The sequence below is a fragment of the Ectothiorhodospira sp. PHS-1 genome, assembly GCF_000225005.1.
Taxonomy (GTDB): Bacteria; Pseudomonadota; Gammaproteobacteria; order Ectothiorhodospirales; family Ectothiorhodospiraceae; genus Ectothiorhodospira.
In genome coordinates, this window is the sequence record NZ_AGBG01000023.1 from 1 (window position 1) to 49,095 (window position 49,095).

A 49,095-nucleotide genomic window follows, 5' to 3' on the forward strand; every position below is an offset into this window, starting at 1 on the left:
GTGGCTGCAGGCGCTCTTCGGTCACCCGGGCGGGGAACTCGATGCGGGTGAACATGAATTGCTCGAAAATGCGCCCCTCCCGACTCAGCAGCTGCGACTGCAGGAGCATCCCGGTGGGTTCGTGAATGCAGAGCTGGTAACCGTAACGAAAGTGATCACGAGGAATGATGGAGACTTCGCGACAGGTCAGGCCGGCGACACGCCGGAGCTCTCCTAGACGCAGGCGATAACTCTCACCCAGACCTTCCAGCCCCTGACGGATGGGAAGCACGCCGGGCAGGCCCAGCAGACTCTTGCCTGGGTCCAGGCATAGGGCAGGATCCAGATCGTCGGGACGCACACAGATGATACTGTCCTCGTCCTTGATGATCTCGCGGGGGTGTCCCGTCAGGGCCACCAACCGCTCCCGGGAGCCATGCTCGTCCCGGGCATGGATGATCTGCAGGGTCTCGATACGCTGGTCGTGGGCAAAGACGAAGATGCCTTCGTAATTGAGCTCATCCACGGCCCGAGCCATTTTCTGCAGCAGTGCATGGGCCCCCTGCTCCGAGGCGGCCACCGCCGTGGTGGCCGCCAGCGCCGCCACCAGACACAACAGGCGTAGGCGCGGCAACACGGGATCAGTCACCCATGAAACCATGTCCGACCGTGCGGACCTGGGGTGGCATGGCCCCGCGCCCCACGGTTGACTCCACGTGATTGATCAGATAGCTGCTGAAACGCGCGTCTCCCATGTCGATGCGCAGAAACTGCTGGCTGCCATGCTCCAGGGGCGAGTGCTGTATCTGGGCGGTCCGGCCATCGGGCTCAAGCATGGATTGAAGGGCGTTGCGCTGACCCGGATCCCACTGGGCGGCGCGGATCACCGGCTCGGTGCCCGCCATGGCCGGTTCCGTTCGTGGATCGGAAGGATCGCCGGTGAAGTTCTGCAATCCCACCAGGACCGCCACGGCAACGGCGGCCGCCATGCCCATGCCGGCCGCGGGCTTGAGGAGGCGCCCCTGCCAGGCTTGGTAGACACGGGTGGATGGCTGCGGCTCCTCGGCCACGGCGGCCATGACGCGAGTGGAGAAGTCGGAGGGCGCGGTACGGTCCAGATTGCCACGCATGACATCACCGATCAGGTGATAGCGTCCCCATCGGACCAGATCCTCCGGGTTCTTTGCCAGCTCGTCCAGCAACCGGCGGGTCTCGAAGGCCTCGGCCTCGTCATCCACCAGCGCGGAGAGTCGTTCCTCTTTAGTGGTTGTCATGATGCGTCTCGCTCTTGAAAGCACATTTAATCAAGCAATGGCCGCAAGACGCGATCAATCGCTTCCCGCGCCCGGAAAATCCTGGAGCGCACCGTACCAATGGGGCATCCCATGGTCTGTGCAATCTCCTCATAGCTCATCCCCTCCAGTTCACGCAGGGTGATGGCTGTCTTCAAGTCGTCCGGCAACGCGCTGATGGCGTTCTGCACGGCCAGGCGTATCTCCTCCGACAGCAATTCCCCTTCCGGGGTTGCATATTCCTTGAGAGCAGACTCACCCCCCATCTGCTCCGCATCCTGGGCATCCACTTCCACGTCCGGCGTCCGGCGACTCTGGAAGACCAGATGATTCTTGGCCGTGTTGATGGCGATCCGGTACAGCCAGGTGTAGAAAGCGCTTTCGCCCCTGAAATTGGCCAGCCCCCGGTAGGTCTTGATGAAAGCCTCCTGGGCCACATCAAGCGCCGTGGCAGAGTCATGCACATAGCGGGAGACCAGATTGACGATCTTGTGCTGGTACTTCTGCACCAGTACATCGAAAGCCTTCTTGTCTCCGGCTTGAACACGCCTGACCAGCTCCTCGTCGGTTACTTTATTGCCCATTCGGGCACTCCCCCTCTGAGGGCACGTCCTGTACCCTAACTGCGATGGACATGGAAACCCTCGTTAAGTTCTTGCAAATGACGCCCAAACTACACCATGCTCCCATCATTCGCGGGAATTCATGGCATAGGTCAATTTGTCAGTCTGCCCGGTGCGTGTAACACTGCAAAAAACCGTGACAAAATAACTCAGATCGAGACACAGCCTCAAGCGAGCCCCCCGCTCGGACGCCGACCCTTCCCTCCCGGGCCGAGGCCATTCTGGAGAAACCATCAATGCAAGATTCGCCCCAGGCGGGGGTCCGCAAATCCATGGATGTCCTCATCATCGGCAGCGGCGCCGCCGGCCTGAGCCTGGCCCTGCACCTGGCGGCGGAGCAGCGCGTGGCGGTACTGAGCAAGGGACCCGTCAGCGAAGGCAGCACCTATTACGCCCAGGGCGGCGTCTCCGCGGTACTGGACCGTCACGACTCCCTGGAGGCCCATGTCCGCGACACCCTGGACGCCGGTGGCGGCCTGTGCGACGAAGCCGCCGTCCGCCATACCGTGGAGCACGGTCCGGAGAGCATCCAATGGCTGCTGGATCTAGGCGTCCCCTTCACCCGCGAGGAGCCGGGCGACGACGGCCGGGTGCAGTTGCACCTGACCCGAGAGGGCGGCCACAGCCACCGCCGAGTGGTCCACGCCGCCGACGCCACCGGCAAGGCCATCGAAAACACCCTGGTGGAACAGGTCCGGCGCCACCCCAACATCGAACTGTTCGAACATCACATCGCGGTGGACCTGCTCACCAGCCACAAGCTCGGCCTAGCGGGTTCCCGGCGTTGCCTGGGCGCCTACGTGCTCAATCTCAAGTCCCATCAAGTGGAAATCTTCGCCGCGCCCTTCGTGGTCCTGGCCAGCGGCGGCGCCAGCAAGGTCTATCTCTACAGCAGCAACCCGGACGGCTCCACCGGCGACGGCATCGCCATGGCCTGGCGGGCCGGTTGCCGGGTGGCCAACATGGAGTTCATGCAGTTTCATCCCACCTGCCTGTTCCATCCCAAAGCCAAGTCCTTTCTCATCTCCGAGGCGGTTCGGGGTGAAGGCGGCAGACTGCTGCTGCCCGACGGCACCCCCTTCATGGAACGCTTCGACCCCCGGGGGGAGTTGGCCCCGCGGGATATCGTCGCCCGGGCCATCGACCATGAAATGAAACGCCTGGGGGCGGACTGCGTCTATCTGGACATCTCCCACAAGCCGGCGGACTTCATCAAATCCCACTTCCCCAACATCCATGAACGCTGCCTGGAATACGGCTTCGACATGACCCGGGACCCCCTTCCGGTGGTGCCCGCCGCCCACTACACCTGCGGCGGCGTGATGACCGACCTGGCGGCCCGCACCGATCTGGACGGGCTCTATGCCATCGGTGAAGTGGCCTGCACGGGCCTGCACGGCGCCAATCGCATGGCCAGCAACTCCCTGCTGGAATGCCTGGTCTTCGCCCGCTCCGCCGCCCAGGACATGGGCCGGCAACGTCCCGAGCCGGTGCCGGTGGACCGGATTCCAGCCTGGGACGAGAGCCGTGTCACCGACTCGGACGAGGAGGTGGTGGTGGCCCACAACTGGGAAGAACTGCGCCGCTTCATGTGGGACTACGTGGGCATCGTTCGCACCAGCAAACGACTGCAGCGGGCGCAACGACGCATTGAATTGCTGCAGGGCGAGATCCACGACTACTACAGCAACTTCCGCGTCACCAATGACCTGATCGAGCTGCGCAACCTGGCCCTGGTGGCGGAAATCATCATCCGCAGCGCCCAGAGCCGAAAGGAGAGCCGGGGCCTGCATTACACCCTGGACTACCCGCGGACCGATCCGGCACTGGCCGGCCGTCCCACCGTACTGACCCCGTCCGGCTCCCCGGCATGAATCAGGAGATACGCCCCATGCACGAGGCTATGCCACTCATCATCGATCCCCTGGCCCTTGAGGCCAGGCTGCAGGACCAGCGTCTGCGGATTGTGGACCTGAGCCCGGCCGAGCGCCATGCCGCCGGCCACGTGCCGGGCGCCCTCCATCTGGACTACGGTCGCATCGTCGCCTCGGCGGCTCCGGTCATGGGACTGCTGCCGGAGATCGGCGTGCTACGCACCATCCTGGCGGAACTGGGCATCGGCCCGGACACCCATGTGGTGTGCTACGACGAGGAAGGCGGCGGCAAGGCCGCGCGCCTGCTCTGGACCCTGGCCGTGTGTGGTCATGAGGCGCTGTCACTGCTCGACGGGGGAGTGGCGGGCTGGTCGGCGGCGGGCCTGACCATTTCCACCCAAGCCGCTGTGGATGTCGCGCCGACGCAAACGGAATACCCCCTCGCCTACGGTACCGAACGGGTGGCCGACCGGGCGTGGATCCTGGCCCACATGAAGGATGAGGACGTGATCCTGGTGGATGCGCGCAGCACCGATGAATTCACCGGCCGGGTGGCCTATGCGGCCCGGGGCGGCCACATCCCCGGGGCGGTTTCCTTCGAATGGACCCGCTGCATGGATCTGGAGCACAACCGTCGCCTGCGCGCCGAAGAAGCCCTGCGCCGGGATCTGGAGGCACAGGGCATCACGCCGGACAAGGAGATCGTCGTCTACTGCCACACCCACCATCGCTCCGCCCTGAACTGGCTGGCGCTGGAGCACCTGGGCTACGAACGGGTGCGAGGGTATCCGGGTAGCTGGTCCGACTGGGGCAACCGGGACGACACCCCCATCGAGACCTGAAACACGTCGGCTCAGACCTTGAGCATGTGCTCCCGATAATGGCGCAGCTCGGTGATGGAGTCGCGGATGTCCTGCAGGGCCTTGTGGGTGGCATCCTTGGACAGGCTGTTGAGCACGCCGGGCGCCCAGCGGCGGGCCAGCTCCTTGAGCGTGCTCACATCCAGGTTGCGGTAATGGAAGAAGGCTTCCAGATCCGGCATGCAGCGGAACAGAAAGCGCCGGTCCTGGCAGATGCTGTTGCCGCACATGGGGGATGAACGGGGCGGCACATACTGCTTCAGGAACCGCAGGGTTTCCTGCTCCGCCTCCACCTCGTTGTAGAGACTCAGCTTCACCCGGTCCAGCAGGCCGGAGCGGCCATGGGTATTGCGGTTCCAGTCATCCATCCGGCTCAGGATTTCCTCGGTCTGATGGATGGCGATCACGGGGCCTTCCGCCAGGACATTCAGCTCCTTGTCCGTCACGATGGTGGCAATCTCGATGATGTAGTCGGATTGCGGGTCCAGGCCGGTCATTTCCAGGTCGATCCAGACCAGATTCTCCGGATTGGGATTCATGGGCTTCCTTTGTGCCGTGGCGGCACGCTCTGAGCATTCATGGCAAGAAGATCGCCGGTGGCGGGCGAACGCCGACGGCGGGGCCACAGTCTACACTGTACATGAACGCTTTTTCGAGGCCGGACCCGCCGGCCGGAAAAGGAGGCATCCCCATGACCCAGCTCCATGACCGACACTGCACCCCCTGCGAGGGCGGCACCCCGCCCATGGACAAGGTGGACATCCAGAGCTTCATGAAATCCCTGGCCCCGGACTGGACGGTGGTGGACGATGGCCGTGCCATTGAACGCGCCTTCCGGTTTCCCGACTTTCATCGGACCATGGCCTTCGTCAATGCCGCCGCCTGGGTGGCCCATCGGGAAGATCACCACCCGGACCTTGAGGTAGGCTATGATCGCTGTCTGGTGCGGTTCACCACCCATGCCATCGGCGGCCTGTCGGAGAACGACTTCATCTGCGCCGCCCGGGTGGACCGCTTACTGGAAGACTGAATCGGACATCGACCTGGGAAGGCAATGAAAGCATCCAGACCCGGCAGGGTCATCACCCGTTTTGGTTCACAGGTGCTGGTGGAGGACGAGGACGGCCGTGTCCACCGCTGCACGCCCCGCCGCCGGCTTGAACACGTGGTCTGCAACGATGCCGTGTCATGGCATCCCGAGCCCAGCGGAGACGGCGTGGTCACCGACATTCACACCCGCGGCAACCTGCTGGAACGGGTCGATCCCCGTGGCCAGCGCAAGAACATCGCCGCCAACGTGGATCAGGTGGTGGTCGTCACCGCCGCCGCCCCCGCCCCGAGCTGGCCCCTGGTGGACCGTTACCTGGTGGCCATCGAGCGCATGCCGGCCCGGGCGCTGATCCTCTACAACAAGGCAGACCGGCCCGATCCGGACCCGGAAGGCACGGCCGCGGCCCTCCAGGGCTACGAGGCACTGGGTTATCCAGCCCTGAGGACCAGCGTGGCGAATGGTCAGGGCATGGAGGCCCTGCAGGCCTTCCTGGCCATGGGCACCAGCGTGCTGGTAGGCCAGTCCGGGGTGGGCAAGTCCTCCCTGATCCAGGCACTGCTGCCGGATCTGGAGATCCGCATCGGCGCCCTGTCCGAACTCAGCGGCGAGGGACGCCACACCACCACCAATGCCACCGTCTATCGCCTGCCCTGTGGCGGCGCCCTGATCGACTCACCCGGTGTGCGCGACTTCAGCCCCGGCCCCACCCCCCAGCGGGAACTGGCGCAAGGGTTCGTGGAACTCAGGACCCTGGCGCCGGAGTGTCGTTTTCACAACTGCACCCATACGGTGGAACCGGGCTGCGCGGTCAAGGCCGCCCTTGAGCAGGGACGGATCGATCCGCGGCGCTACGCGAGCTACCGCACGCTGCTGGAAGCAGCCGAGGCATAACCCACGCGCCAGGGGCCCCATCGACACGATCAGCCCGGCGGCCACTCCATCTGCCGGCCACCCAGGACGTGCATGTGCAGGTGATAGACCGACTGACCGCCGTCGGCGTTACAGTTGATGACGGTGCGGAAACCGTCTTCCACCACGCCCGCCCCTCGGGCCACTTCAAGCCCCACCCAATGCATGTGACCCAGAAGGTCCATGTCGGCCTGCGTCATGTCGGCAACAGTGTCGAAATGCTGCCTGGGAATCACCAGTACGTGCAGGGGGGCCTGGGGATTGAGGTCGCGAAACGCCACCACCCGGTCGTCCTGATAAACGATATCCGCCGGGATCCTGCCCTCGGCAATCTTGCAGAAGATACAGTCTGTCATTCTCTTTCCACTCGATGGATGGCCGGTCTAGAGATCACGCCGGCCTGAAAAGGCATGGGAGAGGGTGCCGCGGTCCACATATTCCAGTTCGCCGCCCAGCGGGATGCCGTGGGCAATGCGGGTGGTCCGCACCCCCAGCGCCCGGGCCATGTCCGCGATGTAGTGAGCGGTGACCTCCCCTTCCACCGTGGTCCCGGTGGCCAGGATCAGTTCCCGGATCTCGCCTTCGGCCAGACGGGCCTCCAGCCGATCCAGACCCAGTTCCTCGGGGCCAACGCCGTCCAGGGGGGACAGCTGACCCAGCAGCACATGGTATTGGCCGCGAAAGCCGGTGGCCTGCTCGATCGCCATCTGGTCCGCCGGCGTCTCCACCACGCACAGTAAGTGCCTGTCCCGGTGGGTGTCGGCACAGACCCGACAGAGTTCGTGTTCGGTGAGGGTGCGGCAACGCCGGCAATGACCGATGCGCTCGACCGCCTCCTTCAGCACCTCGGCAAGCCGCAGCGCCCCTTCCCGGTCCCGTTCCAGCACGTGCAGGGCCATCCGCTGGGCCGATTTGGGACCCACACCGGGGAGGCAGCGCAGTGCCTCCACCAGACGATCAAGAAGGGGCGCTCCGTCCATGGATCAGAACGGCAGCTTGAATCCGCCCGGCAGGCCCATGCCCTGGGTGACGGCACCCAGGTGTTCCCGGGTCATGTCTTCCACCTTCTGTACCGCATCGTTCATGGCGGCAGTGAGCAGGTCTTCGAGCATGTCACGGTCTTCTTCCAGCACACTGGGGTCGATGGTCACATGGCTCACGGAGTGCTTGCCGGTCATGACCACGCTGACCATGCCGCCACCGGCCTGACCGGTCACTTCCATCTCGGCCAGTTCGGCCTGGGCACGGGCCATCTCTTCCTGCATCTTCTGGGCCTGTTTCATCAGGTTCCCAAGTCCGCCTTTGAGCATATCAATCACCTTTCTAGGGTTCAGTTAATCCAGGGAGGCGTAGTGTAATGCCTCCCGATGCGTGAAACACGCGCCCGCGCTCAATCTCCTTCCACGGGGCGCACGGAACCGGCCACCAGCGCCGCATCGAAACGGGCTTTCAGGGCACCGGCCACGGGGTCTTCCTCCATGTCCTGCTCGGCCGCCTGCTGTCGCCGGGCACGGGCCCTGGCCGCCGCCGCCGCCGGGGTATCCGACGCGGGCTGCCCCAGCCGCACGCGCACCCTGACATGCCGGCCCAGCTGGGACTGCACGGCGGATTCCAACCGCTGCAGGGACATGTCCGTCTTCAAGTGGTCATACTTGGGCTCCAGACTCAGTACCAGCTCCTGGCCGTCGTAACCTTCCAGGGCACAATGATTCACCAGCTGCCCGGCCACCGCCCCCAGGCCCAGGGCAGGCACCAGCGCTCCCCAGTCCAGATGCGCTGCGGCATCGGCCTGCACAGGGTGCGGCGGCAGGGGGGCTGTCGGCGCCGGGGCCTCCCGTGCCGGGGCGAGGGGCACCGTGGCCGCGGAGGATGCGCCTTCCTCGTCCAGCCAAGGTGGCGGCTCGGGCAGGTCAGGCTCAATCGGCTCCGGGGCCACGGCCCGTGGAGGGGGTACCGGGTCCGGTGCCGCTACGGATGGCACGGACGGGAGATCGGCACGTCCAACCGGCGCGGCTCGGGCAGGCCCGCCTTCCAGCTGGGCGAGGATATCCCGCGGCCCTCGGGGCGCTAGCCCCACCGGCTTGGGCGCCGCCGACGTCGATTCGGCCCGGGGCGGCGCGGGTGGTGCTTGTACCCGTGGAGACTCATCTCCCACCGGGCGAAAGGCCAGCATGCGCAACAGGATCATCTCCAGACCGCTACGGGGCTCGGGGACCAGAGGCAGATCCCGGCGCCCGATCAGTGCGATCTGATAAAAGAGCTGGATGTCCTCGGGTGCCATCCCCCGGGCCATTTCCGCCAGGGCTTCCCGTTCATCCGGCAGGTTGTCCAGGACCTCGGGCACCTGCTGGGCCAGGGCCAGATGATGCAAAAGGGTGATCAGTTCGGCCAGTACCGCCCCATAGTCCGGGGACTGGGCCGACAGATCTTCCACCACTGCCAGCACCGCCCGGGCATCCCCGGCGGCGAGGGCCTGAAGCAGTCGAAGCAGGTGATCCCGGGACATGGCGCCGAGCATCTCCCGCACCTCCTCCGCACGCAGCACGCCGTCACCGAAACCGATGGCCTGATCCAGCAGGCTCAGGGCATCCCGCATGCTGCCCGAGGCGGCCCGGGCAATCTGCAGTACAGCGGCAGGCTCGGCCTCGATGGCCTCCCTCTGCAACACCTGGCTCAGATGATCGGCGATCATCGACGCCGGCATGGCCTTGAGATTGAACTGCAGGCAGCGGGACAGGATGGTGACCGGAAGCTTCTGGGGGTCCGTGGTGGCCAGCAGGAACTTCACATGGGGCGGCGGCTCTTCCAGGGTCTTGAGCAGGGCGTTGAAGCTGTGGGTGGAGAGCATGTGCACTTCGTCGATCAGATAGACCTTGAAGCGTCCCCGGGTGGGGGCGTAGGGCACGTTCTCCAGCAATTCCCGGGTGTCCTCCACCCGGGTGCGGGAGGCGGCATCCACTTCAATCAGATCGATGAAGCGTCCGGCGTCGATCTCGCGACAGGCACCGCACCGGCCACAGGGGGTGGCGGTCACCCCCGTTTCACAGTTGAGGCACTTGGCCAGGACCCGGGCAATGGTGGTCTTGCCCACGCCCCGGGTGCCGGTGAAGAGGTAAGCATGGTGCAGCCGGTCCTCGCGCAGGGCATTGGATAGGGCACGCACCACATGGGGTTGTCCAACCAGTTCCTCGAAACTGCGGGGGCGCCACTTGCGGGCCAGGACCTGATAGCTCATGAATCTCGCTGAAGTTGCCGGAAAGGGTCATACGCCCGCACCGACTCAAGGGCCGCGGGCACGAGGGGCCATGATAACGCAGCCGGGACTTTGGGTGGTGCGGCAATGGCGGCCAGGATCAGGCCGGCAGCACCACGATACCATCCTCGTCGGCAAACAGGCGGTCACCGGGCTTGAAGCCGACCCCAGCGAATTTCACCGGTACGTTCACCTGCCCCACCCCCAGCTTGCGGCTCTTGAGGGGATGGGTGGCCAGGGCCTTGACCCCCAGGGGCATGCCGGCGCAGGCCCGGGAATCCCGGATGCAGCCGTACATCACCACCCCGGCCCAGCCATTCTTGACCGCCAGCATCGCCAGTTGATCTCCCAGCATGGCGCAGCGCAGGGAACCACCGGCATCCACCACCAACACCTTGCCGCGTCCGTCCTCACCCAGCATCTCCCGGACCTTGGTGTTGTCCTCGAAACACTTGAGGGTCACGATCTCGCCGGAAAAGGCCCGCTCGCCGCCAAAATCCCTGAACAGGGGCTCTGCCACCTGCAGCCCCGGATGATCCTCGTATTCATCACACAGGTCCGCCGTTCCCTGAAAATCCAGCGTTTCGGAAGCCATTGCTCGTCCCCTTTTGCAAACGTGTAAAAAAAAAAGGCCGTACCGCCATGCAGCGAGTACGGCCCGACCGGTTCACGGTGTGTCCCGGACACCCGCCAAGGGCATCCGGGACGGACTGCATCAACCGTGGAACTGCTCTTCTTCGGTGGAACCGGCCAGCGCCTTGACGCTGGAGGAACCGCCCTGGATGACGGTGGTGACGTCATCGAAGTAACCGGCACCCACTTCCTGCTGGTGGGATACGAAGGTGTAACCACGCTCGCGGGCCTTGAACTCCGGCTCCTGCACCATGTCCACGTAGTGCTTCATGCCTTCGCCGCGGGCATAGTTGTAGGCGAAGTTGAAGGTGTTGAACCAGTTGACGTGGATACCTGCCAGGGTGATGAATTGGTACTTGTAGCCCAGCGCGGACAGTTCGTCCTGGAACTTGGCGATGGTCTTGTCGTCCAGATTCTTCTTCCAGTTGAAGGACGGGGAGCAGTTGTAGGACAGCAGCTTGCCGGGGCATTCGGCGTGCACGGCCTGGGCGAACTCACGGGCAAAGCCCAGGTCGGGGGTGCCGGTTTCGCACCACACCAGGTCGGCATAGGGGGCATAGGCCACGCCGCGGCTGATGGCCTGCTCCAGGCCGTTCTTGACCCGGTAGAAGCCTTCCTGGGTCCGCTCGCCGGTGAGGAACGGCTTGTCGTTCTCATCGTGATCGGAGGTGATCAGGTTGGCGGCCTCGGCGTCGGTACGGGCCAGCACGATGGTGGGCACGCCCATGACGTCGGCGGCGAAGCGGGCGGAAATCAGCTTCTCGATGGCCTCGCGGGTGGGCACCAGCACCTTGCCGCCCATGTGACCGCACTTCTTCACGGCGGCCAGCTGGTCTTCGAAATGCACACCGGCGGCGCCGGCGGCGATCATATTCTTCATCAATTCGAAGGCGTTGAGCACGCCGCCGAAGCCGGCTTCGGCATCGGCCACGATGGGCAGGAAGTAGTCCACAAAGCCTTCGTCGCCGGGGTTGATGCCGCGGGACCACTGGATCTCGTCGGCACGCTTGAAGGTGTTGTTGATGCGACGCACCATGGTGGGCACGGAGTCATAGGCGTAGAGGGACTGGTCCGGGTACATGGTCTCGGAGGTGTTGCCATCGGCGGCCACCTGCCAGCCGGACAGATACACGGCTTCCAGACCGGCCTTGGCCTGCTGCATCGCCTGACCGGCAGTGATGGCACCGAAGGCATTCACATAGCCTTTCTTGGCCTCGCCGTTGACGCGCTTCCAAAGCTTCTCGGCGCCCATGCGAGCCAGGGTGTACTCAGGCTGAACGGAGCCGCGCAGACGCACCACATCAGCGGCGGTATAACCACGCTTCACATCCTTCCAGCGGGGATTGTTGGCCCAGTCCGCCTCAAGCGCCTTGATCTGTTCTTCTCTGTTCATGTTGCCTTGGTCCTCTGTGATCTCTGAGTCGTTTTGCCCGTATCGACCGGGCGGTACTGCTCGGAACATGGATTGTGCCGAAGGTCGGGCTCAAGTCCCAGCATTACAGTTAACCATTCAGCGCACGGGCAGCAAGCGTAGTCCAGAAACGTCCGTATGCGGAAAATAAATTTCAATATTCATTATTAATTTATTAAATGCTTTTGCAATTTTGAGGCAAATCGACTTAATAATGATACCTGTCACAGGTCATGATCTGCCTTCCGCACTGCAAAATTGCAGTGCCATGACAGGGCCGGAATGTAGTAGATTTCCCTTATTGCCGACCGTCAACCGCCCAGCGACCACAGGTAGCCAGACCGATGAATGAACGCGCGCGGCAGATTGCCCGCTCCATCCTGACCGGTTTTGAGCGTCATTTCTCGTTTTTTCAGGAAATCACCAGCAGCGCCCGGGAGCGCTTCGAACATGCCGACTGGGATGCCGTCCGGGCCGCCTCGGTCAAGCGCATCAGCTCCTATGACCAGCGGGTGCAGGAAACCCTAGGCAAGGTGCGCGCCACCTTCGGCATCGACGGCCTGGAAGAGCGTCTGTGGCAACTGGTCAAGATCGCCTATATGGACCTGCTGCAACACCACTCCCGGCCAGAGCTGGCCGAGACCTTCTACAACTCCGTGTTCTGCCGGCTGTTCGAGCGCAAGTACTACAACAATGACATGATCTTTCTGGAGTCAGTGGCCGATCGACAGGCACTGGCCGAACGTTACCGAGGCTACCTGTCCTTCCACACCCGCGACGGCGGCGTGGATACCTGCATCTGGGAAATCCTCTCGGCCTTCTACTTCAATCTGCCCCACGCCGACCTCTCCAAGGATGTGCACAATATCGCCCGCGCCCTGGAGGCCCGCTCCGAATTCGGTCCGGAGGCCATGGGGGATCTGCGTATCGATGTGCTGGAATTTCCCTTCTTTCGCAACAAGGCGGCCTACCTTATCGGACGGGTGGTGCATGAGGACAACAGCCATCCCTTCATCATCCCCCTGAACAATATCGAGGGCATGGGCCTGGTGGCGGACGCCCTGCTCACCACGGAAGAAGAGGCCGAGGCGGTATTCAGCTTTGCCCGGGCCTACTTTGTCGTGAAAACCCCGGTACCGGCCGCGACCGTCGTCTTCCTGCAGGATCTGATGCCGGACAAGCCGGTGGCCGAACTGTATATGAGCATCGGCTTTCACAAGCAGGCCAAGAACGAGTTTTACCGGGACTTCCTTCGCCACCTGGCCAACAGCACCGACCATTTCTCCATTGCCCCGGGGACTCCCGGCCTGGTCATGGTGGTCTTTACCCTGCCCTCGTATCCCTATGTTTTCAAAGTGATCAAGGACCGTTTTCCGCCCCAGAAGGATGTCACCCATGAACTGATCGAGCGCCGCTACCTGCAGGTGAAGATGCATGACCGGGTAGGCCGGATGGCGGATACCCTGGAATTTTCCGAAGTCGCCTTTCCCCTGGCGCGTTTTTCACCCGAACTGCTGGAGGTCCTGAAAAAGGAAGTGACCTCCCAGATGGAGATCGACGACGGCAACCTGGTCATCAAGCACCTTTACATCGAGAAGCGGATGCTGCCGCTGGACGTCTATCTGGAACAGGCCGACGAAGCCCATACCCGCGCCGCCCTGGAGGAGTGGGGTCTGGCCATCAAGCAGCTCATTGGCGTGAATATTTTTCCCGGGGACCTGCTGTTCAAAAACTTCGGTGTGACCGACAGCGGCAAGGTGGTCTTCTACGATTACGACGAGATCTGCTACCTGACGGAGTGCCACTTCCGCAAGATCCCGCCCTCGCCGTTTCCGGAAGATGAACTCAGCTCGGATACCTGGTATTCAGCCGGACCCAACGAGATCTTTCCGGAGGAATTCCCCACCTTCCTGAGCACCGACCCACGGATACGGCGCATGCTGATGCAGCTGCATCGGGACCTGTTCGACTACCGCTACTGGCAACGCAGGCAGGAGGACGTGAAGAAGGGAATCCACGGCGACGTGTTTCCCTACCCCCAGAGCGTGCGGTTCGACACCAGCCTGCGCCCGGAGGCTCAGGCAGCCAGTTCCCTCTGAGGACGGTTCCCTCCGAGGAAATGCCGGGGCAGCGGAATCAATTTTCCGCGACGCTCAGGGCGGCGCGCAGATAATGAAACATGGACCACAGGGTCAGGGCCGCGGCCACGTAGAGCAGTATCAGACCCAAAGTGAAGATGGGCAGCCCCAGGATGGGCTGGGCATGGAGCAGCAGCAGGATGGCCACCATCTGCGCGGTGGTCTTGAGTTTCCCGATCCAGGACACGGCCACCTTGCCCCGCTGCCCCAACTCGGCCATCCATTCACGCAAGGCGGAAATGGCAATCTCCCGACCAATGATGATGGCGGCGGCCACCGCCAGCAACATCCCGCCCGGATTGTCCACCAACAGCACCAGGGCCGTGGCCACCATCAGTTTGTCCGCCACCGGATCCAGAAAGGCGCCGAAACTGGAGGTCTGCCCCAGACGCCTCGCCAGATAACCGTCCAGCCAGTCGGTGATGGCGGCCAGGGCAAAGATCATGGCACTCACCGGCCCGGACAGGGGATGCGGATAGTAATAGACCACCACGATCAGGGGGATCAGGGCGATGCGCATCCAGGTGAGAAGATTGGGAATTGAAAATGTCATGGATCAGTCGTCATGTAGCGAATCGAAAATCTGCTGCGCCAGCTTGCGACTGATGCCGGGCACCTTGGCGAGCGCTTCCACGTCGGCACGGCACACACCTTGAAGCCCGCCGAAGTGCTTCAGTAACTGCTGGCGTCGCTTGGGACCCATGCCGGGTATCTGCTCCAGCGGTGAGGTACTGCGGGCCCTGGCACGGCGCTGCCGGTGCCCGGTGACGGCAAAGCGGTGGGCCTCGTCCCGAATCTGCTGGATGAGATGCAGCGCCCTGGAACCCGGCGGCAGTATAGACGGCTGGGCCGCATCGCTCAAGATCAGGGTCTCCATCCCCGGACGGCGATCCTCACCCTTGGCCACACCGACCACCATGACGCCACTGACCTGCAGCGTCTCCAACACCTCCAGCGCCTGGCGCACCTGGCCCTTGCCGCCGTCGATGAACAGGACGTCCGGCAACTTCCCCTCGCCAGCCTTGAGACGGGTATAGCGTCGCATCAGGGCCTGACGCATGGCGGCATAGTCGTCTCCCGGCGTGATGTCCTTGATATTGAAACGGCGGTAATCGGACTTGAGCGGCCCCTCTTCGTCAAAGACCACGCAGGAGGCCACGGTCGCCTCGCCCTGGGTGTGGCTGATATCGAAACACTCCATCCGTCTCGGCGGATCGTCCAGGTCCAGGGCATCCTGCAGGGCCTCCAGGCGTTCCCGCATGCCGGCGCGCCCGGCCAGGCGGGTCGCCAGGGTCATCCGGACATTGCGTATCGCCATCTCCAACCAGCGGGCACGATCTCCCCGCACCTGCCAGGCCAGCGTCACCTTCTGCCCGCGACGCAGGGTGAGCATGTCTTCCAGCACGGCCCGATCCTCGGGGGGGTGACTGAGAATGAGCCGGGAGGGGACTTCACGATTCAGGTAATACTGGCCCAGGAACGCCGTCATCAGCGACCCGTCGGCGACGTCATCCGGCACCCGGGGAAACAGGGATCGGTTGCCCAGGTTCAGCCCCCCGCGAATGGAAAAGACCTGCACGCAGACCTCCCCGGCTTCCCGGGCGAGGGCGATGATATCCACGTCGCCGCCGCCTTCCGCATTGACGTACTGACGCTCGGAGAGTTGCCGCAGCCGCGCAATCTGGTCACGGATACGGGCAGCCTGCTCATAATCCAGGGCGGCGGCGGCCCGCTCCATCCCCTGCACCAGGTCCGCGATGATGCGCTCACTCCGTCCTTCGAGAAAATCCACGGCATGCCCCACATCCACCCCATAGGCATCGGCATCGATCAAGCCGACGCAGGGTCCGCTGCAGCGCTGGATCTGATACTGCAGACAGGCACGGGAACGGTTCTGGAAGAAACTGTCCTCGCAGGGACGGATCAGGAACAGCTTCTGCAGCAGCTGGATCGTTTCACGGACCGCGCCACCTGATGGATAGGGACCGAAATAGCGGCCGGCTGCCTTGCGGGCACCCCGATGAAAGGCCAGGCGGGGATAGGGGTGATGGGAAATGAAGATATAGGGGTAGGATTTGTCATCCCGGAACAGGATGTTGTAACGGGGTCGGTGCTCCTTGATCAGATTGTTTTCCAGCAGCAGGGCCTCGGCCTCGCTGCGGGTGACGATCACCTGGACATCCCGAATCTGGGCCACCATGGCAGCGATCCGGGCATTGGCTACCGTGGGACGAAAGTAGCTGGATACCCGCTTCTTCAGGTTCTTGGCCTTGCCCACATAGAGCACCACGCCCTCCTCCCCCACCATCCGGTAAACCCCGGGCTGGGTGGTGAGGTCGGCCAGAAAGCGACGCGGATCAAATGCCTCTGACCGCGGACCTTCGCTGATGATCATGCCCCATCCAGATGTCGCTTCACCTGGACAAAGACCGCCTGGAACATGTCGCGGGTCAGGCGTCCCGTCTGGGTGTTGTAGCGACTGCAGTGATAGGAATCCACCAGCATGAGTCCGTTGCCCAGGGCATGCTCATGACCATGGCCGAACCGGTGAGCCGACTGCCGCAACCCCAGGGCGCGCAGTACCGCATTGTGGGCCACGGTGCCCAGGGCCAGCACCACGCTGCCCGGAGCCAGCAAGGCCAGTTCCCGGGCCAGGTAGTCGTTGCAGGCCCGGACTTCAAGGGTGAGCGGCTTGTTCTCGGGAGGCAGACACTTGACGGCATTGGTGATTCGGCAATCCCTCAGCTTCAACCCGTCATCACGGCTGCTTGACGCCGGTGCACTGGAAAAACCCATCTCAAACAGGGTCTGGTAGAGCAGGATACCGGCGAAATCCCCCGTGAAAGGACGGCCGGAGGCATTGGCACCATGCATCCCCGGGGCCAGACCCACGATCAGCAGCCGGGCCTTGGGATCTCCGAAGGGAGGCACCGGGGCAGCATGATAGCCGGGATGACGGGCACGCACCCCGGCCAGGAAATCCACCAGCCGCGGACAACGGGTACAGGCCGGATCAAAACAGTCCGGAGGGACGGGACACACTGGATTCATCGGATCTGACGCTTGCCGGCCGGGCCGGCACTTACTCGGAGGATGGAAAAGGGGCCATGATACCGCGGTCGCTGGCCATGCGGAAAAGCTCCATGTCCGACGCGCAGCCAAGTTTCTCACGCAAACGCGCCTTGTAGGTACTGACCGTCTTCACGTTCAAATCCAGCGCGGCGGCGATCTCTCCCGGCTTCTTGCCCGCCACCAGCAGCATCAGGATCTGACGTTCCCGATGGGAGAGCCGGGTCATCGGATCCGGTTCCCCGGCATCGGTTTGCGCCAGTTTCCGGGCCACACTGGGGGTGACATGCCGGTCGCCCTGCATGGCAACCCGGATAGCATGAACCAGCTCTTCCTCCCCCGCGCCCTTGCTGAGATAACCGGCCACGCCGCTGTCGAGCATCCAGCCCACATGGGGGCCATCCTCCTCCACCGTCAGGGCAATCACCTTCAGGCCGGGCCGCAGGGCCAGCGCCTTGCGGGTCGCCTCCAGCCCCCCCATGCCGGGCATATTGAGGTCCATCAGGACCACGTCGGGACGCAGACGTGACAGCTGTTCCAGGGCCTCCTCACCGGAGGCGGCCTCGCCGACCACCTTGATGCCGGTACGCTCGGTCTGGGCGTTCAGCAGCCCACGGATGGCACGGCGCACCAGAAGGTGATCGTCCACCAGCAGCACATCCACCAGCAGGGCAGTTCGTCCGGTATTGTCCATGGCCTCCCCTAAGGCACGAATCCCGGTTGAGGAAGACATGACTCACCAGTCCTTGTAGGGATGCCGGACCAGGCTCGTGTTGTAATAGCGGACATCATGGGAGACCTCTTCTCCCACCCAGGACGGCAGGTCGGGAATCTCATCCACATGCCTCAGTTCCACCTCGGCCACCACCAGCCCCGCGTTATCACCCTCGAACACGTCCACCTCCCAGACATGATCGCCGTGGGGCACGTAGTGACGGGTTTTCTCGATCAGCGGCTGGATGCAGAGGGTATCGAGCAACTCCCGGGCATCCCGGGCCGGGATGGCATACTCGAACTCCTGACGCTGGACGCCCAGAGTGGCACTCTTGATGTTGAGATACGCCGTATCATCGGAAACCCGGACCCGGACCGAGCTTCTCTCGTTACCGCAAAGGTAGCCCTGACGATACCGAACGCGCCTGGTGGCTTGGTCTTTCCAGGCGTCGGAAACCACAAGAAATTTTTTTTCGATTTCCTGTCCCATGGCGATCCGTGGACACCCCCGCAGTGGATACGCTCGTCATGCTAACACGATTCGAAAGGCTTTCGGGCACCAGGTACCGCGATGCAGCAATCAGAAATGAAGCAGGGCCGATCCCCAGGTGAAACCGCCACCGAAGGCCTCCATCAGCACCAGATCACCCCGCTTGATTCGTCCATCACGCACCGCGGCATCCAGCGCCAGGGGAACGGAGGCGGCAGACGTGTTGCCGTGCTGTTCCACGGTCACGATCACCTTTTCCATGGGCATTTTCAACTTGCGGGCGGTGGCCTGGATGATCCGGATATTGGCCTGATGGGGAATCAGCCAGTCCACCCGGGACTGTTCGATGCCGTTGGCTTCCAGGGTTTCCTCGACAATGCGGCCCAGGGTATTGACCGCCCACTTGAAGACCTCATTGCCCTTCATCTGCAGGTAGGCCTCGCCGGCCACCATGTCGGCATAGCCCTTGCCGACACCCCGGGGCACACTGAGCAGGCTCTCGTAGCGGCCATCGGCGTGCAGATGGGTGGACAGAATGCCGGGTTCTTCGGAGGCCTCCAGAACGACCGCGCCCGCGCCGTCGCCGAACAGGACACAGGTCCCGCGATCGGTCCAGTCCAGAATGCGGGAGATGGTTTCGGCACCGACCACCAGGGCGCAGCGAGCGCTGCCGGCACGAATGAACTGATTGGCCACGCCAAGCGCATAGACGAAGCCGGTGCACACCGCCTGGACGTCAAAGGCGGCACAGCCATTGTAAATCCCCAATCGCTGCTGCAACAGGCAGGCGGTACTGGGAAACACCTGATCCGGGGTCGTGGTGCCGACGATGATCAGGTCGATGTCTTCCGGGCGCCGCCCCGCCATGGCCAGGGCGGCTCGTGCCGCCTGCTCCGCCAGATCGCAGGTGGTTTCATCGGGGCCGACGATGTGGCGCTGCCCGATCCCGGTGCGTTCACGAATCCATTCGTCGGAGGTTTCAACGATCTTTTCCAGATCGCGATTGGTGAGCACCTTTTCCGGAAGATAACTCCCGGTGCCTGTAATCCGGGAGTAGATCACTGTGGGTTCGCCTCTTTGAGCAGTTCTTCCAGCCGCTTGTCGATGCGTTGCGGCACCCGTTTCTGTGCCTCCAGACGGGCGATACGGATGGCATTCTCGAATGCCATGGCATCAGCACCGCCATGACTCTTGATCACCACCCCCTGCAGCCCCAGCAGGCTGGCGCCGTTATAGGCGCGGGGGTCGATGCGCTTGCGGAAGGCCTTCAGTACCGGCATGGCCACCAGCGCTGCCAACTTGCTGTACAGACTGCCGGCGAATTCGTTACGCATGTAATGGGAAACCATGCGGGCCACTCCTTCGCTGGTCTTGAGGGCCACGTTGCCCACAAAGCCGTCGCAGACCACCACATCCACGTCACCGCAGTAGATATCGTTGCCTTCGACGAAACCGATGTAGTTCAGGTGGCTGGCCTCAAGCATCCGCGCTGCTTCCTTGACCTGATCGTTGCCCTTGATCTCTTCCTCGCCGATGTTCAGCAGGCCGACCCGGGGCGAGGCGATATTGTCCACCGCACTGGCCAGCTCGGAACCCATCACCGCAAACTGATAGAGATGGGTGGCGGTGCAGTCCACATTGGCCCCCAGATCCAGCATATGGGTGTGGCCGTTGATGGACGGGATGGCGGTGATGATGGCCGGCCGGTCGATGCCCGGCAGGGTCTTGAGCACGTAGCGCGCCGTGGCCATGAGGGCACCGGTATTGCCCGCGCTGACGCAGGCATCGGCCTGCTGGTGCTTGACCAGGTTGATGGCCACCCGCATGGACGAATCCTTCCTGTTGCGCAGGGCCTGGGAAGGGGGTTCATCCATGCCCACCACCTGGCTGGCATGATGCAGGCGCAGCCGATCGGACGGCGCCTTGCCGCAGGCAGCCAGTTCCTGTCCGACCTGCTCCTTGTCGCCCACCAGGATCAGGTGGATGTCGGAAAACGCTTCCAGGGCCTTGACTGCCGCAGGGACAACCACGTGGGCACCATGATCACCGCCCATGGCATCCAGTGCGATGGTAAAGATTCCACTCATGGGAAAACCTGCTTTGAATCAGCGCGAAAAAGCTTCGCGGACAGTGTCCACGAAGCCCATGGAATACTGCCTGCGGCTCCATCCGGTAGGCGGCACGACGTGGGCAGGATGACACACACGCCGGCCCGATGCGAGCCGCGGCCCCTGTTGGGGCGGGCGGCCGCCGGACCCTGCCGGATCCGGTCGGCGCAGGTCTTACTCTTCGTCCTGCTGTTCCTTGGCCTTGATCACCTGACGGCCACGGTAGAAACCGTCGGCACTGATGTGGTGACGGCGGTGGATCTCACCGGTGGTGGGTTCGGTGGACAGGGTGGGGCCCTTGAGGGCGTCGTGGGAACGACGCATGCCCCGACGGGAAGGGGTGGTGCGACCTTGTGCAACAGCCATGGTGTCATCTCCAATCTATACTGAAAAACATCAATGCCCCACGGGTCCCGACCGGAACCCGGGGGGCATGGGGTGTTTCAACTGTCTGCGCCCTGCCCGCCCTTGAGGCGGCCCAGCACGGCAAACGGGTTGTTCTCTTCTTTTTGCGCGGCCTTCACATCCCGGCCGTTGAACTCGGGCTGAAGCCGGGCCACGCATGCCTGCTCCGGGTGCAGGGGCACCACCGGCAGGCACAGCATCAGTTCGTCTTCCACCAGCGCCGCCAAATCCAGGCGCTCGTCGCCGACCACCAGCACGTCTTCCTCGTCCACGGCGCCGGCGGCCTGGCGATCTTCCTGTACCAGTCGCATCTCGAAACGGCTGTCCACCGGCAAACGCATGGGCTCCAGGCAGCGCTGGCACAGGGGAGCCAGCTCGGCCACCACATGGCCGGTCAGCCGGGGCCTGCCGGAGGGGCCGCGGTCGAAAGTCAGTTCCACCCGGCACAGGCCCCGGGCCGGCTCGCCCATCGCCTCCGCCAGACGAGGCATGGCGGCCATATCCAGCACGCCCTCCAGGACGCGGGACTTGTCCGCCAGGCGGAAGGGATCGACCAGTTCGGGTAGCAGGCTGTCGGACATAAGCGCGCAATTCTAAAGGCGTTCTCGCACCAGTGTCAAAAGCAATCTGCCCCCTTCTGCTTGAAAAGCCCCGCCCGGTTCAAGGATACTGAGGTCTTTGCTTATAACGTGCGGGATGCTTGCGTGATAAATAAGTTACTGATTGCCAACCGCGGCGAGATCGCCGTTCGCATCATCCGTGCCTGCGCGGAAATGGGGATTACCTCGGTGGCGGTCTACACCGACGCCGACCGTCACGGCCTCCATGTCAAGAAGGCCGATGAATCCTACTCCCTCGGCCCCGACTCCCTGGCCGGCTACCTGAACATTCATCGCCTGGTGAACGTGGCCCGCAGTGCCGGCTGTGACGCCATTCATCCCGGCTACGGCTTCTTGTCGGAGAATCCCCAGTTTGCCCAGAACTGCGCCCGGCGCGGCATCCAGTTCGTCGGACCGGACGCGGAGATCATCCGCCGCATGGGCGACAAGGTGGCCGCCCGCGAGGCCATGGTCGCCGCCGGCGTCCCCGTGGTTCCCGGCAGTGACGGCAACCTCCAGGACGTGGAGGAAGCCGCCGCCCTGGCCGAGAAGATCGGTTATCCGGTCATGCTCAAGGCCACCAACGGTGGCGGTGGCCGCGGCATCCGGCGCTGCGACGACGAGACCGCCCTGCGCCGCAACTATGAGCGGGTACGTTCCGAGGCCACCAAGGCCTTCGGCAGCACCGAGATCTTCATGGAGAAGGCCATCATCAATCCGCGCCACATCGAGGTGCAGATCCTGGCCGACCGCCACGGCAACGTGATTCACCTGTTCGAGCGCGACTGCTCCATCCAGCGCCGCCACCAGAAGCTGGTGGAGATCGCCCCCTCTCCCCAGCTCTCCGAGGACCAGCGCCGGGAGGTGGGCGAGCTGGCGGTACGGGCGGCCCGGGCGGTGAACTATGAAAACGCCGGCACGGTGGAGTTCCTCATGGACGCCGACGGTCGCTTCTACTTCATGGAGATGAACACCCGGCTGCAGGTGGAACACCCGGTCACTGAAATGATCACCGGCGTGGATATCGTGCAGGAACAGATCCGCGTGGCCTCGGGACTGCCCCTCACCTACCCCCAGGATCAGATCACCCGGCGCGGATTCGCGGTGGAATTCCGCATCAACGCCGAGGATCCCAAGAACGACTTTCTGCCCAGTTTCGGCCGCATCACCCGCTACTTCGCCCCCGGCGGACCGGGCGTGCGCACCGACGGCGCCATCTATACCGGCTACCACATCCCCCCTCACTATGACTCCATGTGCGCCAAGCTCGTCGTCTGGGCCATGGACTGGGACAGCCTGATCCGCCGCGCCCGCCGCGCCTTGGGCGACATGGGGGTCTACGGGGTGAAAACCACCATCCCCTACCACCTGGAAATCCTCAACAGCGAAGCCTTCCGCCAGGGCAGTTTCGACACCGGTTATGTGGATGCCCATCCGGAACTGACCGATTACTCCGTACGCCGTCCGACCCGCGAACTGGCTGCCGTCATCGCCGCCGCCATCACGGCTCACAAGGGTCTTTAAGACAAAAGGTATTGATAGATGTCCAAGGTAACGATTACTGACCTGACCCTGCGTGACGGCCACCAGAGCCTGATCGCCACCCGCATGCGCACGGAAGACATGCTCCCCATCTGCGAGAAGCTGGACGCGGTGGGGTTCTGGTCCCTGGAAGTCTGGGGCGGCGCCACCTTCGATACCTGCCTGCGGTTTCTGAAGGAAGACCCGTGGGAGCGCCTGCGCAAGCTGCGCGAGGCCCTGCCCAACACCCCTTTGCAGATGCTGCTGCGGGGCCAGAACCTGCTGGGCTATCGCCATTATGCCGATGACGTGGTACGGGATTTCGTCGCCCGCTGCGCCGACAACGGCATGGACGTCTTCCGCATCTTCGATGCCATGAACGACACCCGCAACGTGCGCGTCTCCATCGAGGCGGTGAAAAAGGCGGGCAAGCACGCCCAGGGCGCCATCAGCTACACCACCAGCCCGGTGCATACCCTGGATCAGTTCGTGACCATGGCCCGGGAGATGGTGGAGATGGGCTGCGACAGCATCGCCATCAAGGACATGGCAGGCCTGCTCACCCCCCGGGCCGCCGGCGAACTCACCGCCGCCCTGGTGGACGCGGTGAAGGTGCCCGTGCACCTGCATACCCACGCCACCGCGGGCCTGTCCGAGATGTGCCACCTCAAGGCCATCGAAAACGGCTGCAGCAACATCAATACCGCCATGTCCGCCTTTGCCGGCGGCACCAGCCATGCCCCCACCGAGAGCATGGTGGCGGCACTGCGGGATACCGAGTACGACACCGGCCTGGACCTGAACCTGCTGCAGGAGATCGGCTTCTATTTCCGGGAGATTCGCAAGAAGTACCACCAGTTCGAGAGCGAATACACCGGTGTGGATACCCGGGTACAGACCACCCAGATCCCCGGCGGCATGATCTCCAACCTCATCAGCCAGCTCAAGGCCCAGGGCGCCCTGGATAAGGTGAACGCGGTGATGACCGAGATCCCGCGGGTACGGGAGGATCTGGGCTATCCGCCCCTGGTCACCCCCACCTCCCAGATCGTGGGCACCCAGGCCGTGATGAACGTCCTCACCGAGTCCCGCTACAAGACCATCACCAACGAGGTGAAGCTCTATCTGCAGGGCCGCTACGGCCGTACCCCCGGCCACGTCAACAGCGTGGTCCGGCAAAAGGCCATCGGCCACGCCGACGTCATCGAGTGCCGGCCGGCGGATCTGCTGGAGGACGAAATGGACGCCCTGCGCGGCCAGATCGGCGAACTGGCCCACTCCGAGGAAGACGTCCTCATCTATGCCATGTTCCCCGAGATCGGCCGGGAGTTCCTGGAACAGCGCCGCGACGGCAAGCTGGTCCCCGAACCCCTGGAACCCCTGGGCGGCCAGGGCGAGGACAAGGTGGCCCCGGTGGAATTCAAGGCCACCCTGCATGGGGAGACCTACCATATCAAGCTCACCGGCACCGGCCACAAGCGCGATCACATGCGTCCCTTCTACGTGACCGTGGACGGCATGCCGGAAGAGATCGTCATCGAGACCCTGGACGAGATCCTGGTGGACGGGGACAACGGCGCGCGGCGCGGCGGTCCCCAGGGCAGCGGCCGCCCCCGGGCCACCAAGCCCGGCCATGTCACCACGTCCATGCCGGGCACCATCATTGACGTACTGGTCAAGGAAGGGGATACGGTCAAGCCCGGTGACGGCGTGCTGATCCTGGAGGCCATGAAGATGGAAACCGAGGTCCAGGCCCCAGTGGGTGGCGTGGTCAAGGCCATTCACGTGTCCAAGGGCGACAGCGTCAACCCGGATGATGCCCTGGTGGAAATCGAGGAAGCCTGATGACGCGGGCGGCACGCACCCTGGTTCTGGCTTCTACCTCACCGTTCCGGCGCGCGCTGCTGGAGCGGCTGGGGTTGCCGTTTTCGACTTGCGCCCCGGACGTGGATGAGACCCCCCGGCCGGGGGAGTCTCCCGCGGCCATGGTGGCCCGCCTGGCCCGGGCCAAGGCGGAAGCGGTCCGGGACCGCTTTCCCGGGGCCCTCATCATCGGCTCGGACCAGTGCGCGGAACTCGATGGAAAGATACTGGGCAAACCCGGCAATCATGAACGGGCCGTCGCCCAGTTGAGCGCGGCCTCGGGGCGTAGCGTGGCCTTTCATACCGGATTGTGCCTGCTGGAGGCCGAAAGCGGTGAGAGACAGGAAGCAGTGGAGCCCTTCCGGGTACACTTTCGCACCCTGGGCCGGGAAGAGATCGAGGATTACGTGCGTCGGGAACAGCCCTACGGCTGCGCCGGCAGCTTCAAGTCGGAAGGTCTGGGGATTGCCCTGTTCGAGCGCCTGGAGGGTGACGATCCCACCGCCCTGATCGGGCTGCCCCTGATCCGCCTGTGCCGGATGCTGGCCCGAACCGGGATCCCGGTCTTGAGCCGCCCGGCGGCAGAGTGACCTGGGAATCGCCAGGATCGCCCCCTCTCCGGTCAGTCATTCCCAATTCCGATCAGTCCTAATTCCGGTCAGTCCTAATTCCGGTCAGTCATTCCCGCGAAAGCGGGAATCCAGTCAGCACAGAGCACGGAAATCCTGGGCTCCCGCTTTCGCGGGAGCGACGGGAAGAACCTCAAAATGATATTCGCCGCTGGCAAGTCATGGGGCACAGATACGATAGGGTACAGACGCCGCTACTCATGGGGCACGGAAAATATCACCAGATCCGCGTCACCCTCCGTCACGGGGCGCCCGAGACTGATGACCCCCTCCCCCACCAGCGGTAGCTCCTCACCATTGAGCAGACAGATCTCGTCCATGCCGTGGATGCGGACATAGGTGCCATTGGTGCTTTGATCCACCAACACGAACTTACCCTTGCGGTAGATCACTCGCGCATGATGACGGGAGGCAACGGGCACATTCACCACCAGGTCGCAGTCGGCACTGCGGCCCACCACAAACACCCGTGACCCAGCCTTGAACTCATGCTTCTCCCCATGCACCGAGAAGGCCATGACCGCGTCGAGGTTGTACAGAGCGCGGACCGCCTCCGCACTGATGCGCTGAGTTGGAGAGCCTTCTTCATGCTCGTCATCCGGGATGCCGGAAGAGGTTTTCATCTATGAATCACCCTGAGTCGACAAAGTTATCATCGCGTGACAATACCTTGATTCCCTGAAGGCTTCTGTGATGGCCTGCTGAATTCATCAAGGACCGGAGCGATGGAACCAACCGGGCATGTCGGCATGCCTGCCACGCATGAGTGTAACCCATACCACCCGGATTGACAGATCCGGCGCCGTCGTCGGGATATCCCTACGCGCCCTGGGGTGATTGTGCCGAAGAGCGGATTTCATTAATCTGCCTCTCGCTCGGGCCTTGACCCGAATTTCCAGCCGCAACAGAACACCCGGGAGTTTCCAACATGCAAGCCGAGGCCGGCCTTCGCGCCCGAGTGGGCGCCTTCATCGAATCGGCGCCGATTCAGCGCCTGATCATCACACTGATCCTGATCAATGCCGCGATTCTCGGTCTGGCCACCTCGCCCACGCTCATGGAAAAGGCCGGTCCCTGGCTGATGAATGCCGATCGCGTCATCCTGGGGGTGTTCGTGGTGGAAATCCTGCTCAAGCTCTACGCCCAGGGCCTGAGCTTCTTCCGCCGCCCCTGGAACGTCTTCGACTTCCTGGTGGTGACCATTGCCCTGATCCCCACCACCGGCCCGCTGGCCGTACTGCGTGTGCTGCGTGTGCTGCGCCTGGTATCCATGGTGCCCAAGCTGCGATTCATCGTCGAGGCGCTGCTCAAGGCCATTCCCGGCATCCTGTCCATCTTCGGGCTGCTGATCTTGTTGTTTTACGTGTTTGCGGTGATCGCCACGGGCCTGTTCGGTTATTCCTATCCGGATTGGTTCGGTCATCTGGGTCGCTCCATGTACACCCTGTTCCAGGTGATGACCCTGGAAAGCTGGTCCATGGGCATCTCCCGTCCGGTGATGGAAACCTACCCCTGGGCCTGGGTGTTCTTCGTGCCCTTCATCCTGATCGCCACATTCACCATACTCAACCTGTTCATCGCCATCATCGTGAACACCATGCAGTCCATGCAGGAGGAGCAGCAGAAATTCGAGCATGACACCATCGAAGAGGTGGTGCATGCGGAAAACGCCCAGCTCCACGAGGACCTCAAGGCGCTGCGCCAGGAAATCTCGGCCCTGCGCCAGGAAATCTCGCAACTGCGCGGCAAGGACTAGGCCGCGCCATCGGCAATCCGGCCCGTCCCACGGGACGGGCCCGGCAGGAGGCGACCAGTGAGCGAAGAACCGACGTCCACGGACAATCCGAAGCCCTATACCGGTCCCGAACGACGCAAGGGAGAGCGGCGCAAGCTGCCCGATCGCAGGGAAATGATCCGTTTCGAGCTAGAAAAGGAACCTCGAAGGTCCGGCAAGGATCGGCGCAAGAGCCGACAGGACCTGTGGGCAAGACGGGATTTCTAGCTCAGGCGGCGCATCCCCTCCCGGGGCGGCCGTCCATGGCGTCAAGACGCCCCCGGTCTTCGCGGTAGGGGGCGGTACTGCCGCAGACCCCCGCCGTCTGCCGCAGTACTTCCCGCACCCAGGCTGGCAGCGCGGGATTGACACGATAGAAGATCCACTGCCCCCGGCGCTGGTCAGCCACCAGCCCGCTCTCCCGCAGCAAGGCCAGATGCCGCGACATCTTCGGCTGCGGCACACCAATGGCATGGGTAAGTTCGCACACACACAGGGCATCCTCCTCGACGAGGAGGACCAGGCACCGCAGGCGGGTGGAATCGGACAGGGCCTTGAACACGGATTCCGGCGAGATCGTCATGGGGTGACTATAGGCCAAGGGCAAACCGTGGAACAAGCCGCCCCGTCGATCACCGTCCAGGAAAGATCACTCCCGCCCGTCCCGGCCGTAAACCACCACGTAGGCCCCGTAGAGAAACAGCACGCCGCCCGCCACAATGACAGGCATGGATCCCAGCAGGAAACCCACATGGCCCAGGGCATATCCGATCACGAACCACCACATGTGCGACTCCTCGATTCCGTCACTCCCGCGAAAGCGGGAGTCCGGGTTGTCATCAGCATATAGTTCACCCCCAGATAGCCGGTGAGATACATGCCGCGGTTGAAGGGATTGACCCTGACGCCGGTCCGCTCCAGCACCTGCAGACCGTCCGGCGCCAGCAGCGCCTCCAGTTCAGCGGGTTTTGGAAAGCGTCGCCACTGATGGGTACCCCGGGGCAGCCAGCGCAGGATGTATTCCGCCCCCAGGATGGCCACGATGAACGACACCGGGTTGCGGTTGATGGTGGCGATGAAGCTATACCCTCCCGGCCTGACCAGTTGGTTGCAGGCGGCCATGAAGCCCGGCAGATCCGCCACATGCTCAACCACTTCCATGTTCAGCACCACATCGTACTGTTCTTTGCGGGCGGCCAGGGTCTCCACCGGCACCGCCTCGTACTGGATGTCCAGCCCGGAACGCGCGGCATGCAAGCGGGCCACCGCAATGTTCCTTTCGGTCACGTCCACCCCCTCGACCCGGGCACCCAGACGGGCCATGGACTCGCTGAGGATGCCGCCGCCACAGCCGATGTCCAGCAGGCGCAGACCCGTCAGGGGACGAGGCGCAGACGGATCGCGGCCGAGATGGGCGCAAAGCCGCTGGCAAATGTAGTCGGTGCGCAAGCGATTGAGGGTGTGCAGGGGCCAGAAGGGGCCGCTTTCATCCCACCAGCGATCCGCCAGGGCGGTATAACGGGCCACCTCATCCGGGTCGATGGAAGACGGCTTGGGGGCTTCGGACAGGTTCACGTTCGCTCCGGTCTGTGGATCCATGGTGATTCTATTCCTGTTCGGCCGTTGCAAGAGGCGATCGGTTCCCGCCGTTCATCGGTCCCGGAGGCGCCAGCCGGCGCAACACCTCGGCCACCACGGCGGAATCCTCCTCTCCATACCCCAGTCCCACGGCGGCGCTGATCCACTGGGCGGACAGGGCGGTGCCCGGCAGGGGCAGGCCCAGATCCGCCGCCGCCCGCAGGACGATGGCCATGTCCTTGTTATGCAAACGGGCCTTGAAGCCCGGGGGATACTCCCGCCGGATCATGCGCTCCCCGTGCACCTCCAGCACCCGGGAATAGGCCAAACCGCCCATGAGGGCCTCGCGCATGGCCGCCGGATCCACCCCGGCCGCCTCCGCCAGACTGATGGCTTCCGACACCGCCACCATGGTCTGGGCAACGATGAGCTGATTACAGGCCTTGGTGAACTGACCGGCCCCGGAGCCCCCCACATGGGTGATGGTCCGGCCCACCACCTCCAGCAGCGGCCGCACCCGCTCCAGGATGGCGGTCTCGCCGCCCACCATGATGGTCAGGGTACCGTCAACGGCGCCGCGCTCGCCGCCGGACACCGGGGCATCCAGCAGATGGATCCCCCGCTCCGCCAAGGTGTCCGCCAGCCGCCGGGTGACGGTGGGCGAGATGGTGCTGTGGTCCACCACGATCATCCCCGGCCTGGCGCCCTCGGCCACGCCGCCAGGCCCCAGCAGAACCTGCTCCACATCGGGTGTATCGGACACATTGGTGAAGACCACGTCCACCTGCCGGGCCAGATCCGCGGGACTGTCGGCCCAATGGGCGCCCTGCCCCAGCAGGGTGGTCACGGTCTCCGGGCGACGGGCCCAGACGGTGACGTCATGCCCCGCCGCCAGCCAGTGTCCCGCCATGGGGCGCCCCATGATGCCAAGACCGATACAGCCGATTTTCAGCGTCATTGAAAAAACTCCCTCCGCGTCATTGAAAAAACCGTTTCAGAACATCCCTGAATATTCCCTCGGGGTTTGCTGTCTGACGACATCCCCCCCTTCACCGGGACGGGACCGACAAAAATGCCTGCCGATAGGTTAGCCTGTCCACCGCCCCAAGACCCGGAAGGATTGCCTTGCCCCACATGGACCCGCTCGATCTCCCCTCGATCCCCGTCCCCATTGCCCAGGCCCAAGGACTGGTCAAGCGCTATGATGGCCGTCTCGTGGTCGATCATATCGACCTTACGGTCCAGCCGGGTGAGTGCTTCGGCCTGCTGGGCCCCAACGGGGCCGGCAAGACCACCACCCTGCGCATGCTGCTGGGATTGACCCCGCCCGACGAAGGAACCCTGTCCGTGCTGGGTGAACCCATCCCGGAGCGGGCCCGGGAGGCCCGTCGGCGACTGGGGATCGTGCCCCAGTTCGACACCCTGGACCCGGACTTCACCGTACGGGAAAACCTCCACACCTACGCCGACTATTTCGGCCTCAAGGGACGGGCACGCCGTGAGCGGGTGGAGGATCTGCTCCGCTTCGCCAGCCTGGAATCCCGTCGGGATGCCCCCATCAGTGCCCTGTCCGGCGGCATGAAACGTCGACTGACCCTGGCTCGCGCCCTCATCAACCAGCCCGAACTGGTGGTGCTGGACGAACCCACCACCGGCCTGGACCCCCAGGCCCGGCATCATATCTGGCAATGCCTGCGCGGCCTGCTCAAGACCGGCACCGCCCTGATCCTCACCACCCACTACATGGAAGAGGCGGAGCGGCTGTGCGATCGCCTGGCCATCATCGATCGGGGCCGCGTGGTGGCCCGGGGCTCACCCCAGTCCCTGATCCATACCCATATCGAACGCCATGTCCTGGAACTCAACGGACCGGCCGCCATGGACTGGCTGACGCATCAGGCGGGAGAACTTCAGGCCCGGGTCCGGCAAATCGGCGACCTGGCCCTGATCTACACCGATCAGGCCGGCCCCCTGATCGCGCGCCTGGAACAGGCCGGTATCCGATACCTGCATCGTCCCGCCAATCTGGAGGATGTCTTCATGAAGCTCACCGGTCACGAACTGAGAGACTGACATGTCCGCTTTCCCCCTACCCAGGCTCAGCCTGCGATTCATTCCGGTGTGGCGCCGCAACCTGCGGGTCTGGCGCAAGATCATGGTGCCTTCCGTCATGGGCAACTTCGGCGAGCCGGTACTTTACCTACTGGCCTTCGGGTATGGCTTCGGCCGCCTGGTGGGAGATCTGGGGGAGTTACCCTACATGGTGTTCCTGGCCTCGGGCATCGTCTGCTCCAGCGCCATGTACACCGCCAGCTTCGAGGGCATGTACTCCGCCTATACCCGGATGTCGGAACAGAAGACCTGGGACGGCATGCTGGGCGCCCCCCTCAACCTGGACGACATCGTGCTGGGCGAGATCATCTGGGCCGCCACCAAGGCACTGTTCAGTGCCGGCGCCATCCTGCTGGTGGCCGCCGTGCTGGGCCTGATCAGCGATCTGCGCGCCCTGCTGGCCCTGCCGGTCATCCTGCTGGCGGGCTTTTGCTTCGGTGCCTGCGCCATGGTCGTCACCGCCGTCTCCCGCAGCTATGACTTCTTCCTCTACTACTTCACCCTGGCGGTCACCCCCATGCTGCTGCTTTCCGGAGTATTCTTCCCCCTGGAACAGCTCCCGCCCACCGTGGTGGCCATGGCCTGGGCCCTGCCCCTGGTGCATGTGGTCGAGATCGTCCGTCCCCTGATGACCGGGGCCTGGCCATCCCAGGTGCCGCTGCACCTGTCGGTGATTCTGATCTATGGTCTGGTGGGGCTGACCGTGGCCACGGCGTTGCTGCGGCGACGGCTGATGCGCTGATACCGACTTGCCAATGACCGGGGCTTGCCCTACTGTGCAAAGATATACCTTCGCCCATTGATCGAGAGCCTGTCATGGAAAAGCTCACCCCCCGCCAGACGGAAATCCTCGATTTCATCCGCGACTGTCTGCAATCCAACGGCCTGCCTCCCACCCGGGAGGAGATCATGCGGGCCTTCGGCTTTCGCTCCCCCAACGCCGCCGAGTGCCACCTGCGCACCCTGGCCCGCAAGGGGGCCATTGAGATCCTGGCCGGCACCTCCCGGGGCATCCGCCTGCTGGGGGGGACGGGACTGCCCCTGGTGGGCCGGGTGGCCGCCGGGGCGCCCATCCTGGCCCAGGCCCATATCGAGGATCATTACCAGCTGGACCCACGCCTGTTCCGGCCCCGACCGGACTACCTGCTACGGGTCCAGGGTGACAGCATGCGCCTGGCCGGCATCCTGGACGGAGACCTGCTGGCGGTCCATCGCACCCACGAGATCCGCAACGGCCAGATCGTGGTGGCCCGTCTGGAGGACGAAGTCACCGTGAAACGCTTTGAACGGCAGGGCCACCGGGTTCGGCTGAAGCCGGAAAACCCCGACTACCGGCCCATCGAAGTGGACCTTCGCAGCCAGTCCCTGGACATCGAGGGCATCGGCGTCGGGGTCATCCGCGGCGGTTCATAGTGAGGTCTCGGGGGCTGCCCGTGCCCATAGCCAGTCACGCACCGCCGCCGCTACCGCCGCCGGACATTCCTCCTGGGGTACGTGGCCGCACTCGGGCAGCAGGATCTGGTCCGCCGCCGGCAATGCCAGGGCGGCGCGGATGGAGTCCTCCGGCGACACCACCCGATCCTGCTCACCGATGATCACCAACGCCGGCTGACGGATGTCGGCCAGATGGGCACTGACATCCACCGGACTGGACATGGCCCGCACGAACAGTTCACCCCAGGCCAGATCCCAGTGCCGCACCTGGGTATGCAGGGTGGTCAGTGCCCGGCGCTCGTCGGTGATGCGCTCCGGGTCATGGTAGGACAGATCCAGCAGCGCGCCGCTGCTGCCCAGTCGGCGGGCCAGCCACAGGTTCAGACGCCGCAACTGAGGCCATTCCGCCACCGACTCGGGGAAGCTGGGCCGATTCACATAGACCCAGGGATTGACCAGCACCAGTCCGCTCACCCGCTCGGGCCGGCTCAGGGCCGCCTCCATCGCCAGGGTGGCGCCGGAGGAATTCCCCACCAGTACTGCCTGCTCCACCCCCTTGGCGTCCAGAAAGGCGAACAGGTGTTCCAGGGCCGCGGCCTTGGTAAAGGGGTTGCTGCCGGACCATTCCCCCCGCACCGGCTTGGCGCTCAGGCCGTAGGGCACCTGATCGTAGGCCAGCACCCTGCCCGCCCCGTCCAGGTCGTCCATCATCCCGTTCCAGGTGAAGGCGTTGAAGGTGAAGCCGTGCAGCAGCACCAGAACGGGGCCCTCGGCGGCCTCCTGTTCCCGCTCCAGGTAGTGAATCATCAGGCCGTCCGTGCCGTCATGGGGGATGGTCAGGAAACGACTCTCCGGCAGGGCCACGTCCGTCGCCGAAGACAGATCGGGCAGTGGCCGGGGGGAAATCAGAAACGGCCCCAAAAGCCCCGCCACGAGTGCCAGGGACAACAGACCGCCCAACAGGATCAACAACCATCGCAACATGCCGGTTTCCATTTCATCAAGGGATATTCCGATGATTGTATGCGGGATATTCCAAAACCGTCATTCCCAAGCACATGACCATGGCACTGATTTCCTCGCGCCCAGGTTGGCGTCCCGGGGACATGGCCTTATAGTGTGCCCGCGATGAATACCCATATTTCCGACAGGGCGAGCCCAGCCCCCCATGACCGCTTCACCGACCGTCTCGTGGCCGAAGCCGTGCGCCTGCACGAGGATCAGGCCGGTCGCGTGATCGACGAGCCCCATGCCTGGCAGGCCGGGCGTGACGCCGGCGGCGATCTGGAGCATCGGGTGCTGGTTCGCGCGCGAGCCACTCGCCTGGGTGCCCAGGTGAGGGATGCCCTTGGCGGCGCCCGCACCCTGGCGGGCTGGATCCTGATCCTGATCCTGCTGCTCACCGGGCTGAGCGGCATGGCGGCCGCCGGCGCGGCGCTGGCGGCCCCCCTGGTGGCGGGCAGCTCCCAGATCAACATCCTGTGGGCCCTGGGCAGTCTGCTGGGCGTACAGCTGCTGATGCTGCTGCTGTGGGCGCTGTTCATGCTCGTTCGCCCCCGTGGCGGCGGGGGGCTGCTGGGCCAGGGCGTACTGGGTTTGGCTGGGGGACTGGCGCGGCGTCTGGTCCGGGGCCAGGCCCCGGTACTGGCCATCCGCGCCCTGCTGCAACTCATGAGCCGCAATGGCCTCGGACGCTGGTCCGCCGGCACCCTCACCCACCTGATCTGGGCGGCCTTCACCGCCGGGGCCCTGCTCATGTGCCTGTGGGCACTGAGTGTGCGCCAGTATGATTTCGTCTGGGGGACCACCCTGCTGGCGGAGGATCATTTCGTCGGCCTGATCACCGCCCTGGGCCTGTTACCCGGCTGGCTGGGACTGCCCATGCCCGATGAAGCCCTGATCCGGGCCAGCCGACTGGGCGTGACCGAAGACGCCCTGGGGCGGGTGCAGTGGTCAAGCTGGCTACTGGGCAGCCTGCTGTTCTACGGCTTGCTACCCAGACTGGGACTGGGTCTGTGGTGCGCCCTGATGGCGCGACGGGCCCGGCGGCGGCTGCGGCTGGATCTGACCGGTCCTGGTTATGCCCGCCTGGCCCCCCGACTGCTGCCCAACTCCCAGCGTCTGGGGGTCGTGGACCCGCCACCGCTGACCCTGATCCATCCCCCCGAGCCGCCCCGTCACCGCGAACGCCACGGGGGCGCTACCCTGGCCTTGCTGGGATATGAGCTGGAACAGGCCGACGACCACTGGATCCAACATCACAAGCGGCCGGCATGGATCCCCCTTGGCCAGGTGGACGACCGGCATACAAGGCGGGATGTCCTGGCCGCGGCGCAGAGCCTGCAACCGCCCCCCGCCGTGGTGGTGGCCGTCTGCTCCCTGGCCCGGACCCCGGATCGCAGTACCGAGGCTTTTCTCACCGAACTGCGCGCCCGGACCCGTGCCCCCGTCTGGCTCCTGCTGGACCAGCAGGACATGGCGCAAACCCGCGGCATCGACCCGCGGGCCCGTCGCACGGCCTGGGAACAACTGGCGGAGCGGGCCGGCGTGGACCAACTCCTGCCGGAGCGGTCGACGGATGCCGACCGGCCGGCGGCGGAGATTCTGGAAGCCGCCTTTGCCGCATCAGAGGATGCCAAACCATGACCTCGATCCTGCAGGTGGCCGTGGTCGGCCATACCAATACCGGCAAGACCTCGCTGCTTCGCACCCTGTCGCGGGATACGGAATTCGGCGAAGTCTGCGATGCCCCCGCCACCACCCGACACGTGGAAGGCACCCAGCTGCTGGTGGACGGAGAGCCCCTCGTGGCCCTGTACGACACCCCGGGCCTGGAAGATGCCTCCGGCATTCTGGACTGGCTGGATGAGGCCGGCGGCGGCCGTCAGACGGGTGCGAATGACCTGGAACGCTTTCTGGCGTCACCGGATGCCGCCGGTCGGTTCGACCAGGAAACCAAGGTGCTGCGCCAGTTGCGGGCCTCCCAGGTGGGCCTCTACGTCATCGATGCCAGGGAGCCGGTGCTGGGGAAATACCGGGACGAACTGACCGTGCTGGGCCTGTGCGCCCGGCCTCTGCTGCCGGTGCTGAATTTCGTCGCCGGCCCCCACAACCGGGCCGAGGAATGGCGGGATGCCCTGGCACGGCTGGGCCTGCATGCCGTGATCACCTTCGACTCCGTGGTCTACGACCTGCAGGGTGAACTGCGTCTGTACGAAAAGCTGCGCAGCCTGCTGGACCCCTGGCGGATTCCCCTGGAACGGCTGATGCAGGCCCGGGAACGGGAGGCCCGCTGGCTCCGGCAGGCGGCGGCGGAAACCGTGGCCGACATGCTCATCGACGTGGCCGCTTGCGTGATGGTGGTGGAGGGCGGGGGCCGGCAGGATACCGAAAAGGCCATGGAGGCCCTGCAGGGTCGGGTCCGGGAGCGGGAGCAGGCCTGCGTGGATGCCCTGCTGAACCTGTTCCGGTTTCGCCCCAGCGATTACCTGGGTGAACGTCTGCCCCTGGAAGATGGGCAATGGGGGCTGGACCTGTTCACCCCCGAGGCATTGCGTCACTACGGACTGCGCACCGGTGAGGGCGCCGCCGTCGGCGGTGCCATGGGGATGGCGGTGGATGTCATGGCCCTGGGCACCACCCTGGGCGCCGGGACGGCGGCCGGCGCGGCGGCCGGGGCCCTGCTGGGAAATACCCTGGATCTGGGGCGCCGGCTCATGCACCGGATGCGTGGCCACCGGGAACTGCGGGTGAACAACAACACCCTGAGACTGCTGGCCCTGCGCCAGAGTCAGTTGGTGGAGGCTCTGATCCACCGGGGACACGGCGCCGACCAGGCGCTGAAGCTGGATACCCCGGCGGAGGAGACCTGGCGCAAGGGTTCATTGCCCAAACCGGTGCAGAAGGCGCGGCTGCACCCGGAATGGTCAAGACTGAACGACCATGCGCCCGGCACCGAATCTCGCGCCCGTGCTCAGACCCTGGATGTCCTCACCCGGGTCCTGTCCGGAGATGCCGATACCCCTGCCTGACCCAGGCCGGTGGTTCGCGGCCGAGGGCTGCCTCCACGGGCGTCGGGGGACACGACCTCCCCCCTGCCCGAAGGGGCGGCAGAGGGGTGGGGCACAATCGGGTCCAGTCAAATGCGATAACCGCCGACCCTGACCTGAAGATCGGCGGCGAGACGGGCCAGCTCATCGCTGGCCGAGGCAATCTGGGCGGCGCCCCGGGAGGTCTGATCCACCGAATGGCTGATGTTGGAGACGTTGCGATTGATCTCCTCGGCCACCGCCGACTGCTCCTCCGCGGCACTGGCAATCTGGGCATTCATGTCGTTGATGCCGGCAATGGCCTGATTGATCGTTTCCAGGGACTGGCCTGCCCTGGCAGCCTGGCTCACGCTCTCCCGGGCCTTGCCGCGGCCCTGCTCCATCACCTTGACCGCACCGCTGGTGCCGCTCTGGAGCCGCTCGATCATGGCCTGGATCTCCTTGGTGGATGACTGGGTACGGCTGGCCAGGGTGCGTACCTCGTCGGCCACCACGGCAAATCCCCGTCCCTGTTCACCGGCCCGGGCCGCCTCAATGGCTGCGTTCAGCGCCAGCAGATTGGTCTGCTCCGCAATCCCCCGGATCACGTCCAGCACCTTGCCGATTTCCTCGCTGTCGGTGGACAGGCGCCCGATCACCTCGGCGGCATTTTCCACCTCGCCCGCCAGGGCCTCGATGGAAGTAATGGTCTGCTTCACCACCTGGCTACCGGCATGCGTCTCATGCTGGGTCTCCTGAGCCGCCTGAGCCGCCTCGCTGGCATTCCTGGCCACCTCCTGCACCGTGGCGGTCATCTCATTCATGGCGGTGGCCACCTGATCCGTCTCCGAATGCTGGTGACGAACCTGCTCGCGGGTTTCTTCCGACGTGGTGGAAAGCTGTTCCGAGGCGGATGCCAGCTGGGAGGTCGCCACGGACACCTGACGCACCAGCTCGTGAATGCGTTCGGCAAAGGCATTGAAGGCCAATGCCAGGTCGGCCAGCTCGTTCCTGCCGGTCACCTTGAGCCGCCGGGTCAGATCCCCTTCGCCATCGGCAATGTCCCGAAGGGTGGCACCGACGTACCGGATCGGATTGACGATGGATCGGGCAAACAGCACCGCGCCCACCATGCCCAGGGCAATCACGATCACCAGGGTCAAGACCATCCGCAGCAGCAGACTGGACATACCCTCGGCCACGATGCCATCGGCCTGGGCGCGGGGAATGCCCAGGCCCATGATCCCGATGACTTCGTTACGCTGGTTAAAGATGGGTTCATAGGCGGTCAGGTAGGGGTTGCCGAGAATGACCGATTCCCCCACGTAGCGCTGCCCCCTGGCCACCGTCTGGTGCGCGGCAGTATCGCGTCCCAGGGGCGTTCCCACGGCCCGGCGCCCGTCGGCACCGATCACACTGGTGGACACCCGGATGAATTCATTGCGATCGGCGGCAAAAAAGGTGAATACCAGCCCGAGATCACGGCTGACGGCATCGGCCATATCATGGCGCCCTTCCAGGGTCACGCCCCTGGCGTCCACCAGTCGGCCATCCTGCAACCTCAATTCGCCGTAATACTGCTGCAGGTAGACCCGAGCGGCCTTGAGATCGCCATCCGCCTTGACGAGCAGGCTGTGCTCCACCAGGCTGCGGGCGGTGCCGGCCGCGGACTGATAGGACACCGCGGCCAGCAGGCAGCCCACGGCGGTCAGGCCGACGATGGCCAGCAGGATCAGTCTTGCGCGGATGGTGATGTTATCCAGCATCGGATGTCCTCGGATGTCATTGGAGTCAGGTGATTCAAGTCGGGAGACGGACGGGCAGGATCACTGGCGGCACGAAAACACGACCGGACAGGGCACCTGATGGCTCTGTCAGTGTTATCGGCCGGCGAGGAGATTTTCTTGAATCCCGTTGCGGCCGAAGCCGCTCACATCGAGAAGCTGCATCATGGCCGCCGCCTTGTCCAGGGTTTCCTGATATTCGTGCGCCATCCGCGAACCGGTGGTGATCCCTCCCCCGGCCCAGAACCTGAGCCTGCCATGGCTGTGTACCAGGGTGCGGATGGCGATGTTGGTATCCATGGCGCCGTCAAAGCCCAGATAGCCGATAGCGCCGCAGTAAATGCCCCGGCGGTGCGGCTCCAGCAGCTCGATGATCTCCATCGCCCGCAACTTGGGCGCTCCGGTGATGGAACCGCCCGGGAAACAGCCCCGCAGCAGATCGACGGCATCCCGTCCCGGCGCCGGCCGACCGGTCACGGTACTGACCAGGTGATGCACCGTGGCATAGCTTTCCAACGCGAACAGTTCCGGCACCGCCACGCTGCCGACGGCGCAGGTCTTGCCCAGATCGTTGCGCAACAGATCCACAATCATCACGTTCTCCGCCCGGTCCTTGTCGCTGTTCGCCAGGGCTTGTCGCAATCGGGCATCCTCTTCCGGCGTCCTTCCCCGGGGCCGGGTGCCCTTGATGGGACAGGTGGTGGCCGTGCCGTCCCGAAGGTGCAGGAAACGCTCCGGAGAATTGCTCAGGACGGCCACTTCGGGAAACCGGAGAAAGGCCCCGTAAGGGGCCGGGCTGAGTTCGCGCAAGCGCCGGTAAGCCCCCCAGGCATCTCCCTGGGCCGGGGCCTCGAACCGCTGGGCCAGATTGACCTGATAGCAGTCACCTTCACGGATGAACGCCTGCACCCGGTCAAAGCGTTGATGGTACGCATCGGGGGAGAGGTTGGCGCGCAGCGGCCCGCCCAGGACAAAACCGCCCGGGGGAGCCGACGGCGCCGGATGGCTGAACCGCCGCACCAGGGACTCCCAGCGCTCGGCGGTGCGCGGATCCCGGCCCTGCCCCACCAGCACGCAGGTTCGCAGGTCATGGTCCACCACCACCGCCCAGTCATGGATGCCGAGCATCATCTGTGGTAGGGATTCATGATCCCGGGCCAGGCTGGGCAAGCGTTCCAGGCGCCGTGCCAGATCATAGCCGAAGTAACCGACCGCCCCGCCGGCAAACGGCAGTCCGGCCACCGGGCGGATGGGCTCACCCAGGCGCGCGCGCAGGACCTCGAAGGGATCGGCCCCGGTTGTCTCCAGCAGTTCGCCTTCCCGATTCCGCACCCGTGTCAGATCCCCCTCCGTCATCAGGGTGAGGGCGGGGTCGGCGGTGATAATGTCGAAGCGCCCCCTGGTCTGGCCATGACGGGCGCTGTCCAGAAAGACGGCCCAGGGTTCCTCGCGCAACGCCTCGAACAGGCGGGCGGAATCCTCGGGATAGGGCAAGGGTGCCAAGGACACGGGGCACATTGGAAAGTGAATCCATGGGAAGATAGTAGGAGATCCGCATTCTACCGAACCCGATGACCGGATTGCGGTCCCTTGGATGCATTGCCCACGTTTCAGGACAATCAACGCCACCGATGAACAAAAAACGCCTGCTTACCGTGGCCGCCACGGCCGCCCTCGTGTTGCTCATCCTGCTCCTGTTCCGGCTGGGCGGCGAAGAGGATGCCTCCCAGGCCCCCGCCTCCCAGCGTGGTTCCACGACCGTACCCGTGGCCGTGGCGCCGATCACCCGCGGCGACATCACCGAACGGGTGGTCTTCACCGGCTCTCTGGTGGCCGCCCACCGGGTGGAGGTGGCCACCCGGATTGCCGGGCGCCTGGAACATCTGCACGTGGATATCGGCGATGCCGTGGCGCCCGGCACCCTGCTGGCGGAGCTGGATGACGACGAGGTGGTGCAAAACCTGGAGCAGGCCCGGGCCGAACTGGCCGTGGCCCGGGCCAGTCTGGGAGAGTCCCAGGCCGCCCTGGCCGCCGCCCGGCGCACCCTGACCCGCACTCAGGAATTGCGGGCACAGCGCATCGCCTCCCAGTCCGAACTGGAAGCGGCACAGACCGAACTGGAGGCCCAGCAGGCTCGGGTGGCCCTGGCCCGTTCCCAGATCGACCAGCGTCAGGCCGCCGTGCGCAACGCGGAAATCCGACAGGCCTTTACGCGCATCCACGCCGATGCCAAGGCGGAAGACACCCAGTGGCTGGTGGCGGACCGTTTCGTGGATCGGGGCAGTATCCTGCAGGCCAACACCCCCATCCTGGCCCTGGTGGATCTCACCCCCCTGCGGGCCCGGGTGTTCGTCACCGAGCGGGACTATGCCCGCCTGGCACCGGGTCAGCCGGTGACCCTGACCACCATTGCCTACCCGGGAGAGACATTCACGGGTTGGGTGGAACGGCTGTCGCCGGAATTTCGCGAAGCCTCCCGCCAGGCACGGGTGGAGATCCATGTCCCCAATGAGGATCAACGCCTGCGGCCCGGCATGTTCGTGGAGGCCCGGATCACCACCCGCGCCCTGTCCGATGTCACCCTGGTCCCCGTGGATGCCCTGGTGGAACGACAGGGCAGATCCGGCCTGTTCCTGATCGAGGCCACGGATGCGGGACCCACGGCTCGGTTTGTCCCGGTGGACACCGGCATCGAGGAGCGGGATCGGGTCCAGATCATCAGCCCGGCCCTGGAAGGCCGGGTGGTCACCCTGGGTCATCACCTGATCAGCGACGGGACACGCCTGCGACCGGTGGAGCGGGATGCGCCGGATCAGGCCCAGGCCGGGAGCACCGAGCCATGAACCCGGCCGTCTTCACCGTTCCGCGTCCCATCTTCACGGCCATGGTGACGGCCATCGTGGTCACCCTGGGGCTGATGTCCCTGTTCCGCCTGCCCATCGACCTGATGCCGGACATTACCTTTCCCACCGTCTCGATCATGACCAGCTATGAAAATGCCGGTCCCGACGAGATCGAGCAGCTCATCACCCGACCGGTGGAGGAAGCCGTCTCGGCGGTCCCCGGGGTGGAGGAAGTCACGTCCACCTCATCGGAAGGCTCCAGCAGCGTGCGGGTCTCCTTTGGCTGGGGGACCAACCTGGACGCCGCCACCAACGAGGTACGGGATCGTCTCGACCGCATCATCAACGCCCTGCCCGAAGAAGCCGGACGCCCTCTGGTCCGGCGCTTTGACAGCGCCGCCTTCCCGATCCTGCTGATCGGCGTGGGCGGCAACCTGGACCCCATCGACCTGCGCCGGCTGATCGACGACCGCATCCGTCCCCGCCTTGAGCGGGTGCCCGGCGTGGCGGCGGTGGATGTCTGGGGAGGCCTGGAGCGGGAAATCCGGGTGGAAGTGGACCCGGACCGTCTCCAGGCCCTGAGCCTGGGCCTGGACGAGATCCGTCAGGCCCTGCGGGATGCCAACGTCATCCACCCCGCCGGCGAAATCGTGCGGGGCCGCATGGACCTGCGCCTGCGCACCCCCGGCGAGTTTGAAAACCTGGATCAGATCCGTGCCACCGTGGTGGCGGTGCGCGACGGCATCCCCATCCATCTGCACCAGGTGGCCGATGTGCGCGACACCCACCAGCGCATCACCCGCATCATCCGCATCAATGACGCCCCCGGCGTGCGTCTGGCCATCCAGAAACAGTCGGATGCGAACACGGTGCAGGTCTCCCGGGCGGTGCAGGAAGAAATCCTGCGCCTGGACCGGGATTTTCCCCAGCTCAACATCGCCACCGCCATCGACACCGCCGGACACATCGAGCGCTCCATCCAGAATGTGGGGCGCTCCATCCTCTACGGCGGCAGTCTGGCGGTGCTGGTGCTGCTGTTTTTCCTGCGCCACCTGCGTTTCACCCTGGTGGCCGCCACCGCCATTCCGGTGTCGGTCATCGCCACCTTCGGGCTGATCTATTTCGGCGGTTTCACCCTCAACCTGATGACCCTGGGCGGCCTGGCCCTGGGCGTGGGTCTGATGGTGGACAACGCCATCGTGGTGATCGAGAACATCGCCCGCCGCAGCAAGGAGGAAGGCCTGAGCGCGGTGGAAGCCGCCACCCGGGGCACCGGTGACGTGGCCGCCGCCATCACCGCCAGCACCCTCACCACCCTGGCCATCTTCCTGCCCATGTTCTTTGCCCAGGAGCTGGCCGGCATCCTGTTCAAGCAGCTGGCCCTGGTGGTGGCCTTCAGCCTGTTCTGCTCCCTGCTGGTGGCCCTGACCCTGGTGCCCATGCTGATGGGGCGAGAAGCCACGGTGAAGACCCGTATCACCCCCGGCGGCATCCATCGACTGGGAACCGCGGCCGGCGGCCTGGTAGGTGGGCTGGAGCGCGGCTACCTGGCCCTGCTGGACCGGGCACTCGACCATCGCTGGGTGGTCGTCGTGCTGACCCTCACACTCTTCGTTGGCGCCATGGCCCTGATCCCCCGCTTGGGCACCGAGTTCATGCCCGCCACGGATGAAGGCCAGTTGCGAGTGAGCATCGAGATGGAGCCGGGTACCCGCATTGAGGTCCTGGATGATGCCGTCCGCCGGATCGAAGCCATCATTGCCGCCGAAGTCCCGGAGCTGCGCAGCATGATCGCCAGCGTGGGGGCCTCGGGCTTTCGGGCCACCTCCCCTTCCACCGCCAGCCTGAACATCGCCCTGGTGCCGCTGTCGGAACGCGGCCGCTCCACGGAACAGATCGCCACCGCCCTGCGACGACAGGTCACGGAGATCCCCGGCATCACGGTGCGGGTTCGCGCCAGCCAGGGGATGATGATGCGGGGCATGGGCGCCGGGCAGGACGGAGAGCAACTGAGCATCGAGGTCCGCGGCTTTGATCTGGAGACCATCGATCTGGCCGCCAGCGACCTGGCCGCCCGGATCCGGAGCATCGACGGCATCACCGATGTGCGCCTGGGCCGGGAAGATGGACGCATCCAGCAGCTGGTCCGCATTGACCGCGCCCGGGCCTCCGACCTGGGCATCAGCGTGGCCCAGGTGGCCCGCACCCTGGAAACCGCGCTGAGCGGCGGCATGGCCGGTCAGTTCCGGGATGGCGGCAGCGAGACCCGAATCTGGGTCCAGCTCCGGGACGCCGAGCATCTGAGCCTGGACGATATCCTCAACATCACCCTGCCGGGCCGGGACGGAGATCCGGTCAGTCTGCGCAACCTGGTCAGTCTGGAGGCGGCCATTGCCCCGTTGCAGATCGAGCGCAAGGAGCAGCAGCGGGTCAACACCGTCAATGCCAACATCTCCGGTCGTGACCTGGGCTCCATCGTCGCCGACGTTCGCGCCGAACTGGCGGCCATGCCCCTGCCACGTGATGTGGAGATCCTGTTCGCCGGCGACGTGGAGGAACAGCAGCGGGCCTTCACCGAACTGGGCCTGGCCCTGCTGATGGCCATTGCCCTGGTCTACATGGTGATGGCCAGCCTGTACGAGTCCCTGCGTGATCCCTTCATCGTCATGTTCGCCGTCCCCCTGGCCTTGATCGGGGTGGTACTCATGCTGCTGTTCACGGGCACCACGTTGAACGTTCAGTCCCTGATCGGCATCATCATGCTGGCCGGGATCTCGGTGAACAATGCCATCCTGCTGGTGGACCAGAGTGCCCGCCTGCACCGGCGGGAGGGCCTCAAGGTCCGTGACGCGGTCCGCGAAGCCTCGCGGCGGCGTCTGCGCCCCATCCTCATGACCTCCCTCACCACCATCCTGGCCCTGATCCCCCTGGCGGTGGGTTTCGGTGAAGGCGCCGAGGCCCAGGCCCCCATGGCCCGGGCGGTGATCGGTGGCCTGATCAGTTCCACCCTGATCACCCTGCTGCTGATTCCGGCCCTTTACACCCTGTTCCACCGGGACCGACCCACCCGACAGACCGTTGACGGACCCTTGACCCATGCCCCAGCCTGATCGCCCCCCTCTTCGACCGGCACGGATCGCCCTGGCGACGGCCGTTGCACTGCTCATGCTCGGCGGCGGCGCCCAGGCCCGGCAGGAGACGCCGGCCCATTACACCCCGCCCGGCTGGCTGGATGAGCGGTTGGACGCCCACCTGCCCGACGGGTTGCCCCCCCCTGATGCCCTGCCCGTGGTCACCCCGTCCCGGGATACCGCCATACCCCCGGATGCACTGGGGCCGGATGCCCTGTCCCTGTCGGTGGAACAGGCGGTGTTCCTGGCCCTGTCACACAACCGGTCCCTGGCGGTTCAGCAGCTCCAGCCCCTGATTACCGGTACCTTCGAGGCGGTGGAACGGGCGGTGTTCGACCCGGTGCTGTTCGCCGAGATGTCCCTGCGTCGGGATGAAACGGTACGTCAGTTCGACCAGCGCCCGGAAATGCCTGACCAGATCACCCGTTCTGACCGTGACCTCTTCGAGGGGGGGCTGCGCCAGCGCCTGCCCACGGGCACGGACCTGGAACTGTCCCTGCGCACGGTGCGCAGCGAGTCCACCCAGACCCGCGAACAGTTCACCTCGCGGGCGGGACTGACCCTGACCCAGGCCCTTCTGCAAGGGGCGCGCATCGACTCCAACCTGGCCCGCCTGCGTCAGGCCCGTCTGGATACCCAAAGCTCCCTGTATGAATTTCGCGGCTTTGCCGAAAACCTGGTGGCCGATGTGGAAGCGGCCTACTGGGACTATGTGCTGGCCAGCCGCCGCACCGCCATCTTTGAGGAATCCCTGGCGGTGGCACGCCGCCAGCTGGAAGAGACCCGCCAGCGCATCCGGGTGGGAGAACGGCCGGAAACCGAGGAAACCGCCGCCCGGGCCGAAGAGGCCCTGCGCCGCCAGGGGCTGATCAACGCCCGTTCCGACCAGGCCCGAGCCCGCATCCGGCTACTGCAACTGATCAATCCGCAACAGGCCCATTGGGGCACCGCCGTCACCCCCCTGGACCGCCCCGACCACCAGGTTCCCCCGATGGAGTCGGTGGACCTGCACCTGGCCCTGGCCCGGGACCATCGCCCGGACCTGAACGAAGCCCGGCTGCGGGTGCAACGGGGAGAGCTGGAGGTGATCCGTACCCGCCAGGGGCTGCTGCCCCGGCTGGACCTGTTCATCACCCTGGGCCAGACCGGTTATGCCGCCGCCTTCGGCGAGGCCTGGCGAGAAATCGACGGCCCCGGCTACGACTACAGCGCCGGACTGCGCCTGGAACACCCCCTGGGCAACCGCGCCGCCCGGGCGGAGTCCCAACGGGCGGGCCTGACCCGCCAGCAATCCCTGGAGGCCCTGGGCAATCTCCAGCAGCTCACCGCCCTGGACGTGCAGAATGCCTGGTTCGAGGCCAACCGCACCCGGGAACAGATCCAGGCCACCCGCCTCACCCGGGAACTGCAGGAGGAGGTACTGCGGACCGAACAGGTCCGGTTCCGGGTGGGTACCGGCACCGCGCTTGCCGTCTCCCAGGCCCAGCGGGACCTGCTGGAAAGCCAGCTGGAAGAAATTGAATCCCTGATCCGTCACCGCCAGGCCCTGACCGAACTCTACCGCCAAAGCGGCACCCTGCTCCTGCGGCGGGGTATCGAGGCGCCGGGCGCGGAACGGGTCGAACTTTTATAACCTTTCTGATTGCAACGTTGATCAGCCATCACTACGGAACTGAGCTATTCTCGAATCATAAGATACGTCAAATCGCCTCAGTGCCACTTGCCGTCGAAGAGGCTTGGGAGGCTTGCAGCCGCACCACGATCCAGACACAGCGCGGTACCGTCCACGATAAAACACACAGGGTCGGCCGATGTGGCCAACAAAAATATTCGCTGGTTCCCTTTGCGAAACCAGCCGGCACGATAGCCGTACATCGCTACTCCGTTCACCCGCACGCTTCCGTTGAGCAACGATTGGGTGTCCTCAACCCACTCCAGGTCCGACAGCGGCCAACTCGCACCGTAGAATCCAGCACGCACCGCCAGCCGCTCGCCATCCACGATCAACCGACCGTACCCCCCCTGGAACAGCACGAACGCCAGCAGCCCACAAAACACCACCAGCGCGAACACTGCCAGCGCACGCCCCTGTCCCGCGGAGAAAAAAAACGCCACGACCAGCAAGGCGAGCGCCGGCAACCCGGCAATCAGCACGCCATTGACGATCAGCGCCCTCAAGTCCAGTGTAACGGAAACGGTTTCCACTTCAGATCCCCGCCATTCGATAACTCATCTCGGCAAGCACTTCTATGATCTCCTTCCGCCCTTTTCTCGGCAGGCGTATCAACCCTTGGTTACGAGCCGCATACAGGCAGGCGGTGATTTCCTGCTTTACTTGGTTTCGCAAGGCTCTGCGGTAGATTTCTGGGTTGCCAGTAAGCTGGGAGACCCGAACGGCGGCGGTGGAGATGTCGAGATTGCCATCCGGCCCAATGGCGTGACAACCCATGCAGCCGCCGCCACCTCCGCCACCACCACCACCTGCCGTCACCGCCATGTTTACTGTGACGCTAATCTGCACGGCGAGGTTGAGGCCAGCCGCCACATTAACCGCTGCCACCACATAAGTGGCCACGCCGACAGCGACCACCGCGATAGTAACCGCTCCGGCGACGGCTGCCACTTCCGCATCGTACCGTTCCGCCTCGGCGGAACGCCCCTCTCCTTCCTCGAACAGGCGCTTTAGCTTATCCAGTTCTGCGCCGTGCTGGACGTACAACTGGGCGTACGAGGGCACTTGATCGACAAAGGCGCCTAGCGTATCGGCCTCGGCAGTAAGTATCCCCCGGCAAAGCCGGGGGCTTTAATATGTGAGCCGCTCAAAGCGGCATAAACATGGGGCCACCTGAAGGTGGCTTTCAGTTCCAGAGTTTCATCTGGTCAAGTCGCTTGTCTTCGGCTTCCTGGTGACGGATGTACTGTCGTATCGTCTCCTCATCACGCCCCACCGTCGATACAAAGTATCCCCTGGCCCAGAAACTCTGGCCTACAAAATTCCGCTTCCTCTCTCCGTACACCCGGGCAATGTGAATCGCACTCTTGCCCTTGATGTACCCTACAACCTGCGATACCGCATACTTTGGTGGGATCGAAATCAGCATATGCACATGGTCCGGCATCACATGCCCCTCTTCAATCCAGCTTTCCTTCTGCCTCGCCAGCCGATAGAAAACTTCCCCCAAATGTCGTCTCAATTGGCCAAAAAGGACCCTGCGACGATATTTCGGGATGAATACCACGTGATATTTACACTCCCACTTGGAGTGGCTTAGGCTCTCAAATTCGTCCATTGGGATTCTCCTGTGTCGTGTGCTTGGCGGCTCACAACCGGGAGTTTTCCCAATGGACTCCCTACAATGTCAAACTTCTACTGTCACCCCGGCAGAGCCGGGGGATTTCCCAAGTCTGGTTAAGAACAGGCTTTTCCACCGGCGGGTCGTGGCGCGGCTACTAATTTCGAAAAACGCGGCGCACAATCTCCAATCGCCGTGTCCACCGATGCGGTAACAACCCGTGCGCTGGCCGGCGACAGACCGGATGTCGTGAAAAGGTGAGCGCTACAATGAACGGAGTTCTCAGAAACTGGTACCTGCTAGCAATATTGCCAATGTTCTTTGTCGCCTCCCTGCCTTCAGGCGGTACGACGGTGGCCAATGGTGAACCTTTGCAACAGGCTCGTGAGTACACGGCGAGCCTGCTCGGCGACGATCCGGCCCCGCTGTGGCCCCTCCTCGGCGAGGACCTGCGCGACGTGCTGGGCGACGTCGAGGGGCTGCGGGCGGTTAGCCGGCAGCTGCGCGACGAATTCGGCTCCGAACAGGAAATACTGGAGGAGCGGGTTTCACCCCAGGGCGGTGGATTTCACTATCTGCGCCTCGCCCGGCACGAACGCGGGGATGCGCCCTTGGCCATCGAGCTGTTTGTTAGCGACGTGGGCGTTATTGAAACCTTGCTTGCCAGCGCACGCTCTGTGCTCACCTTGGCGCCGCCGCTGGAATCACCGCCTCTGGAGCCTGGGCGGTTGCCCGCCGACGATTGGATCGAGGCCTTACTCCAACGCGCCGCCATGGACATGTCGCTGCCCTCCATCGTGGTCGGTATTCGCGATGCGGACGGCCGACGTTTCATTGCGGTGGGCGATACTGGGGACGGTCGCGCCCCGGACGAGCACACGGTATTCGAGGTGGGCTCGATCACCAAAGGTTTGACGGGGTTGCTGCTGGCGCGGCTTATCGCCGACGGTGATGTGCGCGCCGACCAACCCATCGGCGGCCTGTTTCCGGAGGACATTCCACTCTCGCCCAGGCTGGCCGCGATTACGCTAGAGGAATTGGCCACGCATCACTCCGGCTTGTCGCGCCTGGGTACCGGACCGGAAATGTCGGCACGGCTCAGCACCGACAATCCCTACGCAGGTAGCTCAGTAGCGGAGATCTTCCGCGACACCGCCGCCGTACCGGATAAGGCCGTCGAGGCCAGGCACGGATATTTCGCCTATTCCAACCTCGGCATGGCGTTGCTCGGTCAATTGCTGGCGCGGGCAACGGCGACCGATTATCCGACCCTTCTGGACGAGCGCGTAATGACACCGCTCGCGCTGGGCCCGTTGCTGCTGGATCCGAATCAGGTTCGCGGTCGCCGCGCCGAGGGGAGTCGAAACGGCCAACCTGCGGCATCCTGGCACATGGATGCCTACGCGCCGGCGGGCGGCTGGCAGGCAAGCGCAGCGCAATTGCTGGAGTTGGGGGAACGTCTGCTGACCGACGAACCGGCCTGGGTAGCCGACGCACTCAGGCCGCGCAGATCAGGTGGAGGTGAGGGTATCGGCTTGGCTTGGCTACACGGCAGCGCCGGAGGACGGCGGATCATTTGGCACAACGGCGGCACCGGGGGCTTTCGGAGTCATCTTGTCAGCATTCCCGAGGAGAGGCTGGTGCTGGTCGTTCTAAGCAACGGCGTGAGCGAACTGGCCCCTATCGTGGATGCAATA

General features: G+C 64.5%; 49 protein-coding genes. 19 read left to right on the plus strand and 30 right to left on the minus strand.

Translation table 11 applies throughout. The features are described from left to right. The 3 genes from ECTPHS_RS10030 to rpoE all read right to left on the minus strand — a co-directional run. Positions 1-616, minus strand: a 616-nt coding sequence (locus tag ECTPHS_RS10030) for a sigma-E factor regulatory protein RseB domain-containing protein (RefSeq protein ID WP_305807544.1), incomplete at its 3' end; no start/stop codon positions are given. A gap of 4 nt (positions 617-620) precedes the next feature. After that, complete coding sequence (locus ECTPHS_RS10035; protein ID WP_040405769.1) at positions 621-1,253, minus strand: sigma-E factor negative regulatory protein; 633 nt, start codon at positions 1,251-1,253, stop codon at positions 621-623. A 26-nt stretch (positions 1,254-1,279) separates the two neighbouring features. Further along, positions 1,280-1,855 (minus strand): RNA polymerase sigma factor RpoE, encoded by a 576-nt coding sequence (gene rpoE / locus ECTPHS_RS10040; protein ID WP_008932632.1) that lies wholly within the window; start codon positions 1,853-1,855, stop codon positions 1,280-1,282. Positions 1,856-2,130: 275 nt separating this feature from the next. Between rpoE and nadB the strand changes: the two genes are divergently transcribed. Then, positions 2,131-3,768, plus strand: coding sequence for an L-aspartate oxidase (gene nadB / locus ECTPHS_RS10045; RefSeq protein WP_008932633.1), 1,638 nt, complete (start codon positions 2,131-2,133; stop codon positions 3,766-3,768). 17 nt (positions 3,769-3,785) lie between these two features. Beyond that, positions 3,786-4,610 carry a sulfurtransferase gene (locus tag ECTPHS_RS10050; RefSeq protein ID WP_040405771.1) on the plus strand — a complete coding sequence of 275 codons (825 nt, stop codon included), beginning with the start codon at positions 3,786-3,788 and terminating at the stop codon, positions 4,608-4,610. 11 nt (positions 4,611-4,621) lie between these two features. Here the strand turns inward: ECTPHS_RS10050 and orn are convergent, their stop codons facing one another. Next, positions 4,622-5,167 carry an oligoribonuclease gene (orn, locus tag ECTPHS_RS10055; protein WP_008932635.1) on the minus strand — a complete coding sequence of 182 codons (546 nt, stop codon included), beginning with the start codon at positions 5,165-5,167 and terminating at the stop codon, positions 4,622-4,624. Positions 5,168-5,319: 152 nt separating this feature from the next. On the opposite strand from orn, the gene ECTPHS_RS10060 reads away from it, so the two are divergent. Next, a complete protein-coding gene (locus tag ECTPHS_RS10060) occupies positions 5,320-5,658 on the plus strand; it encodes a 4a-hydroxytetrahydrobiopterin dehydratase (protein ID WP_008932636.1) in 339 nt (112 codons plus the stop codon). A gap of 24 nt (positions 5,659-5,682) precedes the next feature. After that, positions 5,683-6,570 (plus strand): ribosome small subunit-dependent GTPase A, encoded by an 888-nt coding sequence (rsgA, locus tag ECTPHS_RS10065; RefSeq protein ID WP_008932637.1) that lies wholly within the window; start codon positions 5,683-5,685, stop codon positions 6,568-6,570. A gap of 29 nt (positions 6,571-6,599) precedes the next feature. Here rsgA and ECTPHS_RS10070 read toward each other — a convergent pair whose 3' ends face one another. The 6 genes from ECTPHS_RS10070 to aceA form a co-directional block, all read right to left on the minus strand. Continuing rightward, complete coding sequence (locus tag ECTPHS_RS10070; RefSeq protein WP_008932638.1) at positions 6,600-6,944, minus strand: histidine triad nucleotide-binding protein; 345 nt, start codon at positions 6,942-6,944, stop codon at positions 6,600-6,602. Between the two features lie 27 nt (positions 6,945-6,971). Next, the gene (gene recR, locus ECTPHS_RS10075) at positions 6,972-7,568 is read right to left on the minus strand and encodes a recombination mediator RecR (RefSeq protein WP_008932639.1); all 597 of its coding nucleotides are present in this window, start codon (positions 7,566-7,568) and stop codon (positions 6,972-6,974) included. Positions 7,569-7,571: 3 nt separating this feature from the next. Continuing rightward, positions 7,572-7,898, minus strand: coding sequence for a YbaB/EbfC family nucleoid-associated protein (locus ECTPHS_RS10080; protein ID WP_008932640.1), 327 nt, complete (start codon positions 7,896-7,898; stop codon positions 7,572-7,574). A gap of 80 nt (positions 7,899-7,978) precedes the next feature. Beyond that, complete coding sequence (dnaX, locus tag ECTPHS_RS10085) at positions 7,979-9,823, minus strand: DNA polymerase III subunit gamma/tau (protein WP_008932641.1); 1,845 nt, start codon at positions 9,821-9,823, stop codon at positions 7,979-7,981. Positions 9,824-9,941: 118 nt separating this feature from the next. Beyond that, on the minus strand, positions 9,942-10,436 hold the full coding sequence (gene rraA, locus ECTPHS_RS10090) for a ribonuclease E activity regulator RraA (protein WP_008932642.1): 495 nt from the start codon (positions 10,434-10,436) through the stop codon (positions 9,942-9,944). Positions 10,437-10,556: 120 nt separating this feature from the next. Continuing rightward, positions 10,557-11,867 carry an isocitrate lyase gene (gene aceA, locus ECTPHS_RS10095; RefSeq protein WP_008932643.1) on the minus strand — a complete coding sequence of 437 codons (1,311 nt, stop codon included), beginning with the start codon at positions 11,865-11,867 and terminating at the stop codon, positions 10,557-10,559. Between the two features lie 362 nt (positions 11,868-12,229). On the opposite strand from aceA, the gene aceK reads away from it, so the two are divergent. Beyond that, entirely contained in the window at positions 12,230-13,984 is a 1,755-nt protein-coding gene (gene aceK / locus ECTPHS_RS10100) for a bifunctional isocitrate dehydrogenase kinase/phosphatase (RefSeq protein ID WP_008932644.1), read from the plus strand. Between the two features lie 37 nt (positions 13,985-14,021). Here aceK and pgsA read toward each other — a convergent pair whose 3' ends face one another. From pgsA to ECTPHS_RS10145, 9 genes are all read right to left on the minus strand, one after another. Beyond that, on the minus strand, positions 14,022-14,576 hold the full coding sequence (gene pgsA, locus ECTPHS_RS10105; RefSeq protein ID WP_008932645.1) for a CDP-diacylglycerol--glycerol-3-phosphate 3-phosphatidyltransferase: 555 nt from the start codon (positions 14,574-14,576) through the stop codon (positions 14,022-14,024). A 3-nt stretch (positions 14,577-14,579) separates the two neighbouring features. Beyond that, the gene (gene uvrC, locus ECTPHS_RS10110) at positions 14,580-16,418 is read right to left on the minus strand and encodes an excinuclease ABC subunit UvrC (protein WP_008932646.1); all 1,839 of its coding nucleotides are present in this window, start codon (positions 16,416-16,418) and stop codon (positions 14,580-14,582) included. Further along, positions 16,415-17,074, minus strand: a complete 660-nt coding sequence (locus tag ECTPHS_RS10115; protein ID WP_040405772.1) for a uracil-DNA glycosylase — start codon at positions 17,072-17,074, stop codon at positions 16,415-16,417. The genes uvrC and ECTPHS_RS10115 overlap by 4 nt, the downstream gene beginning before the upstream one ends. Before the next feature lie 31 nt (positions 17,075-17,105). Then, a complete protein-coding gene (locus tag ECTPHS_RS10120; RefSeq protein ID WP_246828354.1) occupies positions 17,106-17,825 on the minus strand; it encodes a response regulator transcription factor in 720 nt (239 codons plus the stop codon). Positions 17,826-17,828: 3 nt separating this feature from the next. After that, positions 17,829-18,296, minus strand: a complete 468-nt coding sequence (locus ECTPHS_RS10125) for a CYTH domain-containing protein (RefSeq protein WP_008932649.1) — start codon at positions 18,294-18,296, stop codon at positions 17,829-17,831. Positions 18,297-18,386: 90 nt separating this feature from the next. Then, complete coding sequence (locus ECTPHS_RS10130; RefSeq protein ID WP_008932650.1) at positions 18,387-19,358, minus strand: beta-ketoacyl-ACP synthase III; 972 nt, start codon at positions 19,356-19,358, stop codon at positions 18,387-18,389. Beyond that, positions 19,355-20,383, minus strand: a complete 1,029-nt coding sequence (gene plsX, locus ECTPHS_RS10135) for a phosphate acyltransferase PlsX (protein ID WP_008932651.1) — start codon at positions 20,381-20,383, stop codon at positions 19,355-19,357. The genes ECTPHS_RS10130 and plsX overlap by 4 nt, the downstream gene beginning before the upstream one ends. 195 nt (positions 20,384-20,578) lie before the next feature. Next, positions 20,579-20,770 carry a 50S ribosomal protein L32 gene (gene rpmF, locus ECTPHS_RS10140; RefSeq protein ID WP_008932652.1) on the minus strand — a complete coding sequence of 64 codons (192 nt, stop codon included), beginning with the start codon at positions 20,768-20,770 and terminating at the stop codon, positions 20,579-20,581. A 77-nt stretch (positions 20,771-20,847) separates the two neighbouring features. Further along, positions 20,848-21,390 (minus strand): DUF177 domain-containing protein, encoded by a 543-nt coding sequence (locus ECTPHS_RS10145; protein ID WP_008932653.1) that lies wholly within the window; start codon positions 21,388-21,390, stop codon positions 20,848-20,850. Between the two features lie 123 nt (positions 21,391-21,513). Between ECTPHS_RS10145 and ECTPHS_RS10150 the strand changes: the two genes are divergently transcribed. Genes ECTPHS_RS10150 through ECTPHS_RS10160 form a run of 3 tightly spaced genes read left to right on the plus strand, consistent with a single transcriptional unit; the run spans position 21,514 to position 25,382 of the window. Then, complete coding sequence (locus tag ECTPHS_RS10150) at positions 21,514-22,932, plus strand: acetyl-CoA carboxylase biotin carboxylase subunit (RefSeq protein ID WP_008932654.1); 1,419 nt, start codon at positions 21,514-21,516, stop codon at positions 22,930-22,932. An 18-nt stretch (positions 22,933-22,950) separates the two neighbouring features. Beyond that, entirely contained in the window at positions 22,951-24,774 is a 1,824-nt protein-coding gene (gene oadA, locus ECTPHS_RS10155; RefSeq protein ID WP_008932655.1) for a sodium-extruding oxaloacetate decarboxylase subunit alpha, read from the plus strand. Beyond that, positions 24,774-25,382 carry a nucleoside triphosphate pyrophosphatase gene (locus ECTPHS_RS10160; RefSeq protein WP_008932656.1) on the plus strand — a complete coding sequence of 203 codons (609 nt, stop codon included), beginning with the start codon at positions 24,774-24,776 and terminating at the stop codon, positions 25,380-25,382. The genes oadA and ECTPHS_RS10160 overlap by 1 nt, the downstream gene beginning before the upstream one ends. Before the next feature lie 233 nt (positions 25,383-25,615). Here ECTPHS_RS10160 and ECTPHS_RS10165 read toward each other — a convergent pair whose 3' ends face one another. Further along, positions 25,616-26,044: an FHA domain-containing protein gene (locus ECTPHS_RS10165; protein ID WP_008932657.1), complete on the minus strand. Its 429-nt coding sequence runs from the start codon at positions 26,042-26,044 to the stop codon at positions 25,616-25,618. 305 nt (positions 26,045-26,349) lie between these two features. On the opposite strand from ECTPHS_RS10165, the gene ECTPHS_RS10170 reads away from it, so the two are divergent. Both ECTPHS_RS10170 and ECTPHS_RS10175 read left to right on the plus strand, forming a co-directional pair. Further along, positions 26,350-27,177, plus strand: a complete 828-nt coding sequence (locus ECTPHS_RS10170) for an ion transporter (protein ID WP_008932658.1) — start codon at positions 26,350-26,352, stop codon at positions 27,175-27,177. 57 nt (positions 27,178-27,234) lie between these two features. Beyond that, positions 27,235-27,423 (plus strand): hypothetical protein, encoded by a 189-nt coding sequence (locus ECTPHS_RS10175; RefSeq protein ID WP_008932659.1) that lies wholly within the window; start codon positions 27,235-27,237, stop codon positions 27,421-27,423. Between the two features lies 1 nt (position 27,424). Here the strand turns inward: ECTPHS_RS10175 and ECTPHS_RS10180 are convergent, their stop codons facing one another. The 4 genes from ECTPHS_RS10180 to ECTPHS_RS10190 are packed head-to-tail and all read right to left on the minus strand — an operon-like array spanning position 27,425 to position 29,731. After that, positions 27,425-27,796, minus strand: a complete 372-nt coding sequence (locus ECTPHS_RS10180; protein WP_371200097.1) for a metalloregulator ArsR/SmtB family transcription factor — start codon at positions 27,794-27,796, stop codon at positions 27,425-27,427. Positions 27,797-27,844: 48 nt separating this feature from the next. Next, positions 27,845-27,982 carry a hypothetical protein gene (locus ECTPHS_RS14805; RefSeq protein ID WP_008932661.1) on the minus strand — a complete coding sequence of 46 codons (138 nt, stop codon included), beginning with the start codon at positions 27,980-27,982 and terminating at the stop codon, positions 27,845-27,847. Beyond that, a complete protein-coding gene (gene ubiG, locus ECTPHS_RS10185) occupies positions 27,967-28,794 on the minus strand; it encodes a bifunctional 2-polyprenyl-6-hydroxyphenol methylase/3-demethylubiquinol 3-O-methyltransferase UbiG (RefSeq protein ID WP_008932662.1) in 828 nt (275 codons plus the stop codon). Before ubiG ends, ECTPHS_RS14805 begins: the two co-directional genes overlap by 16 nt. Before the next feature lie 7 nt (positions 28,795-28,801). Continuing rightward, the gene (locus ECTPHS_RS10190) at positions 28,802-29,731 is read right to left on the minus strand and encodes an NAD(P)-dependent oxidoreductase (RefSeq protein WP_008932663.1); all 930 of its coding nucleotides are present in this window, start codon (positions 29,729-29,731) and stop codon (positions 28,802-28,804) included. Positions 29,732-29,907: 176 nt separating this feature from the next. On the opposite strand from ECTPHS_RS10190, the gene ECTPHS_RS10195 reads away from it, so the two are divergent. The 3 genes from ECTPHS_RS10195 (at position 29,908) to lexA (ending at position 32,298) form a co-directional block, all read left to right on the plus strand. Next, a complete protein-coding gene (locus ECTPHS_RS10195) occupies positions 29,908-30,846 on the plus strand; it encodes an ATP-binding cassette domain-containing protein (RefSeq protein ID WP_008932664.1) in 939 nt (312 codons plus the stop codon). Position 30,847: 1 nt separating this feature from the next. Next, complete coding sequence (locus tag ECTPHS_RS10200) at positions 30,848-31,627, plus strand: ABC transporter permease (protein WP_008932665.1); 780 nt, start codon at positions 30,848-30,850, stop codon at positions 31,625-31,627. Positions 31,628-31,701: 74 nt separating this feature from the next. Then, positions 31,702-32,298 (plus strand): transcriptional repressor LexA, encoded by a 597-nt coding sequence (lexA, locus tag ECTPHS_RS10205; protein WP_008932666.1) that lies wholly within the window; start codon positions 31,702-31,704, stop codon positions 32,296-32,298. Here lexA and ECTPHS_RS10210 read toward each other — a convergent pair. After that, entirely contained in the window at positions 32,293-33,303 is a 1,011-nt protein-coding gene (locus ECTPHS_RS10210) for an alpha/beta fold hydrolase (protein WP_141565333.1), read from the minus strand. The two genes, lexA and ECTPHS_RS10210, sit on opposite strands and share 6 nt — an antisense overlap. Before the next feature lie 144 nt (positions 33,304-33,447). On the opposite strand from ECTPHS_RS10210, the gene ECTPHS_RS10215 reads away from it, so the two are divergent. After that, entirely contained in the window at positions 33,448-34,965 is a 1,518-nt protein-coding gene (locus ECTPHS_RS10215; protein WP_008932668.1) for a DUF2868 domain-containing protein, read from the plus strand. Beyond that, the gene (locus ECTPHS_RS10220; RefSeq protein ID WP_008932669.1) at positions 34,962-36,350 is read left to right on the plus strand and encodes a GTPase/DUF3482 domain-containing protein; all 1,389 of its coding nucleotides are present in this window, start codon (positions 34,962-34,964) and stop codon (positions 36,348-36,350) included. Before ECTPHS_RS10215 ends, ECTPHS_RS10220 begins: the two co-directional genes overlap by 4 nt. 107 nt (positions 36,351-36,457) lie before the next feature. Here the strand turns inward: ECTPHS_RS10220 and ECTPHS_RS10225 are convergent, their stop codons facing one another. Both ECTPHS_RS10225 and pabB read right to left on the minus strand, forming a co-directional pair. Beyond that, a complete protein-coding gene (locus ECTPHS_RS10225) occupies positions 36,458-38,113 on the minus strand; it encodes a methyl-accepting chemotaxis protein (RefSeq protein WP_008932670.1) in 1,656 nt (551 codons plus the stop codon). 114 nt (positions 38,114-38,227) lie between these two features. Then, positions 38,228-39,649, minus strand: coding sequence for an aminodeoxychorismate synthase component I (pabB, locus tag ECTPHS_RS10230; protein ID WP_008932671.1), 1,422 nt, complete (start codon positions 39,647-39,649; stop codon positions 38,228-38,230). A gap of 113 nt (positions 39,650-39,762) precedes the next feature. Here pabB and ECTPHS_RS10235 point away from each other — a divergent pair, with 113 nt between their 5' ends. From ECTPHS_RS10235 to ECTPHS_RS10245, 3 genes are read left to right on the plus strand one after another with little or no spacing between them, the layout of a single operon-like run. Further along, positions 39,763-40,974 carry an efflux RND transporter periplasmic adaptor subunit gene (locus ECTPHS_RS10235; RefSeq protein ID WP_008932672.1) on the plus strand — a complete coding sequence of 404 codons (1,212 nt, stop codon included), beginning with the start codon at positions 39,763-39,765 and terminating at the stop codon, positions 40,972-40,974. Continuing rightward, positions 40,971-44,084, plus strand: a complete 3,114-nt coding sequence (locus ECTPHS_RS10240) for an efflux RND transporter permease subunit (RefSeq protein ID WP_008932673.1) — start codon at positions 40,971-40,973, stop codon at positions 44,082-44,084. Before ECTPHS_RS10235 ends, ECTPHS_RS10240 begins: the two co-directional genes overlap by 4 nt. Positions 44,085-44,139: 55 nt before the next feature. Continuing rightward, a complete protein-coding gene (locus ECTPHS_RS10245) occupies positions 44,140-45,738 on the plus strand; it encodes a TolC family protein (protein WP_141565335.1) in 1,599 nt (532 codons plus the stop codon). A 77-nt stretch (positions 45,739-45,815) separates the two neighbouring features. Here the strand turns inward: ECTPHS_RS10245 and ECTPHS_RS10250 are convergent, their stop codons facing one another. The 3 genes from ECTPHS_RS10250 to tnpA form a co-directional block, all read right to left on the minus strand. Beyond that, entirely contained in the window at positions 45,816-46,310 is a 495-nt protein-coding gene (locus ECTPHS_RS10250) for a hypothetical protein (protein WP_008932675.1), read from the minus strand. Between the two features lies 1 nt (position 46,311). Then, complete coding sequence (locus tag ECTPHS_RS10255; RefSeq protein ID WP_141565334.1) at positions 46,312-46,824, minus strand: hypothetical protein; 513 nt, start codon at positions 46,822-46,824, stop codon at positions 46,312-46,314. Between the two features lie 139 nt (positions 46,825-46,963). Then, positions 46,964-47,395, minus strand: a complete 432-nt coding sequence (tnpA, locus tag ECTPHS_RS10260; RefSeq protein WP_008932677.1) for an IS200/IS605 family transposase — start codon at positions 47,393-47,395, stop codon at positions 46,964-46,966. A gap of 272 nt (positions 47,396-47,667) precedes the next feature. Here tnpA and ECTPHS_RS14050 point away from each other — a divergent pair. After that, a partial coding sequence (locus tag ECTPHS_RS14050; RefSeq protein ID WP_050814249.1) for a serine hydrolase occupies positions 47,668-49,095 on the plus strand: 1,428 nt, incomplete at its 3' end.

What these genes read in the sequence shown, in the direction of transcription:
- rpmF (WP_008932652.1), bottom strand. Translation starts at nt 20,770, where the DNA reads ATGGCTGTTGCACAAGGTCGCACCACCCCTTCCCGTCGGGGCATGCGT.
- ECTPHS_RS10225 (WP_008932670.1), bottom strand. Translation starts at nt 38,113, where the DNA reads ATGCTGGATAACATCACCATCCGCGCAAGACTGATCCTGCTGGCCATC.
- ECTPHS_RS10050 (WP_040405771.1), top strand. Translation starts at nt 3,786, where the DNA reads ATGCACGAGGCTATGCCACTCATCATCGATCCCCTGGCCCTTGAGGCC.
- ECTPHS_RS14805 (WP_008932661.1), bottom strand. Translation starts at nt 27,982, where the DNA reads ATGTGGTGGTTCGTGATCGGATATGCCCTGGGCCATGTGGGTTTCCTG.
- orn (WP_008932635.1), bottom strand. Translation starts at nt 5,167, where the DNA reads ATGAATCCCAATCCGGAGAATCTGGTCTGGATCGACCTGGAAATGACC.
- aceK (WP_008932644.1), top strand. Translation starts at nt 12,230, where the DNA reads ATGAATGAACGCGCGCGGCAGATTGCCCGCTCCATCCTGACCGGTTTT.
- ECTPHS_RS10060 (WP_008932636.1), top strand. Translation starts at nt 5,320, where the DNA reads ATGACCCAGCTCCATGACCGACACTGCACCCCCTGCGAGGGCGGCACC.
- ECTPHS_RS10080 (WP_008932640.1), bottom strand. Translation starts at nt 7,898, where the DNA reads ATGCTCAAAGGCGGACTTGGGAACCTGATGAAACAGGCCCAGAAGATG.
- ECTPHS_RS10120 (WP_246828354.1), bottom strand. Translation starts at nt 17,825, where the DNA reads ATGTCTTCCTCAACCGGGATTCGTGCCTTAGGGGAGGCCATGGACAAT.
- ECTPHS_RS10220 (WP_008932669.1), top strand. Translation starts at nt 34,962, where the DNA reads ATGACCTCGATCCTGCAGGTGGCCGTGGTCGGCCATACCAATACCGGC.
- ECTPHS_RS10125 (WP_008932649.1), bottom strand. Translation starts at nt 18,296, where the DNA reads ATGGGACAGGAAATCGAAAAAAAATTTCTTGTGGTTTCCGACGCCTGG.
- ECTPHS_RS10245 (WP_141565335.1), top strand. Translation starts at nt 44,140, where the DNA reads ATGCTCGGCGGCGGCGCCCAGGCCCGGCAGGAGACGCCGGCCCATTAC.
- rpoE (WP_008932632.1), bottom strand. Translation starts at nt 1,855, where the DNA reads ATGGGCAATAAAGTAACCGACGAGGAGCTGGTCAGGCGTGTTCAAGCC.
- pabB (WP_008932671.1), bottom strand. Translation starts at nt 39,649, where the DNA reads ATGTGCCCCGTGTCCTTGGCACCCTTGCCCTATCCCGAGGATTCCGCC.
- recR (WP_008932639.1), bottom strand. Translation starts at nt 7,568, where the DNA reads ATGGACGGAGCGCCCCTTCTTGATCGTCTGGTGGAGGCACTGCGCTGC.
- ECTPHS_RS10195 (WP_008932664.1), top strand. Translation starts at nt 29,908, where the DNA reads ATGGACCCGCTCGATCTCCCCTCGATCCCCGTCCCCATTGCCCAGGCC.
- ubiG (WP_008932662.1), bottom strand. Translation starts at nt 28,794, where the DNA reads ATGGATCCACAGACCGGAGCGAACGTGAACCTGTCCGAAGCCCCCAAG.
- aceA (WP_008932643.1), bottom strand. Translation starts at nt 11,867, where the DNA reads ATGAACAGAGAAGAACAGATCAAGGCGCTTGAGGCGGACTGGGCCAAC.
- rraA (WP_008932642.1), bottom strand. Translation starts at nt 10,436, where the DNA reads ATGGCTTCCGAAACGCTGGATTTTCAGGGAACGGCGGACCTGTGTGAT.
- nadB (WP_008932633.1), top strand. Translation starts at nt 2,131, where the DNA reads ATGCAAGATTCGCCCCAGGCGGGGGTCCGCAAATCCATGGATGTCCTC.
- ECTPHS_RS10070 (WP_008932638.1), bottom strand. Translation starts at nt 6,944, where the DNA reads ATGACAGACTGTATCTTCTGCAAGATTGCCGAGGGCAGGATCCCGGCG.
- ECTPHS_RS10145 (WP_008932653.1), bottom strand. Translation starts at nt 21,390, where the DNA reads ATGTCCGACAGCCTGCTACCCGAACTGGTCGATCCCTTCCGCCTGGCG.
- dnaX (WP_008932641.1), bottom strand. Translation starts at nt 9,823, where the DNA reads ATGAGCTATCAGGTCCTGGCCCGCAAGTGGCGCCCCCGCAGTTTCGAG.
- ECTPHS_RS10115 (WP_040405772.1), bottom strand. Translation starts at nt 17,074, where the DNA reads ATGAATCCAGTGTGTCCCGTCCCTCCGGACTGTTTTGATCCGGCCTGT.
- ECTPHS_RS10035 (WP_040405769.1), bottom strand. Translation starts at nt 1,253, where the DNA reads ATGACAACCACTAAAGAGGAACGACTCTCCGCGCTGGTGGATGACGAG.
- ECTPHS_RS10170 (WP_008932658.1), top strand. Translation starts at nt 26,350, where the DNA reads ATGCAAGCCGAGGCCGGCCTTCGCGCCCGAGTGGGCGCCTTCATCGAA.
- ECTPHS_RS10210 (WP_141565333.1), bottom strand. Translation starts at nt 33,303, where the DNA reads ATGTTGCGATGGTTGTTGATCCTGTTGGGCGGTCTGTTGTCCCTGGCA.
- oadA (WP_008932655.1), top strand. Translation starts at nt 22,951, where the DNA reads ATGTCCAAGGTAACGATTACTGACCTGACCCTGCGTGACGGCCACCAG.
- tnpA (WP_008932677.1), bottom strand. Translation starts at nt 47,395, where the DNA reads ATGGACGAATTTGAGAGCCTAAGCCACTCCAAGTGGGAGTGTAAATAT.
- ECTPHS_RS10160 (WP_008932656.1), top strand. Translation starts at nt 24,774, where the DNA reads ATGACGCGGGCGGCACGCACCCTGGTTCTGGCTTCTACCTCACCGTTC.
- lexA (WP_008932666.1), top strand. Translation starts at nt 31,702, where the DNA reads ATGGAAAAGCTCACCCCCCGCCAGACGGAAATCCTCGATTTCATCCGC.
- uvrC (WP_008932646.1), bottom strand. Translation starts at nt 16,418, where the DNA reads ATGATCATCAGCGAAGGTCCGCGGTCAGAGGCATTTGATCCGCGTCGC.
- plsX (WP_008932651.1), bottom strand. Translation starts at nt 20,383, where the DNA reads ATGAGTGGAATCTTTACCATCGCACTGGATGCCATGGGCGGTGATCAT.
- ECTPHS_RS10200 (WP_008932665.1), top strand. Translation starts at nt 30,848, where the DNA reads ATGTCCGCTTTCCCCCTACCCAGGCTCAGCCTGCGATTCATTCCGGTG.
- rsgA (WP_008932637.1), top strand. Translation starts at nt 5,683, where the DNA reads ATGAAAGCATCCAGACCCGGCAGGGTCATCACCCGTTTTGGTTCACAG.
- ECTPHS_RS10190 (WP_008932663.1), bottom strand. Translation starts at nt 29,731, where the DNA reads ATGACGCTGAAAATCGGCTGTATCGGTCTTGGCATCATGGGGCGCCCC.
- ECTPHS_RS10215 (WP_008932668.1), top strand. Translation starts at nt 33,448, where the DNA reads ATGAATACCCATATTTCCGACAGGGCGAGCCCAGCCCCCCATGACCGC.
- ECTPHS_RS10165 (WP_008932657.1), bottom strand. Translation starts at nt 26,044, where the DNA reads ATGAAAACCTCTTCCGGCATCCCGGATGACGAGCATGAAGAAGGCTCT.
- pgsA (WP_008932645.1), bottom strand. Translation starts at nt 14,576, where the DNA reads ATGACATTTTCAATTCCCAATCTTCTCACCTGGATGCGCATCGCCCTG.
- ECTPHS_RS10240 (WP_008932673.1), top strand. Translation starts at nt 40,971, where the DNA reads ATGAACCCGGCCGTCTTCACCGTTCCGCGTCCCATCTTCACGGCCATG.
- ECTPHS_RS10235 (WP_008932672.1), top strand. Translation starts at nt 39,763, where the DNA reads ATGAACAAAAAACGCCTGCTTACCGTGGCCGCCACGGCCGCCCTCGTG.